The 56,301-nt window shown below is 72.4% G+C and carries 55 protein-coding genes, 5 tRNA genes and 1 pseudogene (1 of these 61 only partly in view); 50 read left to right on the top strand and 11 right to left on the bottom strand.

The annotated features are described in order from the left end of the window. On the bottom strand, window positions 1-917 hold the 5' portion of the coding sequence (locus ADL08_RS19270) for a hypothetical protein (protein WP_053644587.1). It extends 28 nt beyond the left edge of the window; 917 of the gene's 945 nt are visible here — the first part of the coding sequence; its start codon is at window positions 915-917; its stop codon lies off the left edge, out of view. 5 nt (window positions 918-922) lie between these two features. Continuing rightward, window positions 923-1,366 carry a peptidase inhibitor family I36 protein gene (locus ADL08_RS19265; protein WP_053644583.1) on the bottom strand — a complete coding sequence of 148 codons (444 nt, stop codon included), beginning with the start codon at window positions 1,364-1,366 and terminating at the stop codon, window positions 923-925. A 165-nt stretch (window positions 1,367-1,531) separates the two neighbouring features. On the opposite strand from ADL08_RS19265, the gene ADL08_RS19260 reads away from it, so the two are divergent. The 6 genes from ADL08_RS19260 to ADL08_RS19235 all read left to right on the top strand — a co-directional run bounded on the left by ADL08_RS19260 (window position 1,532) and on the right by ADL08_RS19235 (window position 2,888). Further along, window positions 1,532-2,254, top strand: coding sequence for an HAD family hydrolase (locus tag ADL08_RS19260; protein WP_053644581.1), 723 nt, complete (start codon window positions 1,532-1,534; stop codon window positions 2,252-2,254). A gap of 92 nt (window positions 2,255-2,346) precedes the next feature. Further along, a tRNA-Gln gene (locus ADL08_RS19255) sits at window positions 2,347-2,418 on the top strand. A gap of 42 nt (window positions 2,419-2,460) precedes the next feature. Further along, a tRNA-Glu gene (locus tag ADL08_RS19250) sits at window positions 2,461-2,533 on the top strand. A gap of 84 nt (window positions 2,534-2,617) precedes the next feature. Beyond that, window positions 2,618-2,690 (top strand) — tRNA-Glu (locus ADL08_RS19245). A 14-nt stretch (window positions 2,691-2,704) separates the two neighbouring features. Continuing rightward, a tRNA-Gln gene (locus ADL08_RS19240) sits at window positions 2,705-2,776 on the top strand. Between the two features lie 39 nt (window positions 2,777-2,815). Beyond that, a tRNA-Glu gene (locus ADL08_RS19235) sits at window positions 2,816-2,888 on the top strand. Between the two features lie 125 nt (window positions 2,889-3,013). On the opposite strand, the gene ndgR is transcribed toward ADL08_RS19235, so the two are convergent. Then, window positions 3,014-3,730, bottom strand: a complete 717-nt coding sequence (gene ndgR, locus ADL08_RS19230; RefSeq protein ID WP_053644579.1) for an IclR family transcriptional regulator NdgR — start codon at window positions 3,728-3,730, stop codon at window positions 3,014-3,016. 140 nt (window positions 3,731-3,870) lie between these two features. Between ndgR and leuC the strand changes: the two genes are divergently transcribed. From leuC to ADL08_RS19210, 4 genes are all read left to right on the top strand, one after another. Further along, window positions 3,871-5,295: a 3-isopropylmalate dehydratase large subunit gene (gene leuC, locus ADL08_RS19225; RefSeq protein ID WP_053644577.1), complete on the top strand. Its 1,425-nt coding sequence runs from the start codon at window positions 3,871-3,873 to the stop codon at window positions 5,293-5,295. Window positions 5,296-5,301: 6 nt separating this feature from the next. Further along, window positions 5,302-5,895, top strand: coding sequence for a 3-isopropylmalate dehydratase small subunit (leuD, locus tag ADL08_RS19220; protein ID WP_053644575.1), 594 nt, complete (start codon window positions 5,302-5,304; stop codon window positions 5,893-5,895). 104 nt (window positions 5,896-5,999) lie between these two features. Next, a complete protein-coding gene (locus ADL08_RS19215; RefSeq protein ID WP_053644571.1) occupies window positions 6,000-6,227 on the top strand; it encodes a hypothetical protein in 228 nt (75 codons plus the stop codon). A 143-nt stretch (window positions 6,228-6,370) separates the two neighbouring features. Next, complete coding sequence (locus ADL08_RS19210) at window positions 6,371-7,069, top strand: HU family DNA-binding protein (protein WP_053644569.1); 699 nt, start codon at window positions 6,371-6,373, stop codon at window positions 7,067-7,069. Between the two features lie 79 nt (window positions 7,070-7,148). Here the strand turns inward: ADL08_RS19210 and ADL08_RS19205 are convergent, their stop codons facing one another. Both ADL08_RS19205 and cofC read right to left on the bottom strand, forming a co-directional pair. Continuing rightward, complete coding sequence (locus ADL08_RS19205; RefSeq protein WP_053644568.1) at window positions 7,149-7,358, bottom strand: hypothetical protein; 210 nt, start codon at window positions 7,356-7,358, stop codon at window positions 7,149-7,151. Between the two features lie 10 nt (window positions 7,359-7,368). Continuing rightward, window positions 7,369-8,016, bottom strand: coding sequence for a 2-phospho-L-lactate guanylyltransferase (gene cofC / locus ADL08_RS19200; RefSeq protein WP_053644565.1), 648 nt, complete (start codon window positions 8,014-8,016; stop codon window positions 7,369-7,371). A 125-nt stretch (window positions 8,017-8,141) separates the two neighbouring features. Here cofC and ADL08_RS19195 point away from each other — a divergent pair, with 125 nt between their 5' ends. The 3 genes from ADL08_RS19195 (at window position 8,142) to ADL08_RS19185 (ending at window position 11,123) form a co-directional block, all read left to right on the top strand. Beyond that, the gene (locus ADL08_RS19195; RefSeq protein ID WP_053644563.1) at window positions 8,142-8,894 is read left to right on the top strand and encodes a lysophospholipid acyltransferase family protein; all 753 of its coding nucleotides are present in this window, start codon (window positions 8,142-8,144) and stop codon (window positions 8,892-8,894) included. Next, window positions 8,891-9,892: an NAD(P)H-dependent glycerol-3-phosphate dehydrogenase gene (locus ADL08_RS19190; protein WP_078967991.1), complete on the top strand. Its 1,002-nt coding sequence runs from the start codon at window positions 8,891-8,893 to the stop codon at window positions 9,890-9,892. The genes ADL08_RS19195 and ADL08_RS19190 overlap by 4 nt, the downstream gene beginning before the upstream one ends. Window positions 9,893-9,983: 91 nt before the next feature. Continuing rightward, complete coding sequence (locus ADL08_RS19185; RefSeq protein WP_053644561.1) at window positions 9,984-11,123, top strand: D-alanine--D-alanine ligase family protein; 1,140 nt, start codon at window positions 9,984-9,986, stop codon at window positions 11,121-11,123. Between the two features lie 80 nt (window positions 11,124-11,203). On the opposite strand, the pseudogene ADL08_RS19180 reads toward ADL08_RS19185, so the two are convergent. Both ADL08_RS19180 and ADL08_RS19175 read right to left on the bottom strand, forming a co-directional pair. Then, a pseudogene (locus ADL08_RS19180) lies at window positions 11,204-11,683 on the bottom strand (DUF3515 domain-containing protein); the annotation flags it as partial. 20 nt (window positions 11,684-11,703) lie between these two features. Beyond that, window positions 11,704-11,937 (bottom strand): Lrp/AsnC family transcriptional regulator, encoded by a 234-nt coding sequence (locus ADL08_RS19175; protein ID WP_017947604.1) that lies wholly within the window; start codon window positions 11,935-11,937, stop codon window positions 11,704-11,706. 233 nt (window positions 11,938-12,170) lie between these two features. Between ADL08_RS19175 and ADL08_RS19170 the strand changes: the two genes are divergently transcribed. Both ADL08_RS19170 and thiD read left to right on the top strand, forming a co-directional pair. Continuing rightward, window positions 12,171-13,133, top strand: a complete 963-nt coding sequence (locus ADL08_RS19170; protein WP_053644559.1) for a thiamine-phosphate kinase — start codon at window positions 12,171-12,173, stop codon at window positions 13,131-13,133. Next, window positions 13,130-13,930, top strand: a complete 801-nt coding sequence (gene thiD, locus ADL08_RS19165; protein WP_053644557.1) for a bifunctional hydroxymethylpyrimidine kinase/phosphomethylpyrimidine kinase — start codon at window positions 13,130-13,132, stop codon at window positions 13,928-13,930. The genes ADL08_RS19170 and thiD overlap by 4 nt, the downstream gene beginning before the upstream one ends. Window positions 13,931-14,116: 186 nt before the next feature. On the opposite strand, the gene rpmB is transcribed toward thiD, so the two are convergent. Further along, entirely contained in the window at window positions 14,117-14,302 is a 186-nt protein-coding gene (gene rpmB, locus ADL08_RS19160; RefSeq protein WP_003957616.1) for a 50S ribosomal protein L28, read from the bottom strand. A 237-nt stretch (window positions 14,303-14,539) separates the two neighbouring features. Between rpmB and ADL08_RS19155 the strand changes: the two genes are divergently transcribed. From ADL08_RS19155 to mutM, 9 genes are all read left to right on the top strand, one after another. Continuing rightward, a complete protein-coding gene (locus tag ADL08_RS19155; RefSeq protein ID WP_053644555.1) occupies window positions 14,540-16,318 on the top strand; it encodes a DAK2 domain-containing protein in 1,779 nt (592 codons plus the stop codon). Window positions 16,319-16,377: 59 nt separating this feature from the next. Further along, window positions 16,378-18,579: an ATP-dependent DNA helicase RecG gene (recG, locus tag ADL08_RS19150; protein ID WP_053644554.1), complete on the top strand. Its 2,202-nt coding sequence runs from the start codon at window positions 16,378-16,380 to the stop codon at window positions 18,577-18,579. 69 nt (window positions 18,580-18,648) lie between these two features. Then, complete coding sequence (gene rsmD / locus ADL08_RS19145; RefSeq protein ID WP_053644552.1) at window positions 18,649-19,233, top strand: 16S rRNA (guanine(966)-N(2))-methyltransferase RsmD; 585 nt, start codon at window positions 18,649-18,651, stop codon at window positions 19,231-19,233. A gap of 26 nt (window positions 19,234-19,259) precedes the next feature. Then, window positions 19,260-19,739, top strand: a complete 480-nt coding sequence (coaD, locus tag ADL08_RS19140; RefSeq protein ID WP_199837039.1) for a pantetheine-phosphate adenylyltransferase — start codon at window positions 19,260-19,262, stop codon at window positions 19,737-19,739. A 110-nt stretch (window positions 19,740-19,849) separates the two neighbouring features. Beyond that, entirely contained in the window at window positions 19,850-20,917 is a 1,068-nt protein-coding gene (locus ADL08_RS19135; RefSeq protein WP_053644548.1) for a cell division initiation protein, read from the top strand. Window positions 20,918-21,010: 93 nt separating this feature from the next. After that, window positions 21,011-21,745 carry a YceD family protein gene (locus tag ADL08_RS19130; protein WP_234352191.1) on the top strand — a complete coding sequence of 245 codons (735 nt, stop codon included), beginning with the start codon at window positions 21,011-21,013 and terminating at the stop codon, window positions 21,743-21,745. 2 nt (window positions 21,746-21,747) lie between these two features. Next, window positions 21,748-21,921, top strand: coding sequence for a 50S ribosomal protein L32 (rpmF, locus tag ADL08_RS19125; protein WP_015036448.1), 174 nt, complete (start codon window positions 21,748-21,750; stop codon window positions 21,919-21,921). 20 nt (window positions 21,922-21,941) lie between these two features. Beyond that, window positions 21,942-22,748 carry a ribonuclease III gene (gene rnc, locus ADL08_RS19120; protein ID WP_053644546.1) on the top strand — a complete coding sequence of 269 codons (807 nt, stop codon included), beginning with the start codon at window positions 21,942-21,944 and terminating at the stop codon, window positions 22,746-22,748. A 182-nt stretch (window positions 22,749-22,930) separates the two neighbouring features. Continuing rightward, on the top strand, window positions 22,931-23,818 hold the full coding sequence (gene mutM, locus ADL08_RS19115; RefSeq protein ID WP_053644544.1) for a bifunctional DNA-formamidopyrimidine glycosylase/DNA-(apurinic or apyrimidinic site) lyase: 888 nt from the start codon (window positions 22,931-22,933) through the stop codon (window positions 23,816-23,818). A 19-nt stretch (window positions 23,819-23,837) separates the two neighbouring features. Here mutM and ADL08_RS19110 read toward each other — a convergent pair whose 3' ends face one another. Next, complete coding sequence (locus ADL08_RS19110) at window positions 23,838-24,830, bottom strand: CAP domain-containing protein (protein WP_053644542.1); 993 nt, start codon at window positions 24,828-24,830, stop codon at window positions 23,838-23,840. Window positions 24,831-25,011: 181 nt separating this feature from the next. Between ADL08_RS19110 and ADL08_RS19105 the strand changes: the two genes are divergently transcribed. The 5 genes from ADL08_RS19105 (at window position 25,012) to ftsY (ending at window position 32,741) form a co-directional block, all read left to right on the top strand. After that, window positions 25,012-25,293 (top strand): acylphosphatase, encoded by a 282-nt coding sequence (locus ADL08_RS19105; RefSeq protein ID WP_053644541.1) that lies wholly within the window; start codon window positions 25,012-25,014, stop codon window positions 25,291-25,293. A 387-nt stretch (window positions 25,294-25,680) separates the two neighbouring features. Further along, window positions 25,681-25,899, top strand: a complete 219-nt coding sequence (locus tag ADL08_RS19100; protein ID WP_053644539.1) for a hypothetical protein — start codon at window positions 25,681-25,683, stop codon at window positions 25,897-25,899. Between the two features lie 234 nt (window positions 25,900-26,133). Beyond that, window positions 26,134-29,679 (top strand): chromosome segregation protein SMC, encoded by a 3,546-nt coding sequence (gene smc, locus ADL08_RS19095; RefSeq protein WP_053644537.1) that lies wholly within the window; start codon window positions 26,134-26,136, stop codon window positions 29,677-29,679. A 226-nt stretch (window positions 29,680-29,905) separates the two neighbouring features. Next, entirely contained in the window at window positions 29,906-31,339 is a 1,434-nt protein-coding gene (locus ADL08_RS19090) for a sugar porter family MFS transporter (protein WP_053644535.1), read from the top strand. A 175-nt stretch (window positions 31,340-31,514) separates the two neighbouring features. After that, complete coding sequence (gene ftsY, locus ADL08_RS19085) at window positions 31,515-32,741, top strand: signal recognition particle-docking protein FtsY (protein ID WP_053644533.1); 1,227 nt, start codon at window positions 31,515-31,517, stop codon at window positions 32,739-32,741. A 108-nt stretch (window positions 32,742-32,849) separates the two neighbouring features. Here the strand turns inward: ftsY and ADL08_RS19080 are convergent, their stop codons facing one another. Beyond that, window positions 32,850-33,503, bottom strand: coding sequence for a bifunctional DNA primase/polymerase (locus ADL08_RS19080; protein ID WP_053644531.1), 654 nt, complete (start codon window positions 33,501-33,503; stop codon window positions 32,850-32,852). Between the two features lie 425 nt (window positions 33,504-33,928). Between ADL08_RS19080 and ADL08_RS19075 the strand changes: the two genes are divergently transcribed. The 6 genes from ADL08_RS19075 to ftsH all read left to right on the top strand — a co-directional run bounded on the left by ADL08_RS19075 (window position 33,929) and on the right by ftsH (window position 43,817). Further along, the gene (locus ADL08_RS19075; protein WP_053644528.1) at window positions 33,929-35,404 is read left to right on the top strand and encodes a hypothetical protein; all 1,476 of its coding nucleotides are present in this window, start codon (window positions 33,929-33,931) and stop codon (window positions 35,402-35,404) included. Window positions 35,405-35,766: 362 nt separating this feature from the next. After that, complete coding sequence (locus tag ADL08_RS19070) at window positions 35,767-37,116, top strand: ammonium transporter (RefSeq protein WP_053644526.1); 1,350 nt, start codon at window positions 35,767-35,769, stop codon at window positions 37,114-37,116. Further along, window positions 37,113-37,451 (top strand): P-II family nitrogen regulator, encoded by a 339-nt coding sequence (locus ADL08_RS19065; RefSeq protein ID WP_053644524.1) that lies wholly within the window; start codon window positions 37,113-37,115, stop codon window positions 37,449-37,451. Before ADL08_RS19070 ends, ADL08_RS19065 begins: the two co-directional genes overlap by 4 nt. 22 nt (window positions 37,452-37,473) lie before the next feature. Continuing rightward, window positions 37,474-39,966, top strand: a complete 2,493-nt coding sequence (locus ADL08_RS19060; protein ID WP_053644521.1) for a [protein-PII] uridylyltransferase — start codon at window positions 37,474-37,476, stop codon at window positions 39,964-39,966. Between the two features lie 129 nt (window positions 39,967-40,095). Next, the gene (gene ffh / locus ADL08_RS19055; protein WP_053644519.1) at window positions 40,096-41,649 is read left to right on the top strand and encodes a signal recognition particle protein; all 1,554 of its coding nucleotides are present in this window, start codon (window positions 40,096-40,098) and stop codon (window positions 41,647-41,649) included. 209 nt (window positions 41,650-41,858) lie between these two features. Then, window positions 41,859-43,817, top strand: coding sequence for an ATP-dependent zinc metalloprotease FtsH (gene ftsH, locus ADL08_RS19050; RefSeq protein WP_053644518.1), 1,959 nt, complete (start codon window positions 41,859-41,861; stop codon window positions 43,815-43,817). Between the two features lie 21 nt (window positions 43,818-43,838). Here ftsH and ADL08_RS19045 read toward each other — a convergent pair whose 3' ends face one another. Further along, entirely contained in the window at window positions 43,839-44,570 is a 732-nt protein-coding gene (locus ADL08_RS19045; protein ID WP_053644516.1) for a class I SAM-dependent methyltransferase, read from the bottom strand. Between the two features lie 432 nt (window positions 44,571-45,002). Here ADL08_RS19045 and ADL08_RS19040 point away from each other — a divergent pair, with 432 nt between their 5' ends. From ADL08_RS19040 to dprA, 15 genes are all read left to right on the top strand, one after another. Beyond that, on the top strand, window positions 45,003-45,596 hold the full coding sequence (locus ADL08_RS19040) for a hypothetical protein (RefSeq protein WP_053644513.1): 594 nt from the start codon (window positions 45,003-45,005) through the stop codon (window positions 45,594-45,596). Between the two features lie 154 nt (window positions 45,597-45,750). Next, window positions 45,751-46,194: a 30S ribosomal protein S16 gene (gene rpsP, locus ADL08_RS19035; protein ID WP_053644511.1), complete on the top strand. Its 444-nt coding sequence runs from the start codon at window positions 45,751-45,753 to the stop codon at window positions 46,192-46,194. Window positions 46,195-46,196: 2 nt separating this feature from the next. After that, window positions 46,197-46,436 carry an RNA-binding protein gene (locus ADL08_RS19030; protein WP_004944869.1) on the top strand — a complete coding sequence of 80 codons (240 nt, stop codon included), beginning with the start codon at window positions 46,197-46,199 and terminating at the stop codon, window positions 46,434-46,436. 108 nt (window positions 46,437-46,544) lie between these two features. Further along, on the top strand, window positions 46,545-47,174 hold the full coding sequence (rimM, locus tag ADL08_RS19025) for a ribosome maturation factor RimM (RefSeq protein ID WP_053644509.1): 630 nt from the start codon (window positions 46,545-46,547) through the stop codon (window positions 47,172-47,174). Continuing rightward, complete coding sequence (gene trmD / locus ADL08_RS19020; protein WP_053644506.1) at window positions 47,171-47,992, top strand: tRNA (guanosine(37)-N1)-methyltransferase TrmD; 822 nt, start codon at window positions 47,171-47,173, stop codon at window positions 47,990-47,992. The genes rimM and trmD overlap by 4 nt, the downstream gene beginning before the upstream one ends. 129 nt (window positions 47,993-48,121) lie before the next feature. Beyond that, a complete protein-coding gene (gene rplS, locus ADL08_RS19015) occupies window positions 48,122-48,472 on the top strand; it encodes a 50S ribosomal protein L19 (protein WP_053644504.1) in 351 nt (116 codons plus the stop codon). A 69-nt stretch (window positions 48,473-48,541) separates the two neighbouring features. Beyond that, window positions 48,542-49,417, top strand: a complete 876-nt coding sequence (gene lepB / locus ADL08_RS19010) for a signal peptidase I (protein ID WP_053644502.1) — start codon at window positions 48,542-48,544, stop codon at window positions 49,415-49,417. Further along, window positions 49,410-50,381, top strand: a complete 972-nt coding sequence (gene lepB / locus ADL08_RS19005) for a signal peptidase I (RefSeq protein ID WP_053644500.1) — start codon at window positions 49,410-49,412, stop codon at window positions 50,379-50,381. The genes lepB (ADL08_RS19010) and lepB (ADL08_RS19005) overlap by 8 nt, the downstream gene beginning before the upstream one ends. Continuing rightward, window positions 50,350-51,270: a signal peptidase I gene (lepB, locus tag ADL08_RS19000; protein WP_053644497.1), complete on the top strand. Its 921-nt coding sequence runs from the start codon at window positions 50,350-50,352 to the stop codon at window positions 51,268-51,270. Before lepB (ADL08_RS19005) ends, lepB (ADL08_RS19000) begins: the two co-directional genes overlap by 32 nt. Window positions 51,271-51,323: 53 nt before the next feature. Further along, window positions 51,324-52,088 (top strand): signal peptidase I, encoded by a 765-nt coding sequence (gene lepB / locus ADL08_RS18995; protein ID WP_053644495.1) that lies wholly within the window; start codon window positions 51,324-51,326, stop codon window positions 52,086-52,088. 161 nt (window positions 52,089-52,249) lie between these two features. Further along, window positions 52,250-52,735 carry an NUDIX hydrolase gene (locus ADL08_RS18990; RefSeq protein WP_053644493.1) on the top strand — a complete coding sequence of 162 codons (486 nt, stop codon included), beginning with the start codon at window positions 52,250-52,252 and terminating at the stop codon, window positions 52,733-52,735. A gap of 55 nt (window positions 52,736-52,790) precedes the next feature. Then, window positions 52,791-53,099, top strand: coding sequence for a DUF2469 domain-containing protein (locus tag ADL08_RS18985; RefSeq protein WP_005311352.1), 309 nt, complete (start codon window positions 52,791-52,793; stop codon window positions 53,097-53,099). Between the two features lie 141 nt (window positions 53,100-53,240). Further along, window positions 53,241-53,624, top strand: a complete 384-nt coding sequence (locus ADL08_RS18980) for a YraN family protein (protein WP_053644491.1) — start codon at window positions 53,241-53,243, stop codon at window positions 53,622-53,624. A 1-nt stretch (window position 53,625) separates the two neighbouring features. Continuing rightward, window positions 53,626-55,257: a YifB family Mg chelatase-like AAA ATPase gene (locus ADL08_RS18975; RefSeq protein ID WP_053644489.1), complete on the top strand. Its 1,632-nt coding sequence runs from the start codon at window positions 53,626-53,628 to the stop codon at window positions 55,255-55,257. Then, a partial coding sequence (gene dprA / locus ADL08_RS18970) for a DNA-processing protein DprA (RefSeq protein ID WP_078970577.1) occupies window positions 55,254-56,301 on the top strand: 1,048 nt, incomplete at its 3' end. The genes ADL08_RS18975 and dprA, both read left to right, overlap by 4 nt.

Raw genomic sequence — 56,301 nt, 5'->3', positions numbered from 1 at the left:
GCCGCCAGCTTCCGGACGTGCCGGTCGCGCAGCTCCTCCAGGACCGCGGACTCCGGGGCGATCATCCGCCGCTGGATCTCCGACTCCGCGCCGAACCACGTCTCCAGGAGACCGGTGCTCCGCTTGCAGGCGACGTCCGTTCCGGCGGTCGCCCGCTCCTCGGCCGTGACGGGCCCTTCGAGGTATTTCCCCAGCGGCTCCAGCGGGGACGCGTAGGAATATCCGGACTCCGCCATGCAGGCGGACCACTTTTCGAGCACGGCCCGCACCTTCGGATCGGCCAGGGATTCCCGGTGGCTCCGCGTCGCTATCCGGCTCGCCGCCTCGGCTCCCGCGGGATGTTCGTACCCCTTGCGGAAATCCTCCATGGCCTGCCCGAGGCAGCCTTTCTCCGGAATGATTTTCCCGTCGTGTTCGAGCTTTCCCGTCCTGCCCCGGGCGCCCTGCCGTCCGTACAGGACGAGAATCTCCGTCGCGCCGAGCCGTTCGTCCGCCGGAGGCAGGGTGGGGGCCGGTGGCACGCGATAGCCGAACCGGTCGGCACCGCTTTTCTCGGCCAGACCGTAACGCCGGTCCACGGACGGGGGCGGGGGAACGGGGGCCGGCGGCCGGTAGGAGAGGGAATAGCGGGCCATGCACCGTTTCGCCAGCACGTGCTCGGCGGATTGGACAAGGGCGTATTCGGCCTCGGTATAGCTGTAACGGGCCATGGGCAGCCGGAAGGTGTACGCGCTCTCGGCGGCGGGAGCGGCGGGAGCGGCGGGAGCGGCGGGAGCGGTGCCGGGCGTGGCGGGGGAGTGCGTGCCCGTCCCGGTGGTGCCTCCCGTCGTCGGGGCGGACGGCGCGGGCCGCTCGGCGGCGGAGCACCCGACCAGGGCGGCGCAGAGGACGAGCGCGGCCGGCGCCGGACGTCGCATCCCCGTCAGTTGAACTTGTAGCAGTTGACCCCGGACCGGCCGAAACCGAGCGAGGCGTTCTCGTTGTACGTGTTCCGGAGCTGCTTGGCCGTGGCGTGCGGCTCGAAGCTGTCGCACGGGCCGCTGTAGTTGCTGTTGAAGAAGACCGTGGTGATCTGGAAGCTTCCGTTGTAGAACGAGGCGGCGTTGTTCTTCACCGACTGGCCCTTGCCGTTTCCGGGGCCCAGGAACTTGTAGGGGGCGAGGTCGGGAATGCTGCCCTGCTGGCCCTTCAAGCCGGTGAAGACGATGTGGGAGCCGCTCGTGTTGCTGTTGAAGTAGAAGGCCCCGCAATTGTCGTAGTAGTTGTCGCAGTAAAGCCCGGTATCGGCCTGGGCGGGCGCGGCACCGAAACCGATGACGACTACGGCGGGGATTGCCATGGAGGCGGACCGGCGGAGCAGGCTCATCTTTTCTCCCCTTGAACAATGGGTGGCTGGCAGGGCGGAAGGATCCTATCCGAGCCGTTCCGGGCAGCGTCAAGGTCGCCTTTCACGCCGGGATGCGGAATTTCAAATTCCGGGTGCAATGGAATGTTTGGTCTCATTCCATGCCGTTCGGGTACGGTGAATGCCATGGTTATCCGGGCGGTCCTCTGGGACATCGACGACACGATCTTCGACTACGCCACGGCCGACACGGCCGGCATGCGCGGCCACCTCGCGGCCGAGGGGCTCCTCGACGGGTTCGGCACGGTGGAGGCGGCCCTCGACCGGTGGCGGGAGCTCACCACCCTCCACTGGCGCCGCTTCGAAAGGGAGGGCGGCGACTTCCTGGACCAGCGGCGCGACCGGGTCCGCGACTTCCTCGGCAGGCCGGAGCTCACCCCCGCCGAGGCCGACGCCTGGTTCGACCGGTACGTCGTCCACTACGAGGCGGCCTGGGCGCTCTTCCCCGACACCGTGCCCGTGCTCGACCTGCTGGCCCGTGACTACCGTCACGCGGTCCTGTCGAACTCCAGCATCCGCAACCAGGAGCGCAAGCTGCGGGTCCTGGGCGTCCGGGACCGCTTCGAGGCCGTCCTGTGCGCCGCGGAGCTCGGCGTGGCCAAGCCCGCCCCGGAGGCCTTCCACGCCGCCTGCACCGCCCTCGGCCTGCCCCCGCACCAGGTGGCGTACGTCGGGGACCAGCCGGACATCGACGCCCGGGGCGCGGCGGAGGCGGGGCTCCTGGGCGTCTGGCTGGACCGCGCGGGCACCGGCGGCCGGCCCGAGCTGGAGCGGATCACGGAGCTGAGCCAGCTCCCGGACCTGCTGCGCGGGGCTACCCGTTTTGGAGCGCGGTCCACCTTCGGGTAATGTTCTTCCTGCGCCGAGGGGAGCAAGCCGAAAGGCAAGAACCCGGAAAGCGCAAGCCGAGCAGGATCCCCCTGGTGGGGAGGCTGCCCCGGTGGCCTATGGTGTAATTGGCAGCACGACGGTTTCTGGTTCCGTTAGTCTTGGTTCGAGTCCAGGTAGGCCAGCTCGCAGAGCTTTATCTGCAATCCGCGGATCTGATCCGCAAGGCCCCCGTTGTGTAGCGGCCTAGCACGCCGCCCTCTCAAGGCGGTAGCGCCGGTTCGAATCCGGTCGGGGGTACAGATCCATCCTGTAGATCACTTGGGTAGCTCCCGGTGGATCTGCGGTGACATCACCCGGCTCCGGCCGGGTGGGATCGCTAGGGCCCCCGTTGTGTAGCGGCCTAGCACGCCGCCCTCTCAAGGCGGTAGCGCCGGTTCGAATCCGGTCGGGGGTACGGTGCAACCACCATGGCCTATGGTGTAATTGGCAACACTACGGTTTCTGGTACCGTCATTCTTGGTTCGAGTCCAGGTAGGCCAGCTCGCAGAGCTCATCTGCACCGCGGATCCGATCCGCAAGGCCCCCGTTGTGTAGCGGCCTAGCACGCCGCCCTCTCAAGGCGGTAGCGCCGGTTCGAATCCGGTCGGGGGTACAAGACGAAGAAGCCCTTCCCTTCGGGGGAGGGCTTCTTCGTCGTTCCCGACGGCACGCACAACTCCGGCCCACCGCTGCGGCGTTGAAGCGGTGGGCCGGGACGAACAGGAGGAACGGAGCGCGTCAGCCGTTGCGGCGGAGCGCCTCGGAGAGGCGGGCGGCGGCGTCGATGATCGCCTGGGCGTGCATGCGGCCCGGGTGGCGCGTCAGGCGCTCGATGGGGCCCGAGACCGACACGGCGGCCACCACGCGGTTCGAGGGGCCGCGCACGGGCGCGGAGACGGACGCGACGCCCGGCTCCCGCTCGCCGATCGACTGGGCCCAGCCGCGGCGCCGTACGCCCGACAGGGCCGTCGCCGTGAAGCGGGCGCCCTGGAGGCCGCGGTGCAGCCGCTCGGGCTCCTCCCAGGCCATCAGGATCTGCGCCGACGAACCGGCCTTCATCGTCAGCGTCGAGCCGACCGGGACCGTGTCCCGGAGGCCCGAGAGCCGCTCGGCCGCCGCCACGCAGATGCGCATGTCGCCCTGGCGCCGGTAGAGCTGGGCGCTCTCGCCGGTGACGTCGCGCAGATGCGTGAGCACCGGACCCGCGGTCGCGAGGAGGCGGTCCTCGCCGGCCGCGGCGGCGAGCTCCGCGAGGCGCGGTCCGAGGATGAACCGGCCCTGCATGTCACGCGCCACCATCCGGTGGTGTTCCAGTGCCACGGCGAGACGATGTGCCGTGGGTCGTGCGAGTCCCGTCGCCGCGACCAGTCCTGCGAGGGTGGCCGGACCGGACTCCAGGGCGCTCAGGACAAGGGCTGCCTTGTCGAGAACGCCTACGCCGCTAGAGTTGTCCATGCAACGATATTCGCGTCTCACTCTGTGAAACGCAAGTTCAATTTCCCGAGGAACTTGTCACTCTGGTGGGGCGGCCGCACAACGGCCCGCGAAACGGGTCTCTAGTTGTGCCGGCGCAGACGCCGGCCGGAGGGAAAGCGATGGGTAGGACACTCGCGGAGAAGGTCTGGGACGACCACGTCGTCCGGCGCGCCGAGGGCGAACCCGACCTCCTCTTCATCGATCTGCACCTGCTGCACGAGGTGACCAGCCCGCAGGCCTTCGACGGCCTCCGCCAGAACGGCCGCCAGGTGCGGCGCCTGGACCTCACCATCGCCACCGAGGACCACAACACCCCGACCCTCGACATCGACAAGCCGATCGCCGACCCCGTCTCCCGCGCCCAGCTGGAGACCCTCCGCAAGAACTGTGCCGAGTTCGGCGTCCGGCTGCACCCGCTGGGCGACGTCGAGCAGGGCGTCGTCCACGTCGTGGGCCCCCAGCTGGGTCTGACCCAGCCCGGCACCACCGTCGTCTGCGGCGACTCCCACACCTCCACGCACGGCGCCTTCGGCGCGCTGGCGTTCGGCATCGGCACCAGCCAGGTCGAGCACGTCCTCGCCACCCAGACGCTGCCCCTCGCCCGTCCGAAGACCATGGCCATCACGGTCGACGGCGAACTGCCCGAGGACGTCACCGCCAAGGACCTGATCCTGGCGATCATCACGAAGATCGGCACCGGCGGCGGCCAGGGCTACATCCTGGAGTACCGCGGCTCCGCCATCGAGAAGCTCTCGATGGAGGCCCGGATGACCATCTGCAACATGTCCATCGAGGCCGGCGCCCGCGCGGGCATGATCGCCCCCGACGAGACCACCTTCGCCTATCTGAAGGGCCGCGCCCACGCCCCCGAGGGCGAGGACTGGGACGCCGCCGTCGCGTACTGGAGGACCCTGAGGTCCGACGAGGACGCGGTCTTCGACGCCGAGGTCGTCGTCGACGCCGCCTCCCTGGCGCCGTTCGTCACCTGGGGCACCAACCCCGGCCAGGGCGCCCCGCTTTCGGCGAACGTCCCCGACCCGGCTTCGTACGAAGACGCTTCGGAGCGCCTCGCCGCCGAAAAGGCCCTGGAGTACATGGGGTTGACCGCCGGGCAGCCGCTGCGCGACATCAAGGTCGACACCGTCTTCGTAGGCTCCTGCACCAACGGCCGCATCGAGGACCTGCGCAACGCCGCCGGCCTGCTCCAGGGCCGCAGGGTCGCCGACGGGGTCCGGATGCTGGTCGTCCCCGGCTCCGTCCGGGTCGCCCTCCAGGCCGTCGAGGAGGGTCTGGACAAGGTCTTCAAGGAGGCCGGCGCCGAATGGCGGCACGCGGGCTGCTCGATGTGCCTGGGCATGAACCCCGACCAACTGGCCCCCGGCGAGCGCTCCGCGTCCACCTCCAACCGCAACTTCGAGGGCCGGCAGGGCAAGGGCGGCCGGACCCACCTGGTCTCGCCCCAGGTCGCCGCCGCCACCGCCGTACTGGGCCATCTGGCCTCCCCGGCCGATCTGTCCGACGTCGCCACTCCCGCGGGGGTCTGAGGAGCCATGGAAGCTTTCACCACGCACACCGGCCGGGCCGTCCCGCTGCGCCGCAGCAACGTCGACACCGACCAGATCATCCCCGCGCACTGGCTGAAGAAGGTCACCCGCGACGGCTTCGAGGACGGCCTCTTCGAGGCCTGGCGCAAGGACTCCGACTTCGTCCTCAACCGCCCCGAGCGGCAGGGCGCCACGGTCCTGGTCGCCGGCCCCGACTTCGGCACCGGCTCCTCCCGCGAGCACGCCGTCTGGGCGCTCCAGAACTACGGCTTCCAGGCCGTGATCTCCGCCCGCTTCGCCGACATCTTCCGCGGCAACTCGCTGAAGAACGGCCTGCTGACCGTCGTCCTCCCGCAGGAGACGGTGGACGCGCTCTGGGAGCTGACCGAGGCCGACCCGACCGCCGAGGTCACCGTCGACCTGGAGCGCCGCAAGGTCCTGGCCGCCGGGATCGACGCCGACTTCGAACTCGACGAGAACGCCCGCTGGCGCCTCCTGAACGGACTCGACGACATCAGCCTCACCCTTCAGAACGAAGGCGACATCGCGGCCTACGAGGCGGCCAGGCCCTCCTTCAAACCCCGTACAATTACGGTCTGAGCAGCGCTTTTCCAAGACTGCGCCCCCCACCTTCCGGTGGGGGGCGCAGTCGCTTGTTGGGCCCCTGTCGGGCGACAACTCGCCCTAGATGGCACAATCGGTGCATGGAACGCGACAGCCAACTCGAGCTCTACGAGGCAGTCGCCGCCCGATTGAAGGAAGCGCACACAAGGGTGCGCTCACTGCAAGTCCCGGAGGGCGTAAGGATGGCGCTGTCCCGGAAGCTGCTGGTCGTGACGGCCGCGGCGAAGCACGATCTCAAGGACGCGGCGGCGCGTCTGGACCGGTTGATGAAGGACCTCAACGAGGGCCGATTCCCAGAGGACGACTGACACCAGGAACTCCGCAACGGCTCTTCAGCGTTGCGGCACTAGGGTGATTAGACCGTTTCGTGTTTGATTTGCGGTATATACATGCCTAACGTGCGAAAAAGCTTGAACACTTTCGTTCTGGCAATGTCTCCGAAGGGGAAGACGTGAACAAGGCGCAGCTCGTAGAAGCGATTGCCGACAAGATGGGCGGTCGCCAGCAGGCCGCCGAAGCCGTCGACCACGTGCTCGACGCCATCGTGCGCGCCGTGGTCGGCGGCGACCGGGTCTCCGTCACGGGTTTCGGCTCGTTCGAGAAGGTCGACCGGCCGGCCCGCTACGCCCGCAACCCGCAGACGGGTGAGCGGGTCCGCGTGAAGAAGACCTCCGTCCCCCGCTTCCGCGCAGGTCAGGGCTTCAAGGACCTGGTCAGCGGCTCGAAGAAGCTCCCCAAGGGCGGCGAGGTCTCCGTCAAGAAGGCCCCCAAGGGCAGCCTCACCGGCGGCGCCTCCGCGACCGTGAAGAAGGCCGCCGCCAAGAGGGCCACCACCGCCAAGAAGGCCGCCGCGAAGAAGGCGACCCCGGCGAAGAAGACCACCGCGACCGTCGCCAAGAAGACGGCGCCCGCGAAGACCACCACGGCCGCCGCCAAGAAGGCGACCCCGGCGAAGAAGACCGCGACCACCGCCGCGGCCAAGAAGACCTCCGCCGCCGCGAAGAAGACCACCACGGCCGCCGCGGCCAAGAAGACCAGCGCGGCGAAGAAGACCGCGCCGGCCGCGAAGAAGGCCACGGCGACGAAGGCGCCCGCCAAGAAGACGACGGCGCGCAAGACCACCGCCAAGAAGACCGCCGCCAAGAAGTAGGACGTGCGGGAACGATCCGCCGGGCCGGGCTCCCCTCGGGGAGCCCGGCCCGCGGCGCGTCCGGAGGCCCCCGGGCCCCTCAGAAGGTCTGGAGCGTCACGAGCGTGATCCGCGGACCGGCCCCCGGGCCGCCCGGCTCCGTCTCGATCCGTACGCGCTGTCCCGGCCGCAGCAACAGCAGCCCGCCCGCCTCGAAGGCCTGCGCCCCGAACTCCACCGGGGTGCCGTCGTCGAGCAGCACGCTGCCGCTGCGGGTCTCGGGGTCGTACGTGAACGCGGTCGCCTGCATGGACCGCAGCCTATCCGGCCGCCGGCAGCCACCGGGCGGCCGTCCGCGGGCCGAGCCCCAGCTCCCGGGCCGCCGCCAGATCCTCCCCGGTGTCCACGTCCCGGCGTACGGAATCCACCCCCGCGAGCCGGATTTCCACCGCCCCCGACGACAAATGCCGCAGCCTCGACGCCCCCCCGAATGCCGGTGCCAATTCCACCCCCGGAGCGGCCGAGAGGAATGTCGTACCGATTTCGGCGGCGTCCGCGAGAAATGCCCTCGGAAATGCCAGGGCCGCGTCCAGGACCCGGGCCAGGTCCGCCGGGCGCAGCGCGGGGAGGTCCGCGTTGAGCGCCGCCACGCGCGCGTGCGGCCGCCGTGCCCGCACGGCCCGCGCCCCGTGCGCGAGCGCCGCGTTGAGCCCCGCCGCCGGGACGTCCGGCACGATCCGCGCGCCCAGCGCCGCGAGGGCCCGGGCGGCCGCGGGATCGTCGGTGACGACCACCGCCTCCCGCACCCGCGCGCAGTCCAGCACCGCCCCCACGGTGTCCTCGGCGAACGCGAGCGCGAGCCGGGGACGCAGCCCCGCCCCCGCCGCCGCGGCCAGCCTGCTCTTCGCCAGGGCAAGGGGCTTCAGGGGTACGACGAGGGACCAGCCGTCGTCCGCATCGGTGTTCATCGCGGACCATTCTGTCCCGCCCACGCGGCCCGCCGGAGGGGCCGGGGCGTACGGTGTCCTCGACAGACCAGGAGCACGGGGCGACACTGACCCCCTGCCAGCCGGTCCCGGAGAAAGGTGTCAGCGTGCCCCGCCGCAGAATCGGCTTCTGGTACCGCCTCGCGGCGGTCATCGCCAAACCCCCCCTGGTGGTTCTGTTCAAGCGGGACTGGCGCGGCACGGAGCACATTCCGGAAGACGGCGGATTCATCACCGCGGTCAACCACAACTCCTACCTGGACCCGCTCTCCTACGCGCACTACCAGTACAACACCGGCCGCGTCCCGCGCTTCCTCGCCAAGGCCGCCCTCTTCAAGGGCTCCTTCGTCGGCACGATGCTGCGCGGCACCGGACAGATCCCGGTCTACCGCGAGACGACCGACGCGCTGGACGCCTTCCGCGCCGCCGTCGACGCCATCGAGCGGGGCGAGTGCGTCGCCTTCTACCCCGAGGGCACCCTGACCCGCGACCCCGAGATGTGGCCCATGGCCGGCAAGACCGGCGCCGCCCGCGTCGCGCTGCTCACCGAGGCCCCCGTCATCCCGGTGGCCCAGTGGGGCGCGAACCTCGCGATGCCGCCGTACGCCAAGGAGAACAAGTTCCGGCTGTTCCCCCGCAAGACGCTGATCGTGCAGGCCGGTCCGCCGGTCGACCTCTCCCGCTTCCACGGCCTCGACCCCACGCCCGAGGTGCTCCGCGAGGCCACCGAGACCATCATGGCCGCCATCACCGCCCTCCTGGAGGAGGTCCGCGGCGAGAAGGCGCCCGACGAGCCGTACGACCACCGCAGGGCCCGCCTGGAACAGCGGCGCAAGGCCGCCGAAGGAGGCACCAAGTGACCAAGGCAGCCGTCTTCGGCAACGGATCCTGGGGCACCGCCTTCGCCATGGTGCTCGCCGACGCGGGCTGCGAGGTGAGCCTCTGGGGCCGCCGCGCCGAGCTCGCGAAGGAGATCAACGCCACCCGCGTCAACCCGGACTACCTGCCCGGGGTCGAACTCCCCGGGGCGGTCACGGCCACCGCCGACCCGGCCGAGGCCGCGGCGGACGCCGACTTCACCGTCCTCGTCGTCCCCTCCCAGACCCTCCGCGGCAACCTGGCCGCCTGGACGCCGCTCCTCGCCCCCGACACCGTCCTCGTCTCCCTCATGAAGGGCGTCGAACTCGGCACCGCCAAGCGGATGAGCGAGGTGATCACCGAGGTCGCGGACGTCCCCGCCGAGCGCGTCGCCGTCCTCACCGGCCCCAACCTGGCCAAGGAGATCGCCGCCCGGCAGCCCGCCGCGGCCGTCGCCGCCTGCGTCGACGAGACGGTCGCCCGGCGGCTCCAGACCGCCTGCCTGACCCCGTACTTCCGCCCGTACACCAACACCGACGTGGTGGGCTGCGAGCTCGGCGGGGCCGTCAAGAACGTCATCGGCCTCGCCGTGGGCATCACGGACGGCATGGGCCTCGGCGACAACTCCAAGGCCACGCTCATCACCCGCGGCCTCGCCGAGACCACCCGCCTCGGCCTCGCCATGGGCGCCGACCCGCTCACCTTCTCCGGCCTCGCGGGCCTCGGCGACCTCGTCGCCACCTGCTCCTCGCCGCTCTCCCGGAACCACACCTTCGGCACCAACCTCGGCCGCGGGATGACCCTCCAGGAGACCATCGCGGCCACCAAGCAGACCGCCGAGGGCGTCAAGTCCTGCGAGTCGGTGCTCGATCTGGGCCGCCGCCACGGCGTCGACATGCCCATCACCGAGACCGTCGTCTCCATCGTCCACGAGGGCAAGCCGCCGATCGTGGCCCTCAAGGAGCTCATGTCGCGCTCGGCCAAGCCCGAACGCCGCTGAGCCCGCGGAGCCCCGCGCGCCCGGGCGACCCGGACGCGCGCGCGGCGGGGCGCTCAGGAGTTCGGGAACCGCAAGGTACCCTCATCGCGATATGAGCGAGAACACCCAGAGCCCCCGCAAGCCGCGCGTGGCCGTCGTCTTCGGCGGACGCAGCTCCGAGCACGCCATCTCCGTCGTCACGGCCGGCGCCGTCCTGAGCGCCATCGACCGGGACAAGTACGACGTGCTGCCCATCGGCATCACGACGGACGGGCGCTGGGCGCTCACCGCCGACGCCCCGGAGCGGATGGGCATCGCCGACCGCGCCCTGCCGAACGTCGCCGACCTCGCCGAGTCCGAGCGGGGCGGCGTCGTCCTCTCCGTCGACCCCGCCAATCGCGAGGTCGTCCTCGCCGAGCCCGGCGCCGTGCCGCGCGCCCTCGGCGAGGTCGACGTGGTCTTCCCCGTCCTCCACGGCCCGTACGGCGAGGACGGCACCCTCCAGGGCCTCCTGGAGCTCTCCGGCGTCCCCTACGTCGGCGCGGGCGTCCTCGCCTCCGCCGTCGGCCAGGACAAGGAGTACATGAAGCGGGTCTTCGTCTCCTTCGGCCTCCCGGTCGGCCCGTACGAGGTCGTCCGGCCGCGCGAGTGGGAGCAGAACCCGGCCGCCGCCCGCAAGAAGATCGTCGAGTTCGCCGCCGACCACGGCTGGCCGCTCTTCGTGAAGCCCGCCCGCGGCGGCTCGTCCGTGGGCATCACCAAGGTCGACGACCTCTCCGGCCTCGACGAGGCCGTCGAGGAGGCCCGCCGCCACGACCCCAAGGTCATCGTGGAGGCGCTGGTCCGCGGCCGCGAGATCGAGTGCGGCGTCCTGGAGTTCGAGGACGGCCCGCGCGCCAGCGTGCCGGCCGAGATCCCGCCCGTCACCGACCACGACTTCTACGACTTCGAGGCGAAGTACATCGACTCGGCCTCCGGCATCGTGCCCGCCCCCATCGGGGACGAGGCCACCGCCGAGATCCAGCGCCTGGCCGTCGCCGCCTACGAGGCCGTCTCCTGCGAGGGCCTGGTCCGCGCCGACTTCTTCCTCACCGAGGACGGCGGGTTCGTCATCAACGAGATCAACACCATGCCGGGCTTCACGCCCATCTCCATGTACCCGCGCATGTGGCAGGAGAGCGGCGTGAGCTACCCCGAGCTGGTCGACCGGCTCCTCCAGGCCGCGCTGACCCGCTCCACGGGCCTGCGCTAGCCGACCGGGGCCGGGGAGTCGGGCGCGCAGTCGCGAACGGCTCCCCGGTCGCTTCCGGACGGCGCCGGGGGCTCCTCGTCGAGCGCGCACGGGACCGTCCCCGCCACGGGGACGGCGAGATCGCCGAGCGGTCCCGCGTCGTGCTCGTACCGTACGTCGAGGCTCACCTCGACGTACGTCTTCCGGTACACCGAGGTGAACCGGGGGCCGGTGCCCTCCGGACGCTCCAGCATCCAGTTGACCCCGTTCACGTCGACGCCCTGCGACTTCGGATCGCTCATCTTTTCGGGCCGGGGGACTCCGCAGCGCAGTACGATCGCACCGTCACCCCACCCGGCGGTCAACTCGGAGCCGGGCTCCGGGTCACTCCGCTCCAGCCCCGCCACGGTGTCGGGCAGCTCCTTCGCCAGCGCCTGGCAGAGGGCGGCCTCCTCCGCGGGAGGACTGGGAACCGCGACGGACGCCGAGGCGCCGGACGAGGAACAGCCGGCGGACGCCAGCAGCAGCACGGCGGCCGCGACGGCGGCGGACAGGCCGAAGGGCCGGTGGGAAGACGTCACCGGCCAAGCGTAGACGGGGGCTACAGATGAACGACCGGGCAGGTGAGGGTGCGCGTGATGCCGTCCACTTGCTGGACCTTGGCGACCACCATGCGGCCCAGCTCGTCGACCGTGTCCGCCTGCGCGCGCACGATGACGTCGTACGGACCGGTCACGTCCTCGGCCTGGATCACCCCCGGGATCTTGGAGATGGTGTCGGCGACGGTCGACGCCTTGCCCACCTCGGTCTGAATGAGGATGTACGCCTGTACCACGGAACCTCCAGGGCGACCACGAGGATCTTGTGGGAGAAAGGGACGCCACGGTACCGCGTCGCCGCGGGCCGCGGGGAGACCCGCGCGTCCGGGGGCACCCGGGGCGTGGCGTACGCAGGACAGAAGTTGACGGTCTACTTGACGGTACCCAGCACGGTGACGGCCCGCGACCCGCGGCGCGCCCAGACGCGCCCCCGCCCGCCGGCCGGCACGAAGACACGAGGTGAGACGCGGTGAAGGGCACAGTCGGAGAGCTGGGCGAGTTCGGGCTCATCAGAGAGCTCACGTCCCGGCTCACCTCCACCCCGGCGGTACGGATCGGGCCCGGCGACGACGCCGCGGTCGTCTCCGCCCCCGACCGGCGCGTGGTGGCCAGCACGGACATCCTCCTCGAAGGACGTCACTTCCGCCGCGACTGGTCGACGGCGTACGACGTCGGCCGCAAGGCCGCCGCGCAGAACCTCGCCGACATCGCCGCCATGGGCGCGGTCCCCACCGCCCTCCTCCTCGGCCTCGTCGTCCCCGCCGAACTCCCCGTCACCTGGCCCACCGAACTCATGGACGGGCTGCGCGACGAATGTCAGGTCGCGGGCGCCGCCGTGGTCGGCGGCGACGTCGTCCGCGGCGACACGATCATGGTCTCCATCACCGCCCTGGGCGACCTGCGCAACCACGACCCGGTCACCCGGGGCGGCGCGCAGCCCGGCGACGTCGTCGCCTACACCGGCTGGCTCGGCTGGTCCGCCGCCGGATACGCGGTCCTCTCCCGCGGCTTCCGCTCCCCGCGCGCCTTCGTCGAGGCCCACCGCAGGCCCGAACCGCCGTACCACGCGGGCCCCGCCGCCGCGGGCCTCGGCGCCACCGCCATGTGCGACGTCAGCGACGGTCTCATCGCGGACCTCGGCCACATCGCGGAGGCCAGCAAGGTCCGCATCGACCTGCGCTCCGGACTCATCGACATCCCCACCCAGATGAACGACATCGGGCAGGCCGTCGGCGTCGACCCCATGCAGTGGGTGCTCACCGGGGGAGAGGACCACGCCATCGTCGCCACCTTCCCGCCGGACGTGAAGCTGCCCGCCCGCTGGAAGGTCATCGGCGAGGTCCTCAACCCCTCGGCGCTGCCCCAGGTCACCGTGGACGGCGCGCCCTGGCACGCGGTCGGCGGCTGGGACCACTTCGGGGAGACGGAGTGAGCGCCGCGCCCCCGCTGGTCCTCACCGTCGCCGGGTCCGACTCCGGCGGCGGCGCGGGCGTCCAGGCCGACCTGAAGACGATGCTGGCGCTCGGCGTCCACGGCATGAGCGTCCTCACCGCCGTCACCGCGCAGAACTCGCGGGGCGTCCAGGGCGTCTGGGAACTGCCCGTGGAGGCCGTGCGCGCCCAGTACCGGTCCGTCGTCGACGACATCGGCGTCCAGGCCGTGAAGACCGGCATGCTGGCCACCGCCCCGCTCGTGGAGACCGTCGCGGAACTCCTCGCGGACACCGACGCGCCCGTGGTCGTCGACCCGGTCGGCGTCTCCAAGCACGGCGACCCGCTCCTCGCCGCGTCCGCTCTCGACGCCGTACGCACGAAGCTGTTGCCCCGCGCGACCGTCGCCACGCCCAACCTGGACGAGGTGACACAGCTCATAGACGTGCACGTCGTGTACGAGAGCGACATGAGGACCGCCGCCGAGGGCATCCTGTCGTACGGGCCGGAGTGGGTCCTGATCAAGGGCGGGCACCTGCCCACGGGCCGGGAGGCCGTGGACCTGCTCACCGACGGCGAGGAGGAGCACTGGCTGCGCGCTCCGCGCCACGACAACCGGCACACCCACGGCACGGGCTGCACCCTCGCCTCGGCGATCGCCTCCGGGCTCGCCAGGGGCCTGACGGTGCCGGAGGCCGTACGGGCGGCCAAGGAGTACGTGACCGGGGCCATCGGCGCCGGATTCGCCCTGGGCAGGGGCATAGGCCCGGTCGACCACGGCTGGCGGTTCAGGGACTGAGGGGATCCCGGAAGCGGTCGCGGCCGGTGGCGCGACCGCTCCCCGGCCTGTTTCCGGACCTGTTCGCGAGCTTGTTCCCGGACCTGTCTCCGAGCTTGTCTCCGGGCATGGCAAGAGGCCGGTTCACCGAGGTGAACCGGCCTCTCAAGGCAACCGCAGGGGCTGCGCTACGACGGAACGTCGCGGTTAGCGCGAGACCTTGCCGGCCTTGATGCACGAGGTGCAGACGTTGAGCCGCTTCGGCGTCCGACCGACCACGGCACGCACGCGCTGGATGTTCGGGTTCCAGCGACGGGACGTACGGCGGTGCGAGTGCGAAATGTTGTTGCCGAAGCCCGGCCCCTTGCCGCAGACGTCGCAGTTGGCAGCCACGGGTCACTCCAAAGACTTCAGAATTACAGTGAAATCCGGCGCACCGGAATCAGGAGTCTGAAGTGGCTTGCCGGGGAACGGCCCGGACTGAACCGGGCAACCGAAACAGCATACAACGACTGCTTCGGTGGAACGAAACTACCATGGTCTCGGCCGACCTCGCCCCGGGCCCCGGTCACGCCCGGGACACCCCCGGTCTACCCTGCGGTGAGCTCACCGCCGAAGGAGGACCCCCCGTTGTCGCGAGCCCTTCAGCCTGACGAGGAGCTCGTCGAGCTCGACGCCGAAGCGGTCCGGACCTGGTGCGCGAGGACCTTCGACGCCCTCGGACGGGAGCGCGAGGAGATCGACGCGATCAACGTCTACCCGGTCGCGGACGGGGACACCGGCACCAACCTCTACCTGACGGCGGAAGCCGCCCACCGGGCCGTCGAAGCGGTCTTCGCCGCCTCCGGCCCGGACACCGCCGAGACCGTACGGGCCATGGCCCACGGCGCCCTCCTCGGCGCCCGCGGCAACTCCGGGACCATCCTCTCCCAGCTCCTGCGCGGCATGGCGACCGTCCTCGCCGGCGGACGTGACGGCGATCACCTCGCCCGCGCCCTCGCCGAGGCCGCGCGCGCGGCCCGGCAGGCCGTCGCCCACCCCGTGGAGGGCACCATCCTCACCGTGGCGAGCGCCGCCGCCGAGGCGTGCGCGGCGGGCGGCACGCTCGTGGAGGTGGCCCGCGGCGCCTACGCGGGAGCCGCGACCGCCCTGGCGGCCACCTCGGGCCAGCTGGACGTCCTCGAACGCGCCGGGGTCGTGGACGCGGGCGGCCGGGGCCTGGTGACCGTCCTCGGCGCCCTCCTGGAGACCGTCACCGGACAGACCCCCGACCACCCCGGGACCGCGCCGCTCCCCCCGGCCGCCCCCCGCGAGGAGTGCCCCGGCGAGGACGGCCCCGCCTACGAGGTGATCTACCTCCTGGAGGCCGACGACGCGGCCGTCGGACTGCTGCGCTCCCGCCTCGACGCCCTGGGGGAGTCCCTGGTCGTCGTCGGCGGCGACGGCCTCTGGAACGTCCACGTGCACGTGGACGACGCGGGCGCCGCCGTCGAGGCCGGCGTCGAGGCCGGCCGGCCCCACCGCATCCGGATCACCCACTTCGCGTCCGCCGCGACGCCCGCCACGGGACGCGGGACCGAAGCCGGGAACGGGGCCGGGGCCGTGCACGGGAGCGGGACCGAGGACGGGTACGGGAGCGGGACCGACGACGGGTACGGGACCGACGACGGGTACGGCGCCGACGGCCGGCACGCGTACGCGTGCGGGACCGGGGACGGCGCCGGGAGCGCCGCACGCGGGGAACGCGCCGCGCGCGCGATCGTCGCCGTGGTCCCCGGCGAGGGCCTCGCCGGACTCTGCGCCGAGGCCGGCGCGACCACCGTCCGCGCCCGCCCCGGCGAACCCCCCGCCGAGGACGAACTCGTCGAGGCCGTCCGCCGGGCGCACGCGCGCGAGGTCGTCCTCCTGCCCAACGACACCGACCTGCGCGAGACCGCCGCCGCGGCCGCCGAACGCGTCAGGGCCGAGGGAGTCCGCGTCGCCCTCATCCCCACCCGGGCCGCCGTCCAGGGCATCGCCGCCCTCGCCGTCCACGAACCCGGCCGGCGCTTCGACGAGGACGTCGTCGCCATGACGGCCGCCGCCGGGGCCACCCGCTACGCCGAACTCGCCGTCGCCGAACACCGGTCCTTCACCTCGGCCGGCGTCTGCCAGGCCGGCGACGTCCTCGGCCTCATCGAGGGCGACGTCGCCGTCATCGGCAAGGACCTCACCGAGACCGCCCGCACCGTCCTGGACCGGATGCTCTCGGCGGGCGGCGAACTCGTCACCCTCGTCGTCGCCGACGACACCCCGCCCGGTCTCGCCGCCGACCTCGAAGGCCACGTCCGGCGCGGCTACCTGGCCGTCGACACCATCGCGTACCACGCGGGCGCGGAGGCCCCGCCGCTGCTCATCGGGGTGGAATAGGCCCCGGTTCCGGGGGTTGTCCACAGCCTTCGGCGCGGTTGTCGGTCCCGTGGTGTGCAATGGAACGCGTGCCCGCGCTCGACGAACCACTCAAGAAGTCCCTCGGCCCCGCCACCGCCAAGGTCATGGCCGAGGCGCTCGACCTGCACACGGTCGGGGACCTGCTGCACCACTACCCCCGCCGGTACGCCGAGCGCGGGGAGCTGACGACCCTCTCCGACCTGCCGCTCGACGAGCACGTCACGGTGGTCGCGCAGGTCGCCGACGCCCGTGTGCTCACCTTCAACGGCTCCAAGGGACGCGGCCAGCGCCTCGAAGTGACCATCACCGACGGCAGCGGCCGCCTCCAGCTGGTCTTCTTCGGCAAGGGCGTGCACAAGCCGCACAAGGACCTGCTGCCCGGCACCCGCGCGATGTTCGCCGGCAAGGTCTCGCTCTTCAACCGGCGCCTCCAGCTCGCCCACCCGTCGTACGAACTCCTGCGCGGCGACCCCGAGGAGGCCGTGGACGTCTGGGCCGGGGCCCTCATCCCGATCTACCCGGCCACCACCAAGCTGGAGTCCTGGAAGATCGCCAAGGCCGTCGACGCGGTCCTGCCGAGCGCCCCCGACGCCGTCGACCCGCTCCCGGACGCCCTGCGCGAGGGCCGCGGCCTCGCCGAACTGCCCGACGCCCTGCGGATGATCCACCGGCCCCGCACCAAGGCCGACATCGCCGCCGCCCGGGACCGGCTCAAGTGGGACGAGGCCTTCGTCCTCCAGGTCGCCCTCGCCCGCCGCCGGCACGCCGACACCCAACTGCCCGCCGTCCCGCGGAAACCCGCCCCCGACGGCATCCTCGACGCCTTCGACGCCAAGCTCCCCTTCACCCTCACCGACGGCCAGAACAAGGTCTCCGCCGAGATCTTCGACGACCTCGCCACCGACCACCCCATGCACCGCCTCCTCCAGGGCGAGGTCGGATCGGGCAAGACCATGGTCGCCCTGCGCGCCATGCTCGCCGTCGTCGACTCCGGGGGACAGGCCGCGATGCTCGCGCCCACCGAGGTCCTCGCCCAGCAGCACCACCGCTCCGTCACCGAGATGATGGGCGAGCTGGCCGAGGGGGGGATGCTCGGCGGCGCGGACCGCGCCACCAAGGTCGTCCTGCTCACCGGCTCCATGGGCGCCGCCGCCCGCCGCCACGCCCTCCTGGACCTGGTCACCGGCGAGGCCGGGATCGTCATCGGCACCCACGCGCTGATCGAGGACAAGGTCCAGTTCCACGACCTCGGCCTGGTCGTCGTCGACGAGCAGCACCGCTTCGGCGTCGAGCAGCGCGACGCCCTGCGCGGCAAGGGGAAGCAGCCCCCGCACCTGCTCGTCATGACGGCGACGCCCATCCCGCGCACGGTCGCCATGACCGTCTTCGGCGACCTGGAGACCTCCGTCCTCGACCAGTTGCCCGCCGGCCGCTCCCCGATCGCCAGCCACGTCGTCCCCGCCGCCGACAAGCCGCACTTCCTCGCGCGCGCCTGGGAACGGGTCCGCGAGGAGGTCGAGAACGGGCACCAGGCGTACGTGGTCTGCCCCCGCATCGGGGACGAGGAGGACCAGAGGAAGACCGGCTCCAAGGCGAAGGCGCCCGAAGGGGACGACGCCGAGAAGCGGCCCCCGCTCGCCGTCCTCGACGTCGCCGAGAAGCTCCGCGCCGGCCCCCTCGCCGGCCTGCGGATCGCCGTCCTGCACGGCCGGATGCACCCCGACGACAAGGACGACGCCATGCGCCGCTTCGCCGCCGGCGAGCTCGACGTCCTCGTCGCCACCACCGTCATCGAGGTCGGCGTCAACGTCCCCAACGCCACCGCGATGGTGATCATGGACGCGGACCGCTTCGGCGTCTCCCAGCTCCACCAGCTCCGCGGCCGCGTCGGCCGCGGCTCGGCCCCCGGCCTCTGCCTCCTCGTCACCGAGATGCCCGAGGCGAGCCCCGCCCGGCAGCGCCTCGGCGCCGTCGCCTCCACCCTCGACGGCTTCGAGCTCTCCCGCATCGACCTCGAACAGCGGCGCGAGGGCGACGTCCTCGGCCAGGCCCAGTCCGGCGTCCGCTCCTCCCTGCGGGTCCTCACCGTCATCGACGACGAGGAGGTCATCGCCGCCGCCCGCGAGGAGGCCACCGCCCTCGTCCTCGCCGATCCGGACCTCACCGCCCACCCGGGCCTGCGCACCGCCCTCGAAGCCCTCCTCGACAAGGACCGGGAGGAGTACCTGGAGAAGGGCTGACCACCCATCGGCCCGACCGCGGCCATATCCTGAGACGTACGCACTGGACGACGCAGGACGAGGACACCGATGACCCGCGTGATCGCCGGTACGGCCGGCGGGCGGCGCCTGGCCGTGCCGCCCGGCAACGGCACCCGCCCCACCTCCGACCGGGCGCGCGAGGGCCTCTTCTCCACCTGGGAGGCGCTCCTCGGCACCCTCGACGGGACCAGGGTCGCCGACCTGTACGCGGGCTCCGGAGCCGTCGGCCTGGAGGCGCTCTCCCGGGGCGCCGTCCACGCCCTCCTCGTCGAGGCCGACCCCCGCGCCGCGCGGACGATCCGGGACAACGTCCGCGCGATCGGCCTGCCGGGCGCGGAGCTCCGTACCGGCAAGGCCGAGCAGATCGTCACCGGACCGGCTCCCGCCGACCCGTACGACCTGGTCTTCCTCGACCCGCCGTACGCCGTCGAGGACGCCGGGCTCCGGGAGATTCTCCTCACACTGCGCTCGGAGGGCTGGCTGAGCGAGGATGCCCTCGTCACCGTGGAGCGCAGCACCCGAGGCGGGGAGTTCGGCTGGCCGGCCGGTTTCGAGCCACTGCGGGCCCGTCGTTACGGCGAGGGAACGTTTTGGTACGGTCGCGCCGCCTCTACGTGCGAAGACGCACGATGACCGGACCGGAGAGCGAGGGACCCACGTTGCGCCGCGCCGTCTGTCCGGGGTCATTCGACCCCATCACCAACGGACACCTCGACATCATCGCCCGAGCCTCCAAGCTGTACGACGTCGTACACGTGGCCGTGATGATCAACCAGTCGAAGAAAGGTCTCTTCACGGTCGACGAGCGGATCGAGCTGATCCGCGAGGTCACCGCCGACTTCGGCAACGTCGAGGTGGAGTCCTTCCACGGCCTGCTCGTCGACTTCTGCAAGCAGCGCGACATCCCCGCCATCGTCAAGGGCCTGCGCGCGGTCAGCGACTTCGACTACGAGCTCCAGATGGCCCAGATGAACAACGGCCTCTCGGGCGTGGAGACCCTCTTCGTCCCCACCAACCCGACGTACAGCTTCCTCTCCTCCTCCCTGGTCAAGGAGGTGGCGGCCTGGGGCGGCGACGTCTCCCACCTGGTCCCGCCGCTGGTCCTCGGACGGCTGACGGAACGGCTCGCGGAGAAGTGACGCGCGGCCACCGCCGCTGACGCTCCGTCACCTGGTGTCGGACGGGCGCCGACTGCCCTTACAGTCGTCCCGTCCTTCTCCAACCGGCTGTAGAGAGTGGCGAGCACCAGGTGGACGTGCAGAAGAAGCTCGACGAGATCGTGGCGACCGTGCGGGGCGCCCGCTCCATGCCCATGTCGGCATCCTGCGTGGTCAACCGCGCCGAGCTGCTCGCCCTGCTCGAAGAGGTGCGCCAGGCCCTGCCCGGCTCCCTCGCCCAGGCCCAGGAGCTGATCGGCGGCCGCGAGCAGATGGTCGAGCAGGCCCGCCAGGAGGCCGAGCGGATCATCGACGCCGCCCACGCCGAGCGCGGCTCGATCGTCTCCGACACCCAGGTCGCCCGGGAGTCGCAGGAGGAGGCCGACCGGATCCTCTCCGAGGCCCGCCGCGAGTCCGAGGAGATCCGCGCCGAGGCCGACGACTACGTCGACTCCAAGCTGGCCAACTTCGAGGTCGTCCTCAACAAGACCATCGGCTCCGTCGACCGGGGCCGCGAGAAGCTCCTCGGCCGCGGCCCGGGGATCGGGCCGGACGGTTACGCCGACGAGGACGCCCCCGAGTACAGCGCCGACCCGCAGACCCTGATCCAGCGGGCCGACGAGTACGTGGACGCCAAGCTGGGCGCCTTCGAGGCGGTCCTCAGCAAGACCCTGGAGGCCGTCGGGCGGGGCCGGCAGAAGCTGCACGGCCGGACCGCCACCGACGCCCTCGGCGAGCACATGGCCGCCCAGGACGGCCTCGGCGGCACGGTCCACACCAGCGACGCCGACTACCTGGCCGGCCTCGCGGAGCTCTCCGACCCCGAGCCGGCCCGGATCCCGGCGCAGGCCCCGGCGCAGGTCCCGCCCCCGCCGCAGCAGCAGCCCGACCCGTACGGATACCCGCAGCAGGACCCGTACGCGGCCTACCAGCAGGTCCAGCAGCAGCCGGACCCCTACGCGTACCAGCAGCCGCAGCAGGCCGACCCGTACGGGTACCCGCAGCAGGACCCGTACGCCTACCAGCAGCCCGCCCCGCCGGCCCACCAGCCCCAGCAGGCCGCCGCGCTCGACGAGACCAGCTTCTTCGACACGAGCATGATCGACCTGGAGCAGCTGCGCCGGTACGAGCAGCAGTACGACCAGGGGCAGCAGCAGTAGGGACGGCGGCGGCAGCGGGGCGCGAGAAGGGGCGAACGGCCCGGATTGGGCCCTGGGCGAAGCGTCCAGTATCCTGGCTCTTCGGTCACGCGTATGCCCGTGACCCGTGCTGCCCGCGACCGGCAGCCCCACGAACCTTCCACGACGCAGAACGATCCGAAAGCAGGAAGAGCCCTGAGCACGCGCCTCGACCACCGCAACCCCCTCGTGTTCGACACGCACGAGCTGGGGCGGCGTCCTGGTGCCCTGCAGCGGCTCTCGCGATCGGTCGAGGCCCCTGCGGCCATGGGCGTCGAAGGAGTGATCGGAGTGCCCGAGGGCGCTCCGATCGACATCGATCTCCGTCTTGAGTCGGTCATGGAAGGGGTGCTTGTCACAGGCACCGCCCGTGCGTCGGCCGAGGGGGAGTGCGTAAGGTGTCTGGAGCCCGTCGAGCTTGAGCTCGACGTGGACTTCCAGGAGATGTTCTCGTACCCCGACTCCGACGACCGGGGCCGCTCCAGGGCGGCCGCGGACGAAGAAGCCGAGGACGACGAGGACATGATCCCCCTCGAGGACGGCATGTTCGACCTCGAACCCGTGCTGCGTGATGCGGTGGTGCTCGCACTGCCGATGCAGCCGGTGTGCCGGGAGGACTGTGCGGGTCTGTGTTCCGAGTGCGGAGCCAACCTGAACGAGAACCCGGACCACCACCACGACGCCGTCGACATCCGTTGGGCGGCACTGCAGGGACTCGCCGGTTCGCTGGGAACCGATGAGAAGGACAACATGAGCGGCAAAGCCTCTGACGGGGACGTCCGAAGCGCCGCCGAGAAGCAGGAGAAGTAGCCGTGGCTGTTCCGAAGCGGAAGATGTCGCGCAGCAACACGCGCCACCGCCGGTCGCAGTGGAAGGCTGCGGTCCCCACCCTGGTTTCGTGTGAGCGTTGCCAGGAGCCGAAGCTGCAGCACATCGCGTGCCCGAGCTGCGGCACCTACAACAAGCGCCAGGTCCTCTCGGTCTGATTGGGCTGGTGAGAGGCGCAATGTCTGAGTCCCGCAAGACGGACGACAAGACGGACCATGCCTCGTCCCACACGCTTCTGGAAGGGCGGCTCGGCTACAAGCTCGAGTCCGCCCTTCTGGTGCGTGCGCTGACCCACCGTTCGTACGCGTACGAGAACGGCGGTCTGCCCACCAACGAGCGGCTGGAGTTCCTCGGGGACTCCGTGCTCGGCCTGGTGGTCACCGACACGCTGTACCGCACCCACCCCGACCTGCCCGAGGGCCAGCTGGCCAAACTGCGGGCCGCGGTGGTCAACTCTCGTGCGCTGGCGGACGTGGGACGCGCGCTCGAACTCGGCTCCTTCATCCGGCTCGGCCGGGGTGAAGAGGGCACGGGCGGCCGGGACAAGGCGTCCATCCTCGCCGACACCCTCGAAGCGGTGATCGGCGCGGTCTATCTCGACCAGGGCCTCGACGCGGCGTCCGAGCTGGTGCACCGGCTCTTCGACCCGCTGATCGAGAAGTCCTCGAACCTCGGTGCCGGCCTGGACTGGAAGACCAGCCTCCAGGAGCTCACCGCGGCCGAGGGCCTGGGCGTTCCGGAGTACCTCGTCTCCGAGGAGGGCCCGGACCACGAGAAGACCTTCACCGCTGCCGCCCGCGTCGGTGGTGTCTCGTACGGCACCGGCACCGGCCGCAGCAAGAAGGAAGCGGAACAGCAGGCGGCGGAGTCCGCGTGGCGCGCGATCCGCGCGGCCGCGGACGAGCGCGTGGCGGCGGCGAAGGCCGCGGCCGAGGCGGGAGCGGTCGCCGACCCCTCTCCTGCCAAGGACCGGGCCTCGGCCTGATCCTTCGTCCTGCCCGTTTCCTCGGCTTTCCGGGAACCCCGCCCCAGGGCGGGGTTTCCGTCTTTCCGCGCGTTTTCCGTGCGCGATCCGGACGGCAGTAGGGTGGTTCCGGCCGTCGAAGAAGTGCCGAAGAAGTGCCGAAGAAGCGCCGCGGAAGTGGTGAACGAGTCCGGAGGAGCACCGTGCCCGAACTGCCCGAGGTCGAGGTCGTACGGCGCGGTCTGGAGCGCTGGATCGCCGGACGGACCGTGGCCGGGGTCGAGGTCCTGCACCCCCGGGCCGTACGACGGCACGTGGCGGGCGGCGAGGACTTCGCGGCCCGGCTGGAGGGGCAGCGGTTCGAGGGCGCGCGGCGGCGCGGCAAGTACCTCTGGCTGCCGCTGGCCGACACCGGGACGGCCGTGCTCGGACACCTGGGCATGAGCGGCCAGCTCCTCGTCCAGCCGCACGAGGCCCCCGACGAGAAGCACCTGCGGATCCGGGTCCGCTTCACGCCGTCCGACGACGACTCCGCCAGGGGTGCGGCCGGCACCGAACTCCGCTTCGTCGACCAGCGCACCTTCGGCGGGCTCTCGCTCCACGACCAGAGCCCCGACGGCCTCCCGGACGTCATCGCGCACATCGCCCGCGACCCGCTGGACCCGGAGTTTGACGACGCCGCCTTCCAGAGCGCGCTGCGCCTGCGCCGCACGACGATCAAGCGGGCGCTGCTGGACCAGTCCCTGATCAGCGGCGTCGGCAACATCTACGCGGACGAGGCGCTCTGGCGCTCCCGGCTGCACTACGACCGGCCGACCGCCACCCTGACCCGGCCGCGCTCGGCCGAACTCCTCGGACACGTCCGGGACGTGATGAACGCGGCGCTCGCCGTCGGCGGCACCAGCTTCGACAGCCTGTACGTGAACGTCAACGGCGAGTCCGGCTACTTCGACCGCTCGCTCGACGCCTACGGCCGCGAGGACGAGCCCTGCCGCCGCTGCGGCACCCCGATCCGGCGCCGCGCCTGGATGAACCGCTCCAGCTACTTCTGCCCGCGCTGCCAGCGCCCGCCACGCGTCGTCACGACGTGAGCCGGGCCCCGGCGGACGCTCAGTAGCCGAAGTCCTGGGTCCACCAGGGGCCGCCGTCGCCGAAGTACACGCCCACGCCCATCGTCTTGAAGTCGCAGTTCAGGATGTTGGCGCGGTGGCCGTCGCTGTTCATCCAGGACTTCATCACGGCCGCCGCGTCCGCCTGGCCGCGGGCTATGTTCTCGCCGGCCAGGGTCGATACGCCCGCCTTCTGGGCGCGCGTCCACGGGGTGGCCCCGTCGGGGTCCGTGTGGTCGAAGAAGCCGCGGGCGGCCATGTCCGCGCTGAACGCGCCCGCCAGCGACGCGAGCCGCGCGTCGGCATCGACCGGGGTGCAGCCCACCGTGGCGCGCTCGGCGTTGACCAGGCGGAGGACCTCCGCCTCGGCGGCGTCGCCCCGGCTCGCCGTGGAGGCGGGTGCGGCCTTCCGGGCCGGGGCCCGGGTGGTCGCCTTCGGCTTCGGCGCGGGCGCCTCGGTGGTGGGGGCGGCCGAGGCCTTCGGGGCGGCGGGCTTCGGGACGGCCGTCTTCGCGGGCTTCGGGGCCGCCTTCTTCGTGACCTTCGGCTTCGGCTCGGGAGACGGCGTCGGCTCGGGCTTCGGCTTCGCGCTCGGGGAAGCCGTGGTCTTCGCGGGCTTCGGGCTCGGCTTGGCGCTCGGCTCGGCGCTCGGCTTCGTGCTCGGCTCGGCCGACGGAGAGACCGGCTTCCCGGTGCGCGTGGCCGCGCCCGTGCCCGTCGGCGTCTCGGTCGCCCCGCCCTGCGTCGTCAGCTCCGGGGCCTGCCGGGACTGCGTCTGGCGCTCGGCCGTGCCGGTGCTGCCGACCGTGAGCGTCTCCCCGCCGGGCAGGAGGCCCGAGGCGACCGCGACCGCGCCGACCGCGACCGCCGCGGAGGCGCCGAGCAGACCGGTGCGCACGGACCGCCTGCGGCGGTCACCCCGGTGCCGGCGGTCCGTACCGGCCGCGTAGTCTTCTGCGGCGGGTGCGGCGCCGGAGCGACGGTGGCGTCCCATGGCTCTGCCCTCCTGCTGGTTTCCCTGCTGATCTTTGCTGATCTTTGCGGTCGGTACCGTTCCGGTCCGGCCGTCGAACGGCGCGCGCCCGAACGGGTGAGACGCGTTCGTCGGGACTGTACGCGAGTGGGAAGCGGGGGGCGATGTGCTCGTCGGGTGGCATGCCCGTTAGCGTGCAGCCATGAGCGACGACGCACGGATGACCGCCTGGGTACGCGGCCGGGTACAGGGAGTGGGCTTCCGCTGGTTCACCAGGGCAAACGCTCTGGAGATCGGCGGCCTGGTGGGCTTCGCCCTCAACCTCGACGACGGCCGGGTGCAGGTCGTGGCCGAGGGGCCGCGTGAGAATTGCCACCGTCTGCTCGACTGGCTCCACTCCGACGACACACCCGGACGCGTGGACGGAGTCACTGAGATCTGGGACACCCCGCGCGGCGGTTACGACGGGTTCGCCATCCGCTGACGATCACCCTCCGAGAGCCCTTCCGGTGACGCGAAGAGGCCTTGCGTGAACGCGCCGTAACGGGCGTGAGAAGGGGAAAGCGCCTGGTGGTTGCCAAGGAGCGCCCGCCGTGGAAGGCTGCCCGGTGAGATCGAGCGCGACGCCCCGAGGCGCCGGGTCGAGAGGCGCGACTGCCCCCTGAGCGGCCGTGGACTCCCCGGTCGTCCCTTCGGACGGGGCGTGATCGTGTTGACCGTCAAACTTTTTGGTGAGACTCTGGAAGCCCCGCGCACCTTAGTTGTTGGGCAGTGGAACCGGCACAACAAGTCACTGCCGAACACCGCGGGTGCGAATCCCTCACGACCCACACCGCTTCGGTCGGTCACTCATTGTGGAGGACCATCCATCATGGCAAAGGCGCTTCTCGGTTACGTCGGCGGCTCCGACCCGCGACTCCTCGCCGAGATGCGACGGCTCCAGCAGCGCGTCCAGGACCTCGAATCCGAGCTGGTACGGATCCAGTCCGAGAACGACGCGCTCGCCGCTGCCGCCGCTCATCACCAGGGAGAGTCGCTGCTGGACAGCATCGACCTCGACGTACCCCAGGCGGAGCCTGCGCTCACCTGACAGCCCAGCCCCGAGGGGCCAGGTGGGAAACACACAGGTCGGCGAGGCCGGCCGCCATACAGCCGCATATGGAGCCCGACGCATGTCGGCTGGACACGCAAGGGACGCTTCGGCGTCCCTTCTTGCTTTCACCCGCTGTTTCCCCGGAGTCCCCCATGTCTCCCCCTTCCTCATCCGAGGATCTGCCCTCCGCGTTCGCGGGTGAAACGCGCGGGCCCCGGTAGAGTCCCCGACGTGCACCTCAAGGCCCTGACGCTCCGCGGATTCAAGTCGTTCGCCTCGGCCACCACACTGAGGTTCGAACCGGGAATCACCTGCGTCGTGGGTCCCAACGGCTCGGGCAAGTCCAACGTCGTGGACGCCCTCTCCTGGGTCATGGGCGAACAGGGCGCCAAGTCGCTGCGCGGCGGCAAGATGGAGGACGTCATCTTCGCCGGCACGACCGGGCGCCCCCCGCTCGGCCGCGCCGAGGTCTCGCTGACCATCGACAACTCCGACGGCGCCCTGCCCATCGACTACGCCGAGGTCACCCTCACCCGGATCATGTTCCGCGGCGGCAGCAGCGAGTACCAGATCAACGGCGACACCTGCCGTCTGCTCGACTTCCAGGACCTGCTCTCCGACTCCGGCATCGGACGCGAGATGCACGTCATCGTCGGACAGGGACAGCTCGACTCCGTGCTGCACGCCGACCCGATGGGCCGCCGCGCCTTCATCGAGGAGGCCGCCGGCGTCCTCAAGCACCGCAAGCGGAAAGAGAAGGCGCTGCGGAAGCTCGACGCGATGCAGGCCAACCTCGCGCGCGTGCAGGACCTCACCGACGAACTGCGCCGGCAGCTCAAGCCGCTCGGCCGGCAGGCCGCCGTCGCCCGCCGGGCCGTCGTCATCCAGGCCGACCTGCGCGACGCGCGCCTCCGCCTCCTCGCCGACGACCTCGTCCGCCTCGGGGCGGCGCTCACCGCCGAGGTCGCCGACGAGACGGCCCTCCTCGCGCGCAAGGAGGCCACCGGGACCGAACTGCGCGCCGCCCTCGCCCTGGAGGCAGGCCTGGAGGCGGAGGCCCGCGCGCTCGTGCCCCGCCTGGAGCGCGCCCAGCAGACCTGGTACGACCTCTCCCAGCTCGCCGAACGCGTCCGGGGCACCGTCTCCCTGGCCGACGCGCGCGTGAAGAGCGCCACCACCGCGCCCCCCGAGGAGCGGCGCGGCCGCGACCCCGAGGACCTGGAACGGGAGGCGGCCCGCGTCCGCGAACAGGAGGCCGAGCTCGAAGCCGCCCTGGAGGCGGCCGAACGCGCCCTGGACGACGCCGTCGCCCACCGCGCCGACCTGGAGCGGGCCCTGACGGACGAGGAGCGCCGCCTCAAGGACGCGGCCCGCGCCCTCGCCGACCGGCGCGAGGGCCTCGCCCGCCTCCAGGGCCGGGCCGACGCGGCCCGCTCGCGCGCCGCCGCCGCCCGGGCCGAGATCGACCGGCTCGCCGAGGCCCGGGACGAGGCGGCCGAGCGGGCCGCCGCCGCCCAGGAGGAGTACGAACGGCTCAGGGCGGAGGTCGACGACCTCGACGCGGAGGGCACCGAGCACGCGGAACGGCACGAGGAGGCCCGCCGCGGGCTCGTCGGGGCCGAGGCCGCCCTGGGCGCCGCCCGCGAAGCCCTCGACACCGCCGAGCGCCGCCGCGCCGCGACCCGGGCCCGCCACGACACCCTCGCCCTCGGGCTGCGCCGCAAGGACGGCACGGGCGCCCTGCTCGACGCCGGACTCACCGGCCTCCTCGGCCCGGCGGCCGACCTCCTCACCGTCACCCCCGGCTACGAGGTCCCCGTCGCCGCCGCCCTCGGCGCGGTCGCCGACGCGGTCGCCGCCGGCCCCGCCGCCGCCGTCGAGGCCCTCCGCCTGCTGCGTAAGCAGGACGCGGGCCGGGCCTCCCTGCTCCTCACCGGAGCCCGGGACCCGGACCCGGAGCCGGTGGGCCCCGCGCCCGGAGGGCGCCCGTACGCCGCCGACCTCGTCCGGGGGCCCGCCGACCTCATGGGCGCCGTCCACCGCCTGCTCGACGGCGTCGTCGTCGTGGACGACCTGGACGAGGCCGCGGAGCTGGTCAGGGCCCGGCCCGCGCTGACCGCCGTCACCACCGAGGGGGACCTGCTCGGCTCGCACGTCGCGCACGGCGGCTCCGCCGGCGCCCCCAGCCTCCTCGAAGTCCAGGCCTCCGTGGCCGAGGCCGCCGCCGAGCTCGGCGAACTGGGCGTGCGGTGCGAGGGGTTGGCGGCCGAGCGGGAGGAGGCCGGCGAGCGGCGCCGCACCGCCGCCGCGCTCGTCGAAGAACTCGACGCCCGCCGCCGTACCGCCGAGCGCGAGAAGTCCGCCGTCGCCCAGCGGCTCGGCCGGCTCGCCGGACAGGCCAGGGGAGCCGCGGGGGAGGCCGAGCGCGCCGCCGCGGCCGCCGCCCGCGCCCAGGAGGCCCTGGAGAAGGCCACCGCCGACGCCGGGGAACTGGCCGAACGGCTCCTGGTGGCCGAGGAGGCCGCCGGCGAGGGCGGGGACGAGGAGCCCGACGCCTCCGCGCGCGACCGGCTCGCGGCCGACGGCTCCCGGGCGCGCCAGGCCGAGATGGAGGCCCGGCTCCAGGTCCGTACCCACGAGGAGCGGGTCAAGGGGCTCGCCGGACGGGCCGACTCCCTCGACCGGGCCGCCCGCGCCGAACGGGAGGCACGCGCGCGTGCCGAGCAGCGCCGGACCCGGCTCCGCCACGAGGCGGAGGTCGCGGGCGCGGTCGCCGCCGGGGCCAGGACGCTCCTGGCCCACGTCGAGGTCTCGCTGTCCCGCGCCGAGCGGGAGCGGGCGGTCGCCGAGGCGGCCAGGGCCGACCGGGAGCAGGGGCTCACGGCGGCCCGGGCCCGGGGCCGGGACCTCAAGGCCGAGCTGGACAAGCTGACCGACTCCGTCCACCGGGGCGAGGTCCTCGGCGCCGAGAAGCGGCTGCGGATCGAGCAGCTGGAGGCGAAGGCGCTGGAGGAGTTCGGCGTCGGGGCGGCCGCCCTGATCGCCGAGTACGGCCCCGACCAGCCCGTCCCCCCGCCGCCCGCGGTCGAGGGGGAGGAGGGAGCGGAGCCCGCCGCGCCCCGGCCGTTCGTCCGTTCGGAGCAGGAGAAGCGGCTGAGGGCCGCCGAGCGGGCCCACCACCAGCTCGGCAAGGTGAACCCGCTGGCCCTGGAGGAGTTCGCGGCCCTGGAGGAGCGGCACAAGTTCCTCTCGGAGCAGCTGGAGGACCTGAGGAAGACCCGGACCGACCTGCTTCAGGTCGTGAAGGAGGTCGACCTGCGCGTCGAGCAGGTCTTCACCGAGGCCTACCGGGACACGGCCCGCGAGTTCGAGGGCGTCTTCTCGCGCCTCTTCCCGGGCGGCGAGGGCCGTCTCGTCCTCACCGATCCGGACGACATGCTCACCACCGGCGTCGATGTGGAGGCCCGCCCGCCGGGCAAGAAGGTCAAGCGGCTCTCCCTGCTGTCCGGCGGCGAGCGCTCGCTGACGGCCGTGGCGCTCCTCGTCTCCATCTTCAAGGCCAGGCCCAGCCCCTTCTACGTGATGGACGAGGTCGAGGCGGCGCTCGACGACACCAACCTCCAGCGGCTGATCCGGATCATGCAGGAACTCCAGGAGTCCTCGCAGCTGATCGTGATCACGCACCAGAAGCGGACCATGGAGGTCGCGGACGCGCTGTACGGCGTTTCCATGCAGGGCGACGGGGTATCCAAGGTCATCAGCCAAAGGCTGCGCTAGCGACTTCAGTCCTGACCATCTTCGAGTCGCCTTCAAGAGTTGAACTTAAAGGGTATGGCCCTGCTCTCAAATTCACAGGAGGGGAACCCTTGACTTCGAAACTTGAACGCATAGTCTCTGCAACGTTACTTTTACCTTCAAGTGGTGGGCGGCGTGAAGTTGTGCGCCACTTGAAGGGCTCGCCCCCCACGCCCCGACAACGCTGCCGGAGCATCCAGGAGTCCATGTGACCAGCACTGAGTCGGCGTCCCCGCCGCCCCCCTCAGAAGGCCGCGCCGCCCACCCGGACCACCTCGGTCACGTCATCTTCATCACGGCCTCCGCCGCGATGGGCGGCTTCCTCTTCGGCTACGACAGCTCCGTCATCAACGGCGCTGTCGAGGCGATCCGCGACCGGTACGACATCGGCTCCGGCACCCTCGCGCAGGTCATCGCCATCGCCCTGATCGGCTGCGCCATCGGCGCCGCCACCGCGGGCCGGATCGCCGACCGCATCGGCCGCATCCGCTGCATGCGGATCGCCGCCGTCCTCTTCACCGTCAGCGCCGTCGGCTCGGCACTGCCCTTCGCCCTCTGGGACCTCGCCTTCTGGCGGATCATCGGCGGCTTCGCCATCGGCATGGCCTCCGTCATCGGCCCCGCCTACATCGCCGAGGTCGCCCCCGCCGCCTACCGCGGCCGGCTCGGCTCCTTCCAGCAGGCCGCCATCGTCGTCGGCATCGCCATCTCCCAGCTGGTCAACTACGGCATCCTCCAGCTCGCCGACGGCGACCAGCGCGGCAAGATCGGCGGCCTGGAGGCCTGGCAGTGGATGCTCGGCGTGATGGTCGTCCCCGCCCTCCTCTACGGCCTGCTCTCCTTCGCGATCCCCGAGTCCCCCCGCTTCCTGATCTCCGTCGGCAAGATCGACAAGGCCAAGGAGGTCCTCGCCGAGGTCGAGGGCAAGGGCGTGCACCTGGACCACCGGGTGAGCGAGATCCAGCAGGCCATGCGCCGCGAACACAAGTCGACCTTCTGGGACCTGTTCGTCACCGGCAGCCGCTTCAAGCTGCTGCCCATCGTCTGGGTCGGCATCGGCCTCTCGGTCTTCCAGCAACTCGTCGGCATCAACGTCGCCTTCTACTACTCCGCGACCCTCTGGCAGTCCGTCGGCATCGACCCGTCCAGCTCGTTCTTCTACTCGTTCACCACGTCGATCATCAACATCATCGGCACCGTGATCGCGATGGTCCTGGTCGACCGGGTCGGCCGCAGGCCGCTCGCCCTCGTCGGCTCCGTCGGCATGGCGATCGCCCTCGCCTTCGAGGCCTGGGCCTTCTCCGCCGACCTCGTCGACGGCAAGCTGCCCGAGACCCAGGGCGTCGTCGCCCTCGTCGCCGCCCACGTCTTCGTGCTCTTCTTCGCCCTCTCGTGGGGCGTGGTGGTCTGGGTCTTCCTCGGCGAGATGTTCCCCAACCGGATCCGCGCCGCCGCGCTCGGCGTCGCCGCCTCCGCCCAGTGGATCGCCAACTGGGCCATCACCGCCAGCTTCCCGTCCCTCGCGGACTGGAACCTCTCCGGCACCTACGTCATCTACACGGTCTTCGCCGTGCTCTCGATCCCCTTCGTGCTCCGGTACGTCAAGGAGACCAAGGGCAAGGCGTTGGAGGAGATGGGCTGATCCCCGCTGCCACTCTCCTCACCCACGAAGGACCGCCCCGGACCGAGGCCCGCGCCCCGGACCGGGGCGGTTCCCGTGCGCGGCACCGCCGAACGGCGGACCGGCCCGTACACGGGGGCGTGCCCCACGGGGAGTACGGGGGGCGCGGGCGGGGGGACGCCATACTGGACCCGTTATGGAACTCATCCTTGCTGTAGTCATCGCTCTGGTCGTCGCGGTCGCCGTGACGAGCGGGCTCGTGGTCAGCGGCCGCAAGAAGAAGCAGCTGCCCCCGGCCGAGCCGCCGTCCACCCCGCCGACCATCACCGCTCCGCCCGCCGAGCCGCGCGTCGGCGAGGAGGCGGAGACACCGCGGGAAGAACCACGCCGCACGGTCGAGGAGGTCGAACTCCCCACGGCCGAGGAGGCCACCGGGACGCCGACCGCCGTCGAGGACCCGGTCGTCGCCGAGCCCCCGGCCCCCGTGATCGAGGTTCCCGAACCCACCGCCGGCCGTCTCGTACGGCTCCGGGCCCGCCTCGCCCGCTCCCAGAACTCGCTCGGCAAGGGGCTGCTCACGCTCCTCTCCCGCGAGCACCTCGACGAGGACACCTGGGAGGAGATCGAGGAGACCCTCCTGACCGCCGACGTCGGCGTCGCCCCGACCCAGGAACTCGTCGAGCGGCTGCGCGAGCGCGTACGGGTGCTCGGCACCCGCACCCCCGACGAGCTGCGCGGCCTCCTGCGCGAGGAGCTGATCACCCTCCTCGGTCCCGACCTCGACCGCACGGTGAAGACCGACAGCCCCGCCGACGTCCCCGGCGTCGTCATGGTCGTCGGCGTCAACGGCACCGGCAAGACCACCACCACCGGCAAGCTGGCCCGCGTCCTCGTCGCCGACGGCAAGTCCGTCGTCCTCGGCGCCGCCGACACCTTCCGCGCCGCCGCCGCCGACCAGCTCCAGACCTGGGGCGAGCGCGTCGGCGCCCGCACCGTCCGCGGCCCGGAGGGCGGCGACCCGGCGTCCATCGCCTTCGACGCGGTCAAGGAGGGCATCGCGGAGGGCGCCGACGTCGTCCTCATCGACACCGCCGGCCGCCTCCACACCAAGACCGGCCTCATGGACGAGCTCGGCAAGGTCAAGCGCGTCGTCGAGAAGCACGGCCCGCTCGACGAGATCCTCCTCGTCCTCGACGCCACCACCGGCCAGAACGGCCTGATCCAGGCCCGCGTCTTCGCCGAGGTCGTCGACATCACCGGCATCGTCCTGACCAAGCTCGACGGCACCGCCAAGGGCGGCATCGTCGTCGCCGTCCAGCGCGAGCTGGGCGTCCCGGTCAAGCTCATCGGCCTGGGCGAGGGCCCGGACGACCTGGCCCCCTTCGAGCCGGGCGCCTTCGTCGACGCCCTGATCGGCGACTGACCGCGTCCACGCGCACGCGTGAAGGGCCCCCGCCGATTCCCGGCGGGGGCCCTTTCCCGTACGGACGCCAGAAGTGCTGTCCCGGACGCCAGAGACGCGTCCCGGACGTCAGAAGTGCGTGCGGTGGCAGATGTACGCCAGGGTGCCGAGCAGCAGCCGCGCCTGCGGCGGCGCGCCCGCCGTGTCCAGGGTCGGGGGCCGCAGCCAGCGCACCGGCCCGAGGCCGCCCAGATCCGACGGGGGAGCGGTGACGTACGAGCCGGGGCCCAGGCAGTGCAGGTCCAGACCGGCGTCGTCCCAGCCCATCCGGTACAGCAGCCGCGGCAGTTCGGCCGCCGCGCCCGGCGCCACGAAGAACCGCGCCCGGCCGGTCGGCGTCGCGCACACCGGGCCGAGCGGAAGGCCCATGCGCTCCAGGCGGACCAGGGCCCGCCGGCCCGCCGCCTCCGCCACCTCGATCACGTCGAAGGCCCGGCCCACCGGGAGGAGCAGCGCCGCGCCCGGGTGCTCCGACCAGGCCTTGGCGGCGTCGTCGAGCCCGGCGCCCGCCGGGACCGGCTCCGCGAAGGAGAGCGGGTGCGCCCCGGGGGTCGCGCACACCGGATCGCCGCAGGAGCACCGACCGGAGACGGCCCGCGCGCCGGGGACCACGTCCCAGCCCCACAGCCCCGTGTACTCCGCCACCGCTGTGCACTCCGTGGCGCGTACGCGGCGGCGTGCGCCGGACCGCATCTCACGAATGCCGCCGATCGTGAAACCCATGTCCCCTCCAACGGGTCGAGCGCGCCGGTGGTTACGACCGGGAGCACCGCCGTCACCCGCCGTCACGCTGCGTCGCCGAGGGTGGCGCACGGTCGTGCGAAGGGTGGTGCGGGCCGGGGCGCGCGCCTCTTCGCGCATCCGTCCGCCGACTCCGGTTCGTCGCATGTCAAGTGAAGCGCGTTCCACGGGGAGCGGGTTCATTCGAAGGGGTGGCGAATGGTGGCGTTTCTTGAATCCCCCTCGTAGAGAGGTGATCGTAGGGTTACTTTCGGTACTCGAACCGTGGGACGCACTGCACGCGTGGGTATGCCGGTGGCAACCCGGTTTCCAGTTCGAAGGAGGGCGAACGCCGGACGGACGCCGTGAGAGACGGCATTCTGTTAAGGGTTCGCACGACAGGCAATCAGGTGGATGGGGGCGTTCCAGTGGGCGGCAACGGCGCAGACGGTACGACTGCCGGCAAGCGCCCGAACGAGCAGTTGGGCTCGTGGTTCGTGCGCAGCGGCTGGTCCAAGGGCGAGCTGGCGCGCCAGGTGAACCGCAGGGCGCGCCAGATGGGCGCGCACCACATCTCCACCGACACCTCGCGCGTGCGCCGCTGGCTCGACGGCGAGCAGCCCCGCGAGCCCATCCCGCGGATCCTGTCCGAGCTCTTCTCCGAGCGCTTCGGATCCGTCGTCGCCGTCGAGGACCTCGGCCTGCGCGCCGCCCACCAGTCGCCCTCCGTCTCCGGGGTCGACCTCCCCTGGGCCGGTCCCCAGACGGTCGCCCTGCTCAGCGAGTTCTCCCGCAGCGACCTGATGCTCGCCCGCCGGGGCTTCCTCGGCTCCTCCCTCTCCCTCGCCGCGGGACCCGCCCTCATCGAACCGATGCAGCGCTGGCTCGTCCCCACCCCGACGGGCGAGGCCGAGCGCCCCACCCCCCTCGCCGACGCCCGCCGCCCGCAGCGGCTCTCCGAGGTGGAGCTCAACCTCCTGGAGTCCACCACCGCGATGTTCCGCAAGTGGGACGCCCAGTGCGGCGGCGGACTGCGCCGCAAGGCCGTCGTCGGACAGCTCCGCGAGGTCACCGACCTCCTCCAGGAGCCCCACCCCGCCGACGTCTCCAAGCGCCTCTTCACCTGCGCCGCCGAACTCGCCGAACTCGCCGGCTGGATGAGCTACGACGTCGGCCTCCAGCCCACCGCCCAGAAGTACTTCGTGCTCGCCCTGCACGCCGCCAAGGAGGCCGGCGACAAGCCCCTCGGCTCGTACATCCTCTCGTCCATGAGCCGTCAGATGATCCACCTCGGCCGGCCCGACGACGCCCTCGAACTCATCCACCTCGCCCAGTACGGCAGCCGGGACTGCGCCACCGCACGCACCCAGGCCATGCTGTATGCGATGGAGGCCCGCGCCTACGCCAACATGGGCCAGCCCTCCAAGTGCAGGCGGGCCGTCCGGATGGCCGAGGACACCTTCGCCGACGTCGGCCTCGACGGCGAGCCCGAGCCCGACTGGATCCGGTTCTTCTCCGAGGCCGAGCTCAACGGCGAGAACTCCCACTCCTACCGCGACCTCGCCTACGTCGCCGGCCGCTCCCCGACGTACGCCTCGCTCGCCGAGCCCCTCATGGAGCGGGCCGTCGAACTCTTCGAGAAGGACGCCGACCACCAGCGGTCGTACGCCCTCAACCTGATCGGACTGGCCACCGTCCACCTCCTCAAGCGCGAGCCCGAGCAGTCCGTCGTCCTCGCCGAGAAGGCCCTCGGCGTCGCCCGCAGCATCCGCTCCGAGCGGGTCAACACCCGGCTCCGCAAGACCGTCGACCACGCCGCCCGCGGCTTCGGCGACGTCGCCGAGGTCGTCCAGCTCACCGACCGGCTCGCCCAGCTCCTCCCCGAGGCCGCCGAAGCCGTCTGACCCCCGCCCGGGCCCCCGAGGGCCCGCCCGGACCCCGGCCGCGCCGGACGTCCCGTACTGCCCGACTCGGCTCCCCCGCCGCAAGGACACACGGACGCCGGCGCGGCCGGTTCGCGTCCCCCGCCCCCCACCGGGCGCCCGCCGGGCGCCGTACGCGCGGAGAGTACGCCGTTACCTGCCCGTGACCCGCGTGTTCACGGTCACGTAACACGCCCCACCCCTTCGTCACGGCTCCGAAACATCGAGCGGCACCGCCGGAAACCGCGCTGCGCGAACCTCTGGCCCATAACCGGCCATCCCTCACGGCCGGCCGCTCTCCGGCCCCGCCCCGCACAGGCCGTACCGACGACGAGGAGACGCCGATGGCACCAGCCGTCACGACCCTGGCCGCAGACGCCCCCGCGCTGTCCGCCGCCAACACCGGGTTCATGCTCATCTGCTCCGCCCTGGTCATGCTGATGACCCCGGGACTCGCCTTCTTCTACGGAGGCATGGTCCGCGTCAAGTCCACCCTCAACATGCTGATGATGAGCTTCGTCAGCCTCGGGATCGTCACGATCCTGTGGGTGCTCTACGGCTTCAGCATCGCCTTCGGCACCGACGTCGGCTCGATCGTCGGCTGGTCCTCCGACTACGTCGGCCTCAGCGGCATCGGGATCACCGAGCTGTGGGACGGCTACACCATCCCCGTCTACGTCTTCGCCGTCTTCCAGCTGATGTTCGCGGTGATCACCCCCGCCCTCATCAGCGGCGCCCTCGCCGACCGCGTCAAGTTCACCGCCTGGGCCCTCTTCATCACCCTCTGGGTCACCGTCGTGTACTTCCCCGTCGCCCACTGGGTCTGGGGCTCCGGCGGCTGGCTCTTCGAGATGGGCGTCATCGACTTCGCCGGCGGCACGGCCGTCCACATCAACGCCGGCGCCGCCGCCCTCGGCGTCATCCTCGTCATCGGCAAGCGCGTCGGCTTCAAGAAGGACCCGATGCGCCCGCACAGCCTCCCGCTGGTCATGCTGGGCGCCGCGCTCCTCTGGTTCGGCTGGTTCGGCTTCAACGCCGGCTCCTGGCTCGGCAACGACGACGGCGTGGGCGCCGTGATGTTCGTCAACACCCAGGTCGCCACCGCCGCCGCCATGCTCGCCTGGCTCGCGTACGAGAAGATCCGCCACGGCTCCTTCACCACCCTCGGCGCCGCCTCCGGCGCGGTCGCCGGCCTCGTCGCCATCACCCCCGCCGGCGGCGCCGTCAGCCCCCTCGGCGCCATCGCCGTCGGCGCCGTCGCCGGCCTCCTGTGCGCCATGGCCGTCGGCCTCAAGTACAAGTTCGGCTACGACGACTCCCTCGACGTCGTCGGCGTCCACCTCGTCGGCGGTGTCGTCGGCTCCCTCCTCGTCGGCTTCTTCGCCACCGGCGGCGTCCAGTCCGACGTCAAGGGCCTCTTCTACGGCGGCGGCCCGGAGCAGCTCGGCAAGCAGGCGGTCGGCGTCTTCGCGGTCCTCGCCTACTCTCTGATCGCCTCCGCGATCCTCGCCCTGATCGTCGACAAGACGATCGGGATGCGGGTCAGCGAGGACGACGAGGTCTCCGGCATCGACCAGGTCGAGCACGCCGAGACCGCGTACGACTTCAGCGGAGCCGGCGGCGGCACCTCCTCCCGCACCACCGCCGCCGCCCCCGCCCCGGCCGTCACGCAGAACAAGAAGGTGGACGCATGAAGCTCATCACCGCGGTCGTGAAGCCGCACCGGCTCGACGAGATCAAGGAGGCCCTCCAGGCGTTCGGCGTCCACGGCCTCACCGTCACCGAGGCCAGCGGCTACGGCCGCCAGCGCGGCCACACCGAGGTCTACCGGGGCGCCGAGTACACCGTCGACCTGGTCCCCAAGATCCGCATCGAGGTCCTCGTCGAGGACGAGGACGCCGAACAGCTCGTCGACGTCGTCGTCAAGGCCGCCCGAACCGGCAAGATCGGAGACGGCAAGGTGTGGAGCGTGCCGGTCGAGACCGCCGTACGGGTCCGCACCGGCGAGCGCGGTCCGGACGCACTGTAGGAAACACGTGAGGAGCCGCCGGGTGACGAGCCTCGAAGTCAGCGCACAGAACGAAGATTCGGGACCCGGCGGTTACGCGGCGGCCCGGCTGCTCCTCCTCCACGAGAAGGAGCGGTCCGGGCCGCCGCGCCGTACCGCCCTCGCCCGGCTCACCGACGACTGGCTGGCCGGCCTCTTCGCCGCCGCCGCGCCGCCCCGCGGCACCGCCCTCGTCGCCGTCGGCGGCTACGGCCGCTCCGAACTCTCCCCCCGCAGCGACCTCGACCTCGTCCTGCTCCACGACGGCACCGCCGACAAGGCCGCGATCGCCGCCCTCGCCGACCGGATCTGGTACCCCGTCTGGGACCTCGGCCTCGCCCTCGACCACTCCGTCCGCACCCCCGCCGAGGCCCGCGCCACCGCCGCCGAGGACCTCAAGGTCCACCTCGGCCTCCTCGACGCCCGGCCCCTCGCCGGAGACGCCGGACTCGTCGCCGCCCTGCGCACCACCGTCCTCGCCGACTGGCGCAACCAGGCGCCCAAGCGCCTCCCCGAACTCGACGAACTCTGCCGCGAGCGCGCCGAACGCATGGGCGAGCTCCAGTTCCTCCTCGAACCCGACCTCAAGGAGGCCCGCGGCGGCCTGCGCGACGCCCAGGCCCTCCGCGCCGTCGCCGCCTCCTGGCTCGCCGACGCCCCCCGCGAAGGCCTCGACCGCGCCCGCCGCCGCCTCCTCGACACCCGCGACGCCCTCCACCTGGTCACCGGCCGCGCCACCGACCGGCTCGCCCTCCAGGAACAGGACGCCGTCGCCGCCGAACTCGGCCTCCTCGACGCCGACACCCTGCTCCGCGAGGTGTACGAGGCCGCCCGGACCATCTCGTACGCCACCGACGTCACCTGGCGCGAGGTCAACCGCGTCCTCAAGGCCCGCTCGGCCCGCCCCCGCCTCCGGTCCCTCCTCGGCGGCCGGTCCGGAGGCGGCCGCTCCGGCGGCAAGCCCCCCGTCGAGCGCACCCCGCTGGCCGAGGGCGTCGTCGAGATGGACGGCGAGGTCGTCCTCGCCCGCACCGCCAAACCCGAGCGCGATCCCGTCCTGCCCCTGCGGGCCGCCGCCGCGGCCGCCCAGTCCGGCCTGCCGCTCTCCCCGCACGCCGTACGCCGGCTCGCCGCCACCGCCAAACCCCTCCCCGTGCCCTGGCCCGCCGAGGCGCGCGAGGAACTCGTCACCCTCCTCGGCGCCGGAGAGGCCACCGTCCCCGTCTGGGAGGCCCTGGAGGCCGAGGGGATCGTCACCCGGCTGCTCCCCGACTGGGAACGCGTCCGCTGCCGTCCCCAGCGCAACCCCGTCCACACCTGGACCGTCGACCGCCACCTCGTCGAGACCGCCGTCCGCGCCGCCTCGCTCACCCGCCGCGTCGGCCGCCCCGACCTCCTCCTCGTCGCCGCCCTCCTCCACGACATCGGCAAGGGCTGGCCCGGCGACCACTCCGTCGCCGGCGAGACCATCGCCCGCGACCTCGCCGCCCGCGTCGGCTTCGACCGCACCGACACCGCCGTCGTCGCCACCGCCGTCCGCCACCACCTGCTCCTCGTCGAGACCGCCACCCGGCGCGACCTCGACGACCCCGCCACCGTCCAGGCCGTCGCCACCGCCGTCGGCACCCTCGGCACCCTGGAGCTCCTGCACGCCCTCACCGAGGCCGACGCCCTCGCCACCGGCCCCGCCGCCTGGTCCTCCTGGCGCGCCTCGTTGGTCGCCGACCTGGTCAAACGGGTCGCGGGCGTCCTCGCGGGCGAACCCCTGCCCGACCCCGAGGCCGCCGCCCCCAGCGCCGAACAGGAACGCCTCGCCATGGAGGCCCTGCGCACCGGCGAACCCGTCCTCGCCCTCCACACCCAGGCCGAGCGACAGGAGAAGGCCGACGAGGCCGACGAGGCCGGCCCGGCCGACACGGCCCCCGAGCCCGTCGGCGTCGAACTCGTCATCGCCCTGCCCGACCAGCCCGGCGTCCTGCCCGCCGTCGCCGGCGTCCTCGCCCTGCACCGCCTCACCGTCCGCGCCGCCGACCTGCGGGCCGTCGACCTCCCCACCGGACCCGGCTCCGGCTCCGTCCTCGTCCTCGACTGGCGCGTCGCCGCCGAGTACGGCTCCCTGCCCGAGGCCGCCCGGCTCCGCGCCGACCTCGTCCGCGCCCTCGACGGCTCCCTCGACATCCCCGCCCGCCTCGCCGAACGCGAGGCCGCCTATCCCCGGCGCAGGGGCCTCACCGCCCCGCCGCCCCGCGTCACCGTCGCCGCCGCCGACTCCCGCCTCGCCACCGTCATCGAGGTCCGCGCCCAGGACGCCCCCGGCCTCCTCCACCGCATCGGCCGCGCCCTGGAGGGAGCGGCGGTACGGGTCAGGAGCGCGCACGTCTCCACCCTGGGCGCCAACGCCGTCGACACCCTGTACGTGACCCGTCCGGACGGCTCCCTGCTGCCGCCGGAGGAGGCGGTGGACCTGGCGCGGACGCTGGAGACGGCGCTGCGGTGACCTCCGGGGCCCCGCGCCCCGCCCGCCCCCGCGCGCCGCATACCGGCGGGCGGGGGCGCACACTTCGACCAGCCCGATACTCTGGAGGGCAATCCGAACGCCCCCGACACCCGAGGATCCGCGACCGCCGTGTTCGATACCCTCTCCGACCGCCTTGCAGCCACTTTCAAGAGTCTCCGCGGCAAGGGCCGTCTGTCCGAGCAGGACATCGACAGCGCAGCCCGGGAGATCCGCATCGCCCTCCTCGAGGCGGACGTCGCCCTTCCGGTCGTCCGGGAGTTCATCAAGGAGGTCAAGACCCGCGCCCTCGGGGTCGAGGTCTCCAAGGCCCTGAACCCCTCGCAGCAGTTCATCAAGATCGTCAACGACGAGCTCGTCCGGATCCTGGGCGGCGAGACCCGCCGCCTCCGGTTCGCCAAGACGTCGCCCACCGTGATCATGCTCGCCGGTCTCCAGGGTGCCGGTAAGACCACCCTCGCCGGAAAGCTCGGCCTCTGGCTCAAGAGCCAGGGCCACTCCCCGCTGCTCGTCGCCTGCGACCTCCAGCGGCCCAACGCCGTCAACCAGCTCTCGGTCGTCGCCGACCGCGCGGGCGTGGCCTTCTACGGCCCCCAGCCGGGCAACGGCGTCGGCGACCCGGTCCAGGTCGCCAAGGACTCCGTCGAGTACGCGCGCACCAAGCTCTACGACGTCGTCGTCGTCGACACCGCCGGCCGCCTCGGCATCGACCAGGAGCTGATGCGGCAGGCCGCGGACATCCGCGACGCGGTCTCTCCCGACGAGATCCTCTTCGTCGTCGACGCCATGATCGGCCAGGACGCGGTCAACACCGCCGAGGCCTTCCGCGACGGCGTCGGCTTCGACGGCGTCGTGCTCTCCAAGCTCGACGGCGACGCCCGCGGCGGCGCCGCGCTCTCCATCGCGCACGTCACCGGCAAGCAGATCATGTTCGCCTCCAACGGCGAGAAGCTGGACGAGTTCGACGCGTTCCACCCGGACCGCATGGCGTCCCGCATCCTCGGCATGGGCGACATGCTCTCCCTCATCGAGAAGGCCCAGCAGACCTTCGACGAGGAAGAGGCCGCCAAGATGGCCTCGAAGCTCGCGTCGAAGAAGGGCCAGGAGTTCACGCTCGACGACTTCCTGGCCCAGATGGAGCAGGTCCGCAAGATGGGCTCCATCTCGAAGCTCCTCGGGATGCTGCCCGGCATGGCCCAGATGAAGGACCAGATCAACAACATCGACGAGAAGGACGTCGACCGCACGGCGGCCATCATCAAGTCGATGACCCCGGCCGAGCGCCAGGACCCGACCCTCATCAACGGTTCCCGCCGCGCCCGCATCGCCAAGGGTTCCGGCGTCGAGGTCAGCGCGGTCAAGGGGCTGGTCGAGCGGTTCTTCGAGGCCCGCAAGATGATGTCCCGCATGGCCCAGGGCGGCGGCCTCCCGGGCATGCCCGGCATCCCCGGCATGGGCGGCGGCCCCGGCCGGCAGAAGAAGCAGATCAAGCAGGCCAAGGGCAAGCGCAAGAGCGGCAACCCGATGAAGCGGAAGGCCGAGGAGCAGGCCGCGGCCGAGCGCCGCGAGCAGGCCAAGGAGGGCGGCGCCTTCGGTCTGCCCGGGGCGGGGCAGACCCCGAAGGACTTCGAGCTGCCGGACGAGTTCAAGAAGTTCATGGGCTGACGGCCCTGTACGCGCTCTGACGCGCGCGTGCGGCTCGTACGGCGCGTGCGGCTCGTGCGGCTCGTACGGCTCGTACGAGGAGGGGCCCGGGGCGGTGCGGAACCGCCCCGGGCCCCTTCGCGTCCCCCTTCATCCCTCCGGACCGCCCGCGATGCCCGGTTCCTCCCCCTCTCCGATACTGGGGCCACTGCCGCCCCGAGGAGAGTCACGTGGCCGACCCCGCACCCCCGCGCGAGCGGACCGACCAGCCCTGGCGCTCGGAAGGGGCCCCGCCGCCCCCGTCGCCGAAGAAGCGGATGCCGGGCGGCTGGGGCGGGCTGATCCTCACCGCACTGGTCGTGTACCTGCTCACCAACATCGTCCTGTCGTTCTTCAACGACGGCGACGGTCCGACGGTCTCGTACACCGAGTTCGACAAGCAGGTCGCCGCCGGGAACGTCACAAAGATCTACTCCAAGGGCGACGCGATCCAGGGGCAGCTGAAGGAGAAGCGGCCCGTTCCCGACGGCAAGGGCGACTACACCAAGTTCACCACCCAGCGGCCCGCCTTCGCCGACGACGACCTGTGGGCGCAGCTGACCAGGCAGAACGTCGTCGTCACCGCCGAGCCGGTCGTCCAGGAGCGCAGCTTCCTCGCCAATCTGCTCCTCTCGCTCGCCCCGATGCTGCTACTGGTCCTGCTCTGGGTGTTCATCGCCCGCCGGATGAGCGCGGGCATGGGCGGCGCCGGCGGCATGCTGGGCCGCAAGCAGCCGCCCAAGCCGGTGGAGCTGGAGACCGGGAGGCGCACCACCTTCGCCGACGTGGCCGGCATCGACGAGGTCGAGGGCGAGCTCAACGACGTCGTCGACTTCCTCAAGAACCCGGACGCCTACCGGGCGATGGGGGCCAAGATGCCGCGCGGTGTGCTCCTCGCCGGACCTCCCGGCACCGGCAAGACGCTCCTCGCGCGGGCCGTCGCGGGCGAGGCCGGGGTGCCGTTCTTCTCGGCCTCCGCCTCCGGGTTCATCGAGATGATCGTGGGCGTGGGCGCCTCCCGGGTGCGGGAGCTGTTCGCGGAGGCCCGCAAGGTCGCCCCGGCGATCGTCTTCATCGACGAGATCGACACCATCGGCCGGGCCCGGGGCGGCGGCTCCGGGATGGGCGGCCACGACGAGCGCGAGCAGACCCTCAACCAGATCCTCACGGAGATGGACGGCTTCACCGGCTCCGAGGGGGTGATCGTCCTCGCCGCCACCAACCGCGCCGACGTCCTGGACCCCGCCCTCACCCGGCCCGGCCGCTTCGACCGGATCGTCCACGTCAACCCGCCGGACCGGGGCGGCCGGGAGGCCATCCTGCGCATCCACACCCGGGAGATCCCGCTCGCCGAGGACGTCGACCTGGAGCAGGTGGCCCGGACGACCCCCGGCATGACCGGCGCCGAGCTCGCCAACCTCGCCAACGAGGCCGCGCTCCTCGCGGTCAAGCGCGACCAGAGGACCGTCACGCGGTCCGACCTGTCCGACGCCCTGGAGAAGGTCCAGCTGGGCGCGGAGCGGCCCCTGGTGATGCCGGAGGAGGAGCGGCGGCGGACCGCGTACCACGAGAGCGGCCACGCCCTGCTCGGCATGCTCCAGCCCGGCGCCGACCCGGTCCGGAAGATCACCATCGTGCCGCGCGGCCGGGCCCTGGGCGTCACCCTGTCGACCCCGGACGCCGACAAGTACGCCTACACGGAGGAGTACCTGCGCGGCCGGATCGTCGGGGCCCTCGGCGGGATGGCGGCCGAGCAGGTCGTGTTCGGCGTGATCACCACCGGCGCCGAGAGCGACCTGGAGCAGGTCACCAACATCGCCCGGGGCATGGCGGGCCGGTGGGGGATGAGCGAGCGCGTCGGCCGGCTCACCGCCATCCCGAGCGACGCCCAGCAGGCGTACGGCCTGTCGGCGGCCCCCGCGACCCTCGACACCGTCGACCGGGAGATGCGGCGGATCGTCGACGAGTGCTACGAGGTCGCGCTGCGGCAGCTCGACGACCACCGCGACCGGCTGGACGCCCTGGCCGAGGCCCTCCTGGCGAACGAGACCCTGGAGGAGGACGCGGCCTACCGGGCGGCGGGCATCACCCGCCCGGCACCGGCCCCCGAGCCGGGCGTGGGCCCGAAGCCGGAGCGGCCGGGAGCGTGACGGGAGCGGCGCACGCGGGGTTCAGGGCGTGCGGGCGATCACGTACCGGAAGACGTTCGGCATCCACACCGTCCCGTCCGGGCGGACGTACGGGGCGAGCGCCTCCTCGATCTCCTTCTCCACCTGGGAGGGGTCGGTCGCGCGCACCGCCTCGTCGAAGGCGCCCGTGGAGAGCAGCCCCCGCACCGCGCTGCCCTCGTCCGCGTACCCGAAGGGGCAGGCGACCCGGCCCGAGCCGGCCGGCCGCAGCCCCGCCGCGGCCGCGAGCGCGTCCAGGTCGGGGCCGGGGCCCGAGGCGGGGCCGCGGTCGGCGAGCCGGGCCGCGACCCGCAGGACCGGCTCCGTGGCGCACCGCTCCGGCGGCCCCCAGCCGGCGAGGACGACGGTCGTGCCAGGCTGGGCCGTACGGGTGACCGCCGCCAGCTCCGGGAGCAGCCCGTCCGTCGCGTGGAACGCCGTGACCACGTCGTACGGGGCGCACTCCGGCGGCCCGTCGGTGACGGCGACGCCCTCCGGGAGCCGCTCCCTGGCCAGCTCCACGCGCGCGTGGTCCCGGTCCGCGCCGGCCACCCGGGCGCCCCGCGCGGCCGCCATGAGGAGGGCCAGGCCCGAGCCGCAGCCCAGGCCGAGGACCCGGGAGTCCCTGCCCACGCCGAGACGGTCGTACACCGCCTCGTAGAGGGGGACGAGCATCCGTTCCTGGATCTCGGCCCAGTCGCGCGCGGGGTGGTGCGGGACGAGCGTAGGTGTCATGGAAAAGCGCCCCAATCAGTGCTCGGACGACAGCCCCCCGTAGTCAGGTAACTCCCCGTCCGGGGCCGCGTCCAGTGGTCGGGGCGGACCGATTCGCCCGGGGGAGGGGCGGTGTGCGCCCGCGCACGCGCACCCGGTAATGTCCCCGCAACACTTCGCGCCCGTTCCGGGACCCCGACGAGGGGGCGCGCGTGCTCGGCCCTTCGGAGCCGGTGCCGGTGCCGGCTCCGATGCCGGGGGCGCGCGCAGCCGGGCTACGCGCCGGGGCGTATGCGCCGCTACGTACGCGCTTGGGACTTCCCGCGTGGCTTCTCCGCAGTTCGGCGCACTGGCCCTCGTCGGGACGCATCAAGGGCAACTGACTGGTAAGTGCAAAATATTTGGGATGCCCCGGAATGGAACCCGGGGGCGCTCCGGCTCGTTGTACCCGACGTGAGCACGACACCACCTGTTCTCGCCGCAGAGCTGGCACAGGCGTGGGCCGACATTCAGCGGCACCACCCCGAGCTGCCCGACCTTGCCGCGCCCGAATCCCTCATCGGAGAGTCCTCGTCCGCCTGCGGCGCCGAGCTCTCCTTCGAACGACTCCTCCACGAGGCGGTCCACGGCATCGCCGCCGCCAGAGGCGTCCGCGACACCTCCCGCGCCGGCCGCTACCACAACCGCCGCTTCCTCGCGATCGCCGAGGAGATGGGCCTCGACCACCCCGAGGAGCCGCACGCCAGCAGCGGCTTCTCCCTGGTCACGCTCAACGCGGAGGCCAGGCGGCGCTACCGGCCCACCATCGAACGGCTCCACCGCGCCCTCAAGGCCCACACGGTCGCCACGGCCGCCGACACCAAGCGCTCCTTCCGCGGACCGGCCGCCCGGCACGGCTCCTCGGGCGGCGGCGTGCGGGTCAAGGCCGTCTGCGACTGCGGGCGCAACGTGCGCGTGGTCCCGTCGGTGCTGGCCCAGGCCCCGATCGTCTGCGGCGGCTGCGGCAAGCCCTTCCGCATCCCGGAGACGGTGGGCGCCGCCAACTGACCCCGCGGCGTGTGGCACAATGGCTAGCTGTACTCGACAGTCGCACAGGACCCCTCTCTCCTCCGGCTGACGCGTCCATCGGGCATCCGAGTACCGCAACCCCACGTGGCATCTCAAGTGCCCAACCACGTCAAGACCAGGAGACACCACTCCAGTGGCAGTCAAGATCAAGCTCAAGCGCCTCGGCAAGATCCGCCAGCCGCACTACCGCATCGTCGTCGCCGACTCCCGCACCCGTCGTGACGGTCGCGCGATCGAGGAGATCGGCCTCTACCACCCGACGTACAACCCGTCGCGTATCGAGGTCGACTCCGAGCGTGCGCAGTACTGGCTGTCCGTCGGCGCCCAGCCGACCGAGCCGGTCCTCGCCATCCTGAAGCTCACCGGCGACTGGCAGAAGCACAAGGGCCTCCCGGCCCCCGAGAAGGCTCTGCTCGTCCCGGCGACCAAGGAGGCGAAGCGCGCCTCGTTCGACGAGTTCGCGAAGACCCTCGAGAGCGGCGACGACAAGGGTGAGGCCATCACCCCGAAGGCCAAGAAGGCCGACAAGAAGGCGGACGAGGCCGAGGCCGCGTCCACCGAGTCGACCGAGGCCTGATCATGCTCGAGGAGGCTCTCGAACACCTCGTGAAGGGCATCGTCGACAACCCCGACGAGGTGCAGGTCGCCTCGCGCACCCTGCGCCGGGGCCGCGTGCTGGAGGTCCGGGTCCACCCCGACGACCTCGGCAAGGTGATCGGCCGCAACGGCCGCACCGCGCGCGCGCTGCGCACCGTCGTGGGGGCCATCGGCGGCCGTGGGATCCGGGTCGACCTCGTCGACGTGGACCAGGTCCGCTGAGAAGTTCGGCAGCATCACCTTGAGTTGTGCCGGCACGGGCCGGGGAGGGCTTACGAGCCCGCCCCGGCCCGTTGTCGTACGAGCCGTGTGACAGGAGAGAGTGAAGCAGTGCAGTTGGTAGTCGCGCGGATCGGGCGCGCCCACGGCATCAAGGGCGAGGTCAACGTCGAGGTGCGGACGGACGAGCCCGAGCTCAGGCTCGGCCCCGGCGCCGTCCTGCTCACCGAACCGGCCTCCACCGGGCCGCTGACCATCGAGACCGGCCGCGTCCACAGCGGCCGCCTGTTGCTGCGCTTCGAGGGCGTCCGCGACCGCACCGCCGCCGAGGCCCTGCGCAACACCCTCCTCATCGCCGAGGTCGACCCCACGGAGATGCCCGAGGAGGAGGACGAGTACTACGACCACCAGCTGATCGACCTCGACGTCGTCCTCGCCGACGGCACCGAGATCGGGCGGATCACCGAGATCTCCCACCTGCCGTCCCAGGACCTCTTCATCGTCGAACGCCCCGACGGCACCGAGCTGATGATCCCCTTCGTCGGGGAGATCGTCACCGAGATCGACCTGGAGGAGCAGCGGGCCGTGATCGACCCGCCGCCCGGCCTGATCGACGACCGCGCCGAGATCGCCTCCTCCCGCGAAGAGCCCGAGGAGTCCGAGGGGTCCGAGTCCGAGGAGCCCGAGTCCGAGGGATCCGATTCCGAGGAGTCCCGGGAGAACGGCGGGGAGCGGGCATGAGGCTCGACGTCGTCACGATCTTCCCCGAGTACCTCGAACCGCTGAACGTCTCCCTCGTCGGCAAGGCACGCGCGCGCGGACAGCTCGACGTCCACGTCCACGACCTGCGCGCGTGGACGTACGACCGGCACAACACCGTCGACGACACACCGTACGGCGGCGGCCCCGGCATGGTCATGAAGACCGGGCCCTGGGGCGACGCGCTCGACCAGACGCTCGCCGACGGCTACGAGGGCGGCGCCCACGGCCCCGTCCTCGTCGTCCCCACCCCCAGCGGCCGCCCCTTCACCCAGGAACTGGCCGTCGAACTCTCCGAGCGGCCCTGGCTGATCTTCACCCCGGCCCGCTACGAGGGCATCGACCGCCGCGTCGTGGACGAGTACGCGACCCGGATGCCGGTCTACGAGGTCTCCATCGGCGACTACGTCCTGGCCGGCGGCGAGGCCGCCGTCCTCGTCGTCACCGAGGCCGTCGCCCGCCTCCTGCCCGGCGTCCTCGGCAACGCCGAGTCCCACCGGGACGACTCCTTCGCCCCCGGGGCCATGGCCAACCTCCTGGAGGGCCCCGTCTACACCAAGCCCCCCGAGTGGCGCGGCCGGGACATCCCCGACGTCCTCCTCAGCGGCCACCACGGGAAGATCGCCCGCTGGCGGCGCGACGAGGCCTTCCGCCGTACCGCGGCCCACCGGCCCGACCTCATCGAGCGCTGCGACCCGGCCGCCTTCGACAAGAAGGACCGGGAGATCCTCTCCATGATGGGGTGGGCCCCCGAGCCCGGCGGCCGATTTTGGCGCAGGGTCGAGGGCGTGGAAGAATAGGCCGCTGCCGTCCGTCCGGCGCGCGCCCCTGCCACAGGGGGAACGACGCCGCCAGGAGCGGACGGTCTCCGAAACCATCTTCGAACGCACCGCTGATGACCTGTGGCATCAGCGAGGAAAGAGACCTCCATGGCCTCCCTGCTCGACCAGGTCAACGCGGGTTCGCTCCGCTCCGACCTCCCCGCCTTCCGCCCGGGCGACACCGTCAACGTCCACGTGCGCGTCATCGAGGGCAGCCGCTCCCGCATCCAGCAGTTCAAGGGCGTCGTCATCCGCCGCCAGGGCTCGGGCGTCAGCGAGACCTTCACGGTCCGCAAGGTCTCGTTCTCCGTCGGCGTCGAGCGCACCTTCCCGGTCAACAGCCCGATCTTCGAGAAGATCGAGCTCGTGACCCGCGGTGACGTCCGTCGCGCCAAGCTCTACTACCTCCGCGAGCTGCGCGGCAAGGCCGCCAAGATCAAGGAGAAGCGCGACCGCTGAGCCCCGGCTCCCGGCGCGCGTCACGCTTCCGACTCCCCGCACGGACAGGCCGGATAGGCTTGCCCGGCGATGGACACCGAAGCACAGCACACGGAGCGCGGCCCCTCTTCCGACACGGACCCCGACAGGGACTCCGGTACGGAGGAAGGGCCGCGCTCCGCGCGCGTTTCCGGGCACTTTGAGGGCTCCGAGGGCTCCGAGGACTCCGGGCACTCCGAGGACTCCGAGGACTCCGCGGGCGGGCCCTCCTGGCGGCGCACGGCCCTCCTGGGCGGCGCCTGCGTGGCCTTCCTGCTGCTCCTGAGCCACTTCGTGGTGCAGCCCTTCCTGATCCCCAGCCGCTCCATGGAACCGACGCTCCGGGTCGGCGACCGGATCCTGGTGAACAGACTGGCGTACCGCTTCGGGGACGAGCCGCGCCGCGGCGACGTCGTCGTCTTCGACGGCACGGGGTCCTTCGTGCGGGAGGAGGCCGGGGGCGACCCCGTCACCGGCCCGCTGCGCGACGCGGCCGCCGCCCTCGGACTCGCGGAGCCCGCCGAGACCGACTTCGTGAAGCGGGTCGTCGGCACCGGCGGCGACCGGGTCGTCTGCTGCGACAAGGACGGCCGGCTCACCGTCAACGGCACCACCGTCGTGGAGCGGTACCTGATGCCGGGCGACCCGCCCTCCGGCGTTCCCTTCGACATCGTCGTCCCCGCGGACAGGCTCTGGGTCATGGGCGACCACCGCAGCCAGTCCAGCGACTCCCGGGACCACCTGGGCAGCCCCGGCGGCGGCATGGTCCCCGTCGAGAAGGTCGTCGGACGCGCCGACTGGATCGCCTGGCCCTTCGGCCGCTGGACCGGGGTGGCGGGCACGGACGCCTTCGACGCCGTACCGGCGCCACCGGCCGGCGGACACCCGACGGGCCCCGGAGGCGGCGGGGCGGGAACCCGTGGGTAGCCGGGGCCGCCCGGCCGGCGGAGCCGCCCACGCCGCCGAGCTGCCCGGACGGGCCGAACGGCGCAAGCTCGCCCGCAAGGTCAAGCGGCGCCGGCAGCGCTCCGCGATCCGGGAGATCCCGATCCTGGCCACGGTCGCGGTGCTCATCGCCCTCGTCCTCAAGACCTTCCTCGTCCAGGCGTTCGTCATCCCCTCCGGCTCCATGGAGCAGACGATCCGGATCCAGGACCGGGTCCTCGTCGACAAGCTCACCCCCTGGTTCGGCTCCCGCCCGCAGCGCGGCGACGTCGTCGTCTTCAAGGACCCCGGCAACTGGCTCCACCAGGACCCCGCGCCGCCCGCCGACGACCCCGTCGGCATCAAGCAGGCCAAACAGGCACTGACCTTCATCGGACTGCTGCCCTCGGCCGACGAGCGGGACCTCATCAAGCGGGTCGTGGCCGTCGGCGGCGACACCGTCCGCTGCTGCGGCGAGGACGGGCGGCTCACCGTCAACGGCGTACCGCTGGACGAGCCGTACCTCCATCCGGGGAACGCGCCGTCCACCATCCCCTTCGAGGTGAAGGTCCCCGAGGGCCGGATCTTCGTCCTCGGCGACCACCGCTCCGACTCGGCCGACTCCCGCTTCCACCTCGACGAGAAGGACCACGGCACGGTCGCGGAGGACCAGGTCGTGGGACGTGCCGTGGCGATCGTCTGGCCCGTCGGCCACTGGCGGGGCCTGGAGGAACGGGGGACCTTCGCCGGAGTGCCCGACGCCGGTGCGGGTGCCGGTGACGCGTCCGGTGCGTCGCATAGTGTGTCCCAGCGGAATCTGAACGGATTGCCCGGGCTCCCGACCCCTGCGGAACTTCTGCTCGTTATGGGAGTGGTGGGCCTGTCCCTGTTCCGGGGCAGGCGTTCGCACGGACTGAGGAGTGGATGTGGGGGATTTGGCCGTCGGCGCACGATCCGGACACGATGAGCCCGAGAAGAGGGCCGACGAGGCCAGGGCTGACGACGTGGCGGGTGGCAACGTGACGGATGACGAGGTGTCGCACGGCGGCGGGACGCCGCACGACGACGGGACGGGCCGGTCCGGCAGGGCCCCCAAGAAGCAGCGGTCCTTCTGGAAGGAACTGCCCCTCCTCGTCGGCATCGCGCTGGTGCTCGCCCTGCTGATCAAGACCTTCCTGGTGCAGGCGTTCTCGATCCCCTCGGAATCGATGATGAACACCCTCAAGAAGGGCGACCGGGTCCTCGTCGACAAACTGACCCCGTGGTTCGGCTCCGAGCCCGAGCGCGGCGAGGTCGTCGTCTTCCACGACCCGGGCGGCTGGCTGGAGACCGCGGCGACGCCCAAGCCGAACGTCGTGCAGAAGTTCCTCAGCTTCATCGGCCTCATGCCGTCCGCCGAGGAGAAGGACCTCATCAAGCGCGTCATCGCGGTCGGCGGCGACACCGTCTCCTGCAAGGAGGGCGGCAAGGTCGTCCTCAACGGCGTGCCGCTCGACGAGACCGCGTACCTCTACCCCGGCTCCGTGCCCTGCCAGGACTCCTTCGGCCCGATCAAGGTCCCCGAGGGCCGCATCTGGGTCATGGGCGACAACCGCCAGAACTCCCTGGACTCCCGCTTCCACCAGGAGCTCCCCGGCGGCGGCACCGTCGCCGACGACCTGGTCGTGGGCCGCGCCGTCGTCGTCGCCTGGCCGGTCACCCGCTGGGCCACGCTCCCGGTGCCCACCGTCTTCGACGACCCCGCCCTCAACAAGGCGATGGCCGCCGCCCCGCTCGGCGCGGCGAGCCTCGCCGGAGCGCTCCCGCTGGTGCTGTGGCGCCGGAAGAAGCAGCTCGCGAGGCATACCGCCGGGTAACGACCCGCGGGTAATGTGCCGTCCCGGACCGTCGACAGACCTCTGGGGTGCACATGAGCGGAACCATACGGACCAAGGACGGCCACGGCCGCCTCGGCAGCGTGCTGTCGGGGCTGGCCGTGGCCGTCGGCTGTGCGCTCTTCCTCGGCGGGTTCGTCTGGGGGGCCCTGCTCTACCGGCCGTACACCGTCCCCAGCGACTCCATGACCCCCACCCTCGACGTCAACTCCCGCGTGCTGGCCGAGCGCGTCGACGGGGCCGAGGTGAAGCGCGGCGACGTCGTCGTCTTCGACGACCCCCTCTGGAGCTCCTCTCCCATGGTCAAGCGGGTCGTGGCCGTCGGCGGCGACACCGTCGCCTGCTGCGGCGGGGACGGGCGGCTCACCGTCGACGGCAAGGCCGTCGACGAGCCGTACCTCAGGGCCGGGACGAGCGGCCGGGCGGTCGCCTCCGGCCAGGAGTTCTCCGTGAAGGTCCCCGAAGGCAGCCTCTTCCTCCTCGGCGACGACCGGCACACCTCCCTCGACTCCCGCAGCCACCTCGAAGAGGCCGGCCAGGGCTCCGTGCCCCGCTCCACGGTCGTCGCCAGGGTCGACGCCGTCGTCTGGCCGGCCAAGGGCCTCCTGGACCGCCCGACGGGCTTCGCCGACCTGCCGGGCGGCCTCTCGCGGCCGGGGCCGTTCAAGACCCTCCTCACGATGATCGCGGCCGGCGGCATACTGGTCTTCGCGGGGGCCGCGTACGGACCGGTGAAGCGGCTCCTGGGCCGGCGACCGGACGCCCGGCGGGCCGGGACGCGGGAGAGGGCAGGGGTATGACGGGACGTGCGGGGGACGCGGGGGATTGCGCGGAAAAGCCTGCGGGGGAGCCCGTGGCGGAGGGTGCCGGAGGGCGCGCGCCGGGTGCGGGGGAGGCCGCCGGGGATCCCGCCGGGGAGCTTCCGTCCGGTGCGGAGGGCTCCGCGCCGGGTGCGGGGCGCGTGGTGCGGAAGGTCGCGCGGGTCGTCCTGCTCGACCCCGACGACCGGGTCCTGCTGCTGCACGGCCACGAGCCCGACGATCCCGGTCTCTCCTGGTGGTTCACCCCCGGCGGAGGCCTGGAGGGCGACGAGACCCCGGAAGCGGCGGCGCTGCGCGAGCTCGCGGAGGAGACCGGCATCACCGAAGCCGACCTCGGGCCCGTCCTCTGGACCCGGCACTGCTCCTTCCCCTTCGACGGACGCCGCTGGGACCAGGACGAGTGGTACTACCTGGCCCGCACCCGCCCGACCGGGGCCGCGCCCGGCCCGCGGGCCCTCACGGAGCTGGAGACCCGCAGCCTCTCGGGCCTGAGATGGTGGACCTCCGCCGAACTGTCGGCCGCCCGTGAGACGGTGTACCCGACCAGGCTCGCCGAGCTGCTGCGCACGCTGCTCGACGAGGGACCTCCGCGTGCACCGGTCGCCCTCGCCCCGGAAATCGTTTAGGGACGCGTACGGCTGGCGCACAATAGGGGGACGCACGGCTGAAGGGGAACATGCCATGAGCGCCGAGGACCTCGAGAAGTACGAGACCGAGATGGAGCTGAAGCTCTACCGGGAGTACCGCGACGTCGTCGGCCTGTTCAAATACGTGATCGAGACCGAGCGGCGTTTCTACCTCACCAACGACTACGAGATGCAGGTGCACTCGGTGCAGGGGGAGGTCTTCTTCGAGGTCAGCATGGCCGATGCCTGGGTCTGGGACATGTACAGGCCGGCCAGGTTCGTCAAGCAGGTCCGCGTCCTCACGTTCAAGGACGTGAACATTGAGGAGCTCAACAAGAGCGACCTCGAACTTCCCGGCAGCTGAGGACGACGGCGGAGACGCCGCAGGAGGACCACCCCGGGGCCACCCCCACGAGTGAGGGAGTTCTCCACAGCCCCTCGGCCGTCCACAGCCCCGCACACGAAACGCCCCACCCCGTCACAGTCGGTGACGGAGGTGGTCCGTATGAACACGACCGACAAGACCAGCGCCACCCGCGCGCTCGGACGGTACGGGGAGGAGCTGGCGACCCGCCGGCTCACCGCGACCGGCATGCACATCCTCGCCCGCAACTGGCGCTGCGGCCGGACCGGCGAGATCGACATCGTCGCCCGCGACGGCGACACCCTCGTCATCTGCGAGGTCAAGACCCGGCGCCACGGAGCCTACGAACACCCGATGGCCGCCGTCACGCCCCGCAAGGCCGAACGGCTCCGCCGCCTCGCCGACTGCTGGCTCGACCGCAGCGGCGCCCCGGCCCCCGCCGGCGGCGTCCGCATCGACCTCGTCGGCATCGTCCTGCCCCGCCGCGGCGCCCCCGTCCTCACCCACGCCCAGGGGGTGGCGTGAGATGGGATTCGCCCGCACCTGCTCCGTGGCCCTCGTCGGCGTCGAGGGCGTCGTCGTCGAGGTCCAGGCCGACCTCGAACCCGGCGTCGCCGCCTTCGCCCTCGTCGGCCTCCCCGACAAGAGCCTCACCGAGAGCCGCGACCGCGTCCGCGCCGCCGTCGTCAACTCCGGCGCCGAATGGCCCCAGAAGAAGCTCACCGTCGGCCTCAGCCCGGCGTCCGTCCCCAAGGGCGGCAGCGGATTCGACCTGGCCGTCGCGGCGGCCGTCCTCGGCGCCGCCGAACGCATCGACCCGCGCACCATCGCCGACCTCGTCCTCATCGGCGAACTCGGACTCGACGGACGCGTCCGCCCCGTCCGCGGCATCCTGCCCGCCGTCCTCGCCGCCGCCGACGCCGGATACCGGCAGGTCGTCGTCCCCGAACAGACCGCGGGCGAGGCCTCGCTCGTCCCCGGCGTCTCCGTCCTCGGCGTCCGCAGCCTCCGCCAGCTGATCGCCGTCCTCACCGACGAACCCGTCCCCGACGAGGAACCCACCGAAGAGGGACGGCCCGACGCCATGCTCGCCGGACTCCTCGTCCCCGGCGCCGGCATCGGCACCGGACTCGCCGCCGACCCCGCCGAAGGACCCGACCTCGCCGACGTCGCCGGCCAGCACCACGCCCGCCGCGCCCTGGAGATCGCCGCCGCCGGCAGCCACCACCTGCTGCTCTCCGGTCCGCCCGGAGCGGGGAAGACCATGCTGGCCGAACGGCTCCCCGGCATCCTCCCGCCCCTCACCCGCCAGGAGTCCCTGGAGGTCACCGCCGTCCACTCCGTCGCCGGCATCCTCCCGCCCGGCGAACCCCTCGTCCGCCGTGCCCCCTACTGCGCGCCCCACCACTCCGCCACCATGCAGTCCCTCGTCGGCGGCGGAAACGGACTCCCCAGGCCCGGCGCCGTCTCCCTCGCCCACCGCGGCATCCTCTTTCTCGACGAGGCCCCCGAGTTCTCGGGCAAGGCACTCGACGCGCTCCGCCAGCCCCTCGAATCCGGGCACGTCGTCATCGCCCGCGCCGCGGGCGTCGTCCGCCTCCCGGCCCGCTTCCTGCTGGCCCTCGCCGCCAACCCCTGCCCCTGCGGACGGCACACCCTGCACGGCGCCGGCTGCGAATGCCCGCCCTCGCTCGTCCGCCGCTACCAGGCGCGCCTCTCCGGGCCCCTGCTCGACCGGGTCGACCTCCGCGTCGAGGCCGAGCCCGTCACCCGCGCCGACCTCCTCGGGCAGGGCGGCAGGGGAGAGCCCACCGCCACCGTCGCCGCACGCGTCCGCGAGGCCCGCGACCGGGCCGCCGCCCGTCTCGCCGACACCCCCTGGAGGGTCAACAGCGAGATCCCCGGCCACGAGCTCCGCACCCGCCACCACGCCGCGCCCGGAGCCCTCGCCGAGGCCGAACGCGACATCGAGCGCGGACTGCTCACCGCCCGCGGCCTCGACCGCGTTCTGCGCGTCGCGTGGACCGTCGCCGACCTGGCGGGGCACGACCGGCCCGACGGCCGGGACGTCGCCCTCGCCCTGGAGATGCGCACCGGCGTCACCCGCGGCGTGCCCGTGGGAAGCGGCGTACCCGTGGGAAGGGGAGGCCGCGCATGACCTCGACCGCGCCCATGGACGAGCGGCTCGCCCGCGCCGCCCTCACCCGCACCGTCGAACCCGGCGACGAGCACGCGGGCCGCTGGATCCGCCACTACGGAGCCACCGGCTTCCTCGAACGGCTCCTCCGGCCCGACACCGCCAACTCCACCTTCACCTCCACCGATCTTTCCGCCTCCACCGGTTCTTTCGGCTCTTCCGGCGAAGAGGCCTTCCCCGGCACCGGCCGCAGACGCGTCGCCTCCTGGCAGCTGCGCGCCACCGCCGCCGAACCCGCCCGCGACCTCGACACCGTCCACGCCCTCGGCGGCCGCTTCCTCATCCCCGGCGACACCGAATGGCCCCGGCAGCTCGACGACCTCGGAGACGCCCGCCCCCTCGGCCTCTGGCTCCGGGGCCCCGCCGACCTGCGCACCTGGGCCCTGCGCTCCGTCGCCCTCGTCGGCGCCCGCGCCTGCACCCCCTACGGCGCCCACCTCGCCACCGGCCTCGCCACCGACCTCGCGAGAAAGGGCTGGGTCGTCGTCTCCGGAGCCGCCTACGGCATCGACGGCGCCGCCCACCGGGGAGCCCTCGCCGCCGGCGGCGCCACCGTCGCCGTCCTCGCCTGCGGCATCGACGTCCCCTACCCCCGCGGCCACGACCGGCTCATCCGGCGCGTCGCCGAACAAGGCCTCGTCGTCGGCGAGTTGCCGCCCGGAAGCCATCCGACCCCCAGCCGCTTCATCCTCCGCAACCGCGTCATCGCCGCCCTCACCCGCGGAACCGTCGTCGTCGAGGCCCGGCACCGCAGCGGCTCCCTCTCCACCGCCCGCGCCGCCACCCGGCTCGGCCGCCACACCATGGGCGTGCCCGGACCGGTCACCAGCGCGCTCTCCGCGGGCGTCCACGAACTCCTCAGGGGCGACGCCACCCTCGTCACCGACGCCGAGGAGATCGTCGAACTCGTCGGGGACATGGGCCAGCTCGCCCCGGCGCGCCGGGGACCCGTCCTTCCCCGCGCCCTCCTCGCCCCCGCCGCGGCCCACGTCCTGGAAGCCGTAC

It is taken from the genome of Streptomyces sp. NRRL F-6492, from assembly GCF_001280125.1.
Classification (GTDB): Bacteria; Actinomycetota; Actinomycetes; order Streptomycetales; family Streptomycetaceae; genus Streptomyces.
Note: the sequence above shows the minus strand (reverse complement) of the source record. Positions and strands in the feature narration are given on the sequence as shown.

What these genes read in the sequence shown, in the direction of transcription:
- ADL08_RS19265 (WP_053644583.1), bottom strand. Translation starts at nt 1,366, where the DNA reads ATGAGCCTGCTCCGCCGGTCCGCCTCCATGGCAATCCCCGCCGTAGTC.
- ADL08_RS19260 (WP_053644581.1), top strand. Translation starts at nt 1,532, where the DNA reads ATGGTTATCCGGGCGGTCCTCTGGGACATCGACGACACGATCTTCGAC.
- ndgR (WP_053644579.1), bottom strand. Translation starts at nt 3,730, where the DNA reads ATGGACAACTCTAGCGGCGTAGGCGTTCTCGACAAGGCAGCCCTTGTC.
- leuC (WP_053644577.1), top strand. Translation starts at nt 3,871, where the DNA reads ATGGGTAGGACACTCGCGGAGAAGGTCTGGGACGACCACGTCGTCCGG.
- leuD (WP_053644575.1), top strand. Translation starts at nt 5,302, where the DNA reads ATGGAAGCTTTCACCACGCACACCGGCCGGGCCGTCCCGCTGCGCCGC.
- ADL08_RS19215 (WP_053644571.1), top strand. Translation starts at nt 6,000, where the DNA reads ATGGAACGCGACAGCCAACTCGAGCTCTACGAGGCAGTCGCCGCCCGA.
- ADL08_RS19205 (WP_053644568.1), bottom strand. Translation starts at nt 7,358, where the DNA reads ATGCAGGCGACCGCGTTCACGTACGACCCCGAGACCCGCAGCGGCAGC.
- cofC (WP_053644565.1), bottom strand. Translation starts at nt 8,016, where the DNA reads ATGAACACCGATGCGGACGACGGCTGGTCCCTCGTCGTACCCCTGAAG.
- ADL08_RS19185 (WP_053644561.1), top strand. Translation starts at nt 9,984, where the DNA reads ATGAGCGAGAACACCCAGAGCCCCCGCAAGCCGCGCGTGGCCGTCGTC.
- recG (WP_053644554.1), top strand. Translation starts at nt 16,378, where the DNA reads ATGGAACGCGTGCCCGCGCTCGACGAACCACTCAAGAAGTCCCTCGGC.
- rsmD (WP_053644552.1), top strand. Translation starts at nt 18,649, where the DNA reads ATGACCCGCGTGATCGCCGGTACGGCCGGCGGGCGGCGCCTGGCCGTG.
- ADL08_RS19130 (WP_234352191.1), top strand. Translation starts at nt 21,011, where the DNA reads ATGCCCGTGACCCGTGCTGCCCGCGACCGGCAGCCCCACGAACCTTCC.
- rnc (WP_053644546.1), top strand. Translation starts at nt 21,942, where the DNA reads ATGTCTGAGTCCCGCAAGACGGACGACAAGACGGACCATGCCTCGTCC.
- ADL08_RS19110 (WP_053644542.1), bottom strand. Translation starts at nt 24,830, where the DNA reads ATGGGACGCCACCGTCGCTCCGGCGCCGCACCCGCCGCAGAAGACTAC.
- ADL08_RS19105 (WP_053644541.1), top strand. Translation starts at nt 25,012, where the DNA reads ATGAGCGACGACGCACGGATGACCGCCTGGGTACGCGGCCGGGTACAG.
- ADL08_RS19100 (WP_053644539.1), top strand. Translation starts at nt 25,681, where the DNA reads ATGGCAAAGGCGCTTCTCGGTTACGTCGGCGGCTCCGACCCGCGACTC.
- ftsY (WP_053644533.1), top strand. Translation starts at nt 31,515, where the DNA reads ATGGAACTCATCCTTGCTGTAGTCATCGCTCTGGTCGTCGCGGTCGCC.
- ADL08_RS19080 (WP_053644531.1), bottom strand. Translation starts at nt 33,503, where the DNA reads ATGGGTTTCACGATCGGCGGCATTCGTGAGATGCGGTCCGGCGCACGC.
- ADL08_RS19070 (WP_053644526.1), top strand. Translation starts at nt 35,767, where the DNA reads ATGGCACCAGCCGTCACGACCCTGGCCGCAGACGCCCCCGCGCTGTCC.
- ADL08_RS19065 (WP_053644524.1), top strand. Translation starts at nt 37,113, where the DNA reads ATGAAGCTCATCACCGCGGTCGTGAAGCCGCACCGGCTCGACGAGATC.
- ADL08_RS19045 (WP_053644516.1), bottom strand. Translation starts at nt 44,570, where the DNA reads ATGACACCTACGCTCGTCCCGCACCACCCCGCGCGCGACTGGGCCGAG.
- ADL08_RS19030 (WP_004944869.1), top strand. Translation starts at nt 46,197, where the DNA reads ATGCTCGAGGAGGCTCTCGAACACCTCGTGAAGGGCATCGTCGACAAC.
- trmD (WP_053644506.1), top strand. Translation starts at nt 47,171, where the DNA reads ATGAGGCTCGACGTCGTCACGATCTTCCCCGAGTACCTCGAACCGCTG.
- rplS (WP_053644504.1), top strand. Translation starts at nt 48,122, where the DNA reads ATGGCCTCCCTGCTCGACCAGGTCAACGCGGGTTCGCTCCGCTCCGAC.
- lepB (WP_053644502.1), top strand. Translation starts at nt 48,542, where the DNA reads ATGGACACCGAAGCACAGCACACGGAGCGCGGCCCCTCTTCCGACACG.
- lepB (WP_053644495.1), top strand. Translation starts at nt 51,324, where the DNA reads ATGAGCGGAACCATACGGACCAAGGACGGCCACGGCCGCCTCGGCAGC.
- ADL08_RS18985 (WP_005311352.1), top strand. Translation starts at nt 52,791, where the DNA reads ATGAGCGCCGAGGACCTCGAGAAGTACGAGACCGAGATGGAGCTGAAG.
- ADL08_RS18980 (WP_053644491.1), top strand. Translation starts at nt 53,241, where the DNA reads ATGAACACGACCGACAAGACCAGCGCCACCCGCGCGCTCGGACGGTAC.
- ADL08_RS18975 (WP_053644489.1), top strand. Translation starts at nt 53,626, where the DNA reads ATGGGATTCGCCCGCACCTGCTCCGTGGCCCTCGTCGGCGTCGAGGGC.